Origin of the sequence: Roseibium sp. Sym1 (assembly GCF_027359675.1) — a bacterium.
GTDB lineage: Bacteria > Pseudomonadota > Alphaproteobacteria > Rhizobiales > Stappiaceae > Roseibium.
Genome location: NZ_CP114786.1, coordinates 6,399,294 through 6,456,964, shown reverse-complemented (window position 1 = coordinate 6,456,964; position 57,671 = coordinate 6,399,294). Strand labels below are relative to the sequence as shown.

The window sequence follows — 57,671 nt, the reverse complement described above, 5'->3', positions numbered from 1 at the left end:
CCGTCCAGCTTGGAGTGTATGAAAGGTGTTGTTTTTCAGTACTTTGAGGAGGGGAAAGGTTTTCAACAGCTGCATTGGCGCTGAAATGCAAAAAACTTCGCCGGGGCGCTGGACAAGGCCAGATCGAGCCTCTATAAGGACCGGGCTTTCGGCGAACGGGGCTCTGTCCCGATCCATTCGCGTTGCACGCCCAGATAGCTCAGTTGGTAGAGCAGCGGATTGAAAATCCGCGTGTCGCTGGTTCGATTCCGGCTCTGGGCACCACTTTTCTTCTCAAATCATCAGCTATTCACGAAGGGCCGCGCCCTGATCGCAGGACCTCGTGCCTGTTGCCGTGCCTCGAGATCCAGCCGGACTGTCGGGAACAGAAACGCCCCCTCCGTTCCGGAAGGGGCGTCAGGACTGTTTGCGTGTATTCGGTTCAGACGAACAGGCTGTCACCGATCTGGTCCGCGCTCAGCTGCTCATCCAGAACACGGAAATCGAAGATATCACCGTCGAAATGGTCGTTGGTCCAACCGATTTCGCCGGAGGGGCTGCCCCAGCCGTTGGCCCCGATCATCAGGTATTCCTCGTTGCCGAGCCAGTCGGACCGGAAGTCCTCGTCGCTGGCAACCTCAACGCCGTCGATGAACAGGAAGATGCCGTCATCGCCGAAGGTAAAGGCAAAATCATGCTCGGTTCCGGCCTCCACGACATCATGGGCCTTCAGCCAGATTTCGGACGTTTCGGTCTGGAAGCGGATCTTGACATCGCCCCATTCCGTGACCCAGGCCGTCAGATGCCCGCCTGTTCCGTAGCCGCTGGCATCCTTTGAGAACAAAGCATCGTAGCCGGATATCCGGTTTGCATTGAACGAAAAGGCGATCGTGCCTTCCGAAATCTCCATCGCCGTGTCATGGGCAATTGCCATCTGGTTGTCACGTGTTCCGTCCAGTTCCAGTGCGCCTGCAATGGCAAAGACGGGCGTCGTGCCGGCGGGCAGGGGCAGGTCGTCGACGCCGGGCAGGTCCGGAAGGGGCGGGGTGCCGGTGCGTTCCTCGCCCATCTCGATGGGCTTCAGGGCCTCCTCGAGATCCGCGATGGAGCGGACGATGCCGTAGGCGGGCTTTGAGGTGGTGGAGATGTCGTTCTTGGTGACGAGATCGCCATAGACGGTGATGGTGCCGAGATCGTCGTTGTTGTGGGCGCCGCCACCCCGGCCCTGGTCGGAATAGAGCGCGATCACGGTGTGGTCGACAACACCGTCGCCGTTTGAATCGCCATAGGTGATGGACCGGATCTTGGTGGTGTGTCCCTCGATGACGATGCGGTCGCCGTCTTCGCGGTTGAAGTCGGTGATCGTGTCATGGCCGATCTGGTCGACCCAGTGGTCGTGGATGTTTGCGTTCTCGCCGGCAACGCCGTTCCAGCGGATGGTGCCGTCATCCCTGGTGTGTTCCTCGATGAAGCGCTGCTTGGCGTTGATGAGGGTCTGGAAGTAGAAGATGTCGCCACCCGATCCGCCTGTGAGGACATCGTCCGCCGGGATCGGCTGGTCGGGATAGAGCTTGCCGTTGGTGAGCTCGTTCAAGGGATCGCCTTCGTCCCGGTCGGGATCATGGGCGACGGGTCCCTCGCGTCCGTCGGAGCGGGAGATGAGGAGGTCGTTGCCGGCGCCGCCATTGAGGACATCCTCGCCATGGCCGCCGTCGAGGACGTCGTCGCCGTCGCCGCCATTGAGGTCGTCATTGCCGTAACCGCCCTGGAGGACGTCGTTGCCGCCGCCGCCATTGACGATGTCGTTGCCGAGACCGGCATCGATGGCATCGGCGTCGTCGGTTCCATTCAGCGTCTCGCCGGCATCGGTGCCCTGTTGGGTGGCCGCACCCGTGGTGAGTTCGCCGTCTTCGTTGAAGCCGTAGGCGGTGGCAAGCGCCTTAAGCTCTGCGGAGGCCTGGTCGACCTGCTGGAAGGCGGGCATGAGGGCGTCCTGGGCGAGCGCCGCAAGGGCGGCATCCTCGAAGGCCGGGTCGACCTCGCCGGCCAGGGCCGCCATGTCCTCGCCGGCAAGCTGCTCGTCGAAGACCATGACGTCGGAGATGGTGCCGTCGAACTGCTGGGAGGCGGTATGGGCATCATCCTTGCGCCAGGCGCCGGAAGCTCCGATCACCAGGGAGCGCTCGTTCATGTCCAGGCCCTGCTTGAACTCGGGCTCTGCCGCGACGAGTTCACCGTTCAGGAACACCTTTAGCCCGTCCTCGCCGAAGGTGACGGCGAGGTGGTAGGCGGTGTTTGCGGCAATCTCGACATTCTGAACCTTCAGATACTCCGATGCGCTGTCGGACTGCTGACGGATATAGATCTTGTTGTCACACAGATACGCGGTGATGTGCCCGCCATTGTCATAGCCCGAGCCGTCCTTGGAGAAGAGGGCCTGACCGCCGGATACCTTGTCGGCGTTGAAGGTCAGGGCAATGGTGCCGTTGGCCAGATCCAGGCTGTCCGGATTGCCGGCATCGAGATAATCGCCGCGTTCACCGGAGAACTCGGTGTCACCGGCAATTGCAAAGACGGGCGTCATGCCGGCGGGCAGGGGCAGGTCGCCGACGCCGGGCAGGTCCGGAAGGGGCGGGGTGCCGGTGCGTTCCTCGCCCATCTCGATGGGCTTCAGGGCCTCCTCGAGATCCGCGATGGAGCGGACGATGCCGTAGGCGGGCTTTGAGGTGGTGGAGATGTCGTTCTTGGTGACGAGATCGCCATAGACGGTGATGGTGCCGAGATCGTCGTTGTTGTGGGCTCCGCCGCCCGATCCCTGGTCGGAATAGAGGCTGATGACGGTGTGGTCGACGACACCGTCGCCGTTCGAATCCCCGTATGTGATGGAGCGGATCTTGGTGGTGTGTCCCTCGATGACGATCCTGTCGCCGTCTTCGCGGTTGAAGTCGGTGATCGTGTCATGGCCGATCTGGTCGACCCAGTGGTCGTGGATGTTTGCGTTCTCGCCGGCAACGCCGTTCCAGCGGATGGTGCCGTCATCCCTGGTGTGTTCCTCGATGAAGCGCTGCTTGGCGTTGATGAGGGTCTGGAAGTAGAAGATGTCGCCACCCGATCCGCCTGTGAGGACATCGTCCGCCGGGATCGGCTGGTCGGGATAGAGCTTGCCGTTGGTGAGCTCGTTCAAGGGATCGCCTTCGTCCCGGTCGGGATCATAGGCGACGGGTCCCTCGCGTCCGTCGGAGCGGGAGATGAGGAGGTCGTTGCCGGCGCCGCCATTGAGGACATCCTCGCCATGGCCGCCGTCGAGGACATCGTCACCGTCGCCGCCATTGAGGTCGTCATTGCCGTAACCGCCCTGGAGGACGTCGTTGCCGCCGCCGCCATTGACGATGTCGTTGCCGAGACCGGCATCGATGGCATCGGCGTCGTCGGTTCCATTCAGCGTCTCGCCGGCATCGGTGCCCTGTTGGGTGGCCGCACCCGTGGTGAGTTCGCCGTCTTCGTTGAAGCCGTAGGCGGTGGCAAGCGCCTTGAGCTCTGCGGAGGCCTGGTCGACCTGCTGGAAGGCGGGCATGAGGGCGTCCTGGGCGAGCGCCGCAAGCGCGGCATCCTCGAAGGCCGGGTCGACCTCGCCGGCCAGGGCCGCCATGTCCTCGCCGGCAAGTTGCTCGTCGAAGACCATGACGTCGGAGATGGATCCCTTGAACTGCTGATGGGCAGTGTGGGCATCGTCCTTGCGCCAGGCGCCGGAGGCACCGACGAGGAGGGAGCGCTCGTTCATGTCGATGCCCTGCTTGAACTCCGGCTCTGCAGCCAGCAGCTGGCCGTTGACATAGACCTGAAGGCCGTCTTCACCAAAGGTGACGGCGAGGTGGTAGTCGGTGTTGGCGGACAGGTGGAGATCGGGAACCTTGAGGTATTCGGTCGAATCTTCATCCTGCTGGCGGATGACCAGCCGGCCGTTGTCGATCCAGACGGTCAGATGCCCGCCGTCGTCATAGCCCGAGCCGTCCTTGGAAAAGAGCGCCTGGGAGCCCCAGACATGATCGGCGTTGAAGGTCAGGGCAACCGTGCCTGCCGCCAGGTTGAGGCTGTCCGGATTGCCGGCATCGAGATAATCGCCGCGTTCACCGGAGAACTCGGTGTCTCCCGCAATGGCAAAGACAGGCGTCATGCCGGCGGGGAGCGGGAGATCGTCGACGCCGGGCAGGTCCGGAAGGGGCGGGGTGCCGGTGCGTTCCTCGCCCATCTCGATGGGCTTCAGGGCCTCCTCGAGATCCGCGATGGAGCGGACGATGCCGTAGGCGGGCTTTGAGGTGGTGGAGATGTCGTTCTTGGTGACGAGATCGCCATAGACGGTGATGGTGCCGAGATCGTCGTTGTTGTGGGCGCCGCCGCCCGATCCCTGGTCGGAATAGAGGCTGATCACCGTGTGGTCGACGACACCGTCGCCGTTTGAATCGCCATAGGTGATGGAGCGGATCTTGGTGGTGTGTCCCTCGATGACGATCCTGTCGCCGTCTTCGCGGTTGAAGTCGGTGATCGTGTCATGGCCGATCTGGTCGACCCAGTGGTCGTGGATGTTTGCGTTCTCGCCGGCAACGCCGTTCCAGCGGATGGTGCCGTCATCCCTGGTGTGTTCCTCGATGAAGCGCTGCTTGGCGTTGATGAGGGTCTGGAAGTAGAAGATGTCGCCACCCGATCCGCCTGTGAGGACATCGTCCGCCGGGATCGGCTGGTCGGGATAGAGCTTGCCGTTGGTGAGCTCGTTCAAGGGATCGCCTTCGTCCCGGTCGGGATCATAGGCGACGGGTCCCTCGCGTCCGTCGGAGCGGGAGATGAGGAGGTCGTTGCCGGCGCCGCCATTGAGGACATCCTCGCCATGGCCGCCGTCGAGGACGTCGTCACCGTCGCCGCCATTGAGGTCGTCATTGCCGTAGCCGCCCTGGAGGACGTCGTTGCCGCCGCCGCCATTGACGATGTCGTTGCCGAGACCGGCATCGATGGCATCGGCGTCGTCGGTTCCATTCAGCGTCTCGCCGGCATCGGTGCCCTGTTGGGTGGCCGCACCCGTGGTGAGTTCGCCGTCTTCGTTGAAGCCGTAGGCGGTGGCAAGCGCCTTAAGCTCTGCGGAGGCCTGGTCGACCTGCTGGAAGGCGGGCATGAGGGCGTCCTGGGCGAGCGCCGCCAGGGCGGCATCCTCGAAGGCCGGATCGACCTCGCCGGCCAGGGCCGCCATGTCCTCGCCGGCAAGCTGCTCGTCGAAGACCATGACGTCGGAGATGGTGCCGTCGAACTGCTGGGAGGCGGTATGGGCATCATCCTTGCGCCAGGCGCCGGAAGCTCCGATCACCAGGGAGCGCTCGTTCATGTCCAGGCCCTGCTTGAACTCGGGCTCTGCCGCGACGAGTTCCCCGTTCAGGAACACCTGCAGGCCGTCTTCGCCGAAGGTGACGGCAAGATGGTAGGTGGTGTTTGCGGCAATCTCGACATTCTGAACCTTCAGATACTCGGACGAGCTGTCGGACTGCTGACGGATATAGATCTTGTTGTCACACAGATACGCGGTGATGTGCCCGCCATTGTCATAGCCCGAGCCGTCCTTGGAAAAGAGGGCCTGACCGCCGGATACCTTGTCGGCATTGAAGGTCAGGGCAATGGTGCCGTTGGCCAGATCCAGGCTGTCCGGATTGCCCGCCTCCAGGTAATCGCCGCGTTCACCGGAGAACTCGGTGTCCCCTGCAATGGCAAAGACGGGCGTCATGCCGGCGGGCAGGGGCAGATCGTCGACGCCGGGCAGGTCCGGAAGGGGCGGGGTGCCGGTGCGTTCCTCGCCCATCTCGATAGGCTTCAGGGCCTCCTCGAGATCCGCGATAGAGCGGACGATGCCGTAGGCGGGCCTTGAGGTGGTGGAGATGTCGTTCTGTGTGACGAGGTCGCCATAGACGGTGATGGTGCCGAGATCGTCGTTGTTGTGGGCGCCGCCGCCCCGGCCCTGGTCGGAATAGAGGCTGATGACGGTGTGGTCGACGACGCCGTCGCCGTTTGAATCCCCGTATGTGATGGAGCGGATCTTGGTGGTGTGTCCTTCGATGACGATGCGGTCGCCGTCTTCGCGGTTGAAGTCGGTGATCGTGTCATGGCCGATCTGGTCGACCCAGTGGTCGTGGATGTTTGCGTTCTCGCCGGCAACGCCGTTCCAGCGGATGGTGCCGTCATCCCTGGTGTGTTCCTCGATGAAGCGCTGCTTGGCGTTGATGAGGGTCTGGAAGTAGAAGATGTCGCCACCCGATCCGCCTGTGAGGACATCGTCTGCGGGGATCGGCTGGTCGGGATAGAGCTTGCCGTTGGTGAGCTCGTTCAAGGGATCGCCTTCGTCCCGGTCGGGATCATGGGCGACGGGTCCCTCGCGTCCGTCGGAGCGGGAGATGAGGAGGTCGTTGCCGGCGCCGCCATTGAGGACATCCTCGCCATGGCCGCCGTCGAGGACGTCGTCGCCGTCGCCGCCATTGAGGTCGTCATTGCCGTAGCCGCCCTGGAGGACGTCGTTGCCGCCGCCGCCATTGACGATGTCGTTGCCGAGACCGGCATCGATGGCATCGGCGTCGTCGGTTCCATTCAGCGTCTCGCCGGCATCGGTGCCCTGTTGGGTGGCCGCACCCGTGGTGAGTTCGCCGTCTTCGTTGAAGCCGTAGGCGGTGGCAAGCGCCTTGAGCTCTGCGGAGGCCTGGTCGACCTGCTGGAAGGCGGGCATGAGGGCGTCCTGGGCGAGCGCCGCCAGGGCGGCATCCTCGAAGGCCGGATCGACCTCGCCGGCCAGGGCCGCCATGTCCTCGCCGGCAAGCTGCTCGTCGAAGACCATGACGTCGGAGATGGTGCCGTCGAACTGCTGGGAGGCGGTATGGGCATCATCCTTGCGCCAGGCGCCGGAAGCTCCGATCACCAGGGAGCGCTCGTTCATGTCCAGGCCCTGCTTGAACTCGGGCTCTGCCGCGACGAGTTCCCCGTTCAGGAACACCTGCAGGCCGTCTTCGCCGAAGGTGACGGCAAGATGGTAGGTGGTGTTTGCGGCAATCTCGACATTCTGAACCTTCAGATACTCGGACGAGCTGTCGGACTGCTGACGGATATAGATCTTGTTGTCACACAGATACGCGGTGATGTGCCCGCCATTGTCATAGCCCGAGCCGTCCTTGGAAAAGAGGGCCTGACCGCCGGATACCTTGTCGGCATTGAAGGTCAGGGCAATGGTGCCGTTGGCCAGATCCAGGCTGTCCGGATTGCCCGCCTCCAGGTAATCGCCGCGTTCACCGGAGAACTCGGTGTCCCCTGCAATGGCAAAGACGGGCGTCATGCCGGCGGGCAGGGGCAGATCGTCGACGCCGGGCAGGTCCGGAAGGGGCGGGGTGCCGGTGCGTTCCTCGCCCATCTCGATAGGCTTCAGGGCCTCCTCGAGATCCGCGATAGAGCGGACGATGCCGTAGGCGGGCCTTGAGGTGGTGGAGATGTCGTTCTGTGTGACGAGGTCGCCATAGACGGTGATGGTGCCGAGATCGTCGTTGTTGTGGGCGCCGCCGCCCCGGCCCTGGTCGGAATAGAGGCTGATGACGGTGTGGTCGACGACGCCGTCGCCGTTTGAATCCCCGTATGTGATGGAGCGGATCTTGGTGGTGTGTCCTTCGATGACGATGCGGTCGCCGTCTTCGCGGTTGAAGTCGGTGATCGTGTCATGGCCGATCTGGTCGACCCAGTGGTCGTGGATGTTTGCGTTCTCGCCGGCAACGCCGTTCCAGCGGATGGTGCCGTCATCCCTGGTGTGTTCCTCGATGAAGCGCTGCTTGGCGTTGATGAGGGTCTGGAAGTAGAAGATGTCGCCACCCGATCCGCCTGTGAGGACATCGTCTGCGGGGATCGGCTGGTCGGGATAGAGCTTGCCGTTGGTGAGCTCGTTCAAGGGATCGCCTTCGTCCCGGTCGGGATCATAGGCGACGGGTCCCTCGCGTCCGTCGGAGCGGGAGATGAGGAGGTCGTTGCCGGCGCCGCCATTGAGGACATCCTCGCCATGGCCGCCGTCGAGAACGTCGTCGCCGTCGCCGCCATTGAGGTCGTCATTGCCGTAGCCGCCCTGGAGGACGTCGTTGCCGCCGCCGCCATTGACGATGTCGTTGCCGAGACCGGCATCGATGGCATCGGCGTCGTCGGTTCCATTCAGCGTCTCGCCGGCATCGGTGCCCTGTTGGGTGGCCGCACCCGTGGTGAGTTCGCCGTCTTCGTTGAAGCCGTAGGCGGTGGCAAGCGCCTTGAGCTCTGCGGAGGCCTGGTCGACCTGCTGGAAGGCGGGCATGAGGGCGTCCTGGGCGAGCGCCGCAAGGGCGGCATCCTCGAAGGCCGGGTCGACCTCGCCGGCCAGGGCCGCCATGTCCTCGCCGGCAAGTTGCTCGTCGAAGACCATGACGTCGGAGATGGATCCCTTGAACTGCTGATGGGCAGTGTGGGCATCGTCCTTGCGCCAGGCGCCGGAGGCACCGACGAGGAGGGATCGCTCGTTCATGTCGATGCCCTGCTTGAACTCCGGCTCTGCAGCCAGCAGCTGGCCGTTGACATAGACCTGAAGGCCGTCTTCACCAAAGGTGACGGCGAGGTGGTAGTCGGTGTTGGCGGACAGGTGGAGATCGGGAACCTTGAGGTATTCGGTCGAATCTTCATCCTGCTGGCGGATGACCAGCCGGCCGTTGTCGATCCAGACGGTCAGATGCCCGCCGTCGTCATAGCCCGAGCCGTCCTTGGAAAAGAGCGCCTGGGAGCCCCAGACATGATCGGCGTTGAAGGTCAGGGCAACCGTGCCTGCCGCCAGGTTGAGGCTGTCCGGATTGCCGGCATCGAGATAATCGCCGCGTTCACCGGAGAAGCTTGTGCTTCCATTCAGGGAAAAAACAGGCGCAAGGATATTGGACGCGGCGTTCGAATTCATGAAATTGACCTCCCACAAGGTAAAGAATTCCTGTACGCCGGCTTGCCCACGGCGTTAATTCTGTTGGTGCACAAGTGATTAATTTGGTGAATTGTTGTTATGCGCTTAATGTATTCGCCTCAATTTGGCGAAAAAATTGGCGAAATAAGGCGAAAAAGATACAATAATTGGATTAGAATTGGATGGTAGTATTTAAAATAAAAGTAGAATTTTACTTGCCGTGTCGAAACTGTTGTCAGGGTTGGCTTTTTGACTGGCGGTTGAGCCATCATTGCTTTCAAGAAGTTATTACGTGCGACTTATAAGAAGTTTTCCCGCGGGTGGTGACGCGTTAACTGGTTTAATTCTTTTTTTGAACGCGCTCTTCATAGGTCAGCTTCACGCAAGGAAGAATTTTGGCAAAAGCAGTTGTGGGCCGGTTGTATCGGAAAATACCAATTACATGCGGTATGCAACTAAAAGATGTGTAAATTTCCGTTACGGAAGATTCGTGTCGCCTGTTACCGCCCTGAGGACTTCCCGTGCCACCACCTGGGCGACGGGCGTCAATACCTGGCCCTTTCGGGTCAGGAAGGAATAGGTTTCCACGGACAGGGTGAGATCGCTGTCAAGGACCGTTAGCGTTGCGCCCGTTCCGTCGGGTCGTGCGGCGAAACTGTCCGCAACGGATTTGGCGACCGGGGCCACAGCATTGGTTTGCTGGATCGTGGCCAGGGTGAACAGGAAGGAAGACGTGGTCAGGACCCGTGCGGGCAAAGGCAGACGCCTGTCCCGGAGCGCCTGTTCCACGGTTGTCCTTATGGGGGAGCCGACAGGCGGCAGCACCCAGTCGAAACCGAGAAAGGAATCGATGGAAAGCGGTGCGCGGGTCCGGGTGAGCGGATGGCCAACGCGTCCGATCATCACGGCCGGTTCCCTGAGAAGTGGCTTTTCCTCGAAAAGCGCGGGATCCTGGTCGACGGGAACACGGCTCAGCGAAAAATCCAGCCGCCCGTCCTCGAGCATCGGTGCAAGCGCGTTGCTCGGGCTCACCTCGACGGAAATCGAGATCTCCGGATAGCTCAGCCGGATGTGCCGCAAAGCCGGCAGGACATATTCAATGGCGGGGCCGGTCACGGAGCCGATACTGACATGACCGCTCTGGCCGGCCTTGTGCTGGTCGATGTCCCGGCCGGCGTCAGCAAACTCCTGGAGGATGCGCACGCATCTCTCGGCAAGCTTGCGGCCGGTATCGGTGAGTTCGATGCCCCGGCCGCTTCTCGTGTAAATGTCGGCATCCGCGATCCGCTCGATTTCCGCGATCAGGCGTGAAGCGGCCGGCTGGGTGATGCCGAGCGCCTGGGCCGCGTCTGTCAGGCGGCTCTGACCTGTGAGTTCCGCCATCAGGCGCAGATGTGAGATTTTCAATCCACGCCGCAAAAGGTCCAAGCTCATGTGAAGCCTCAATCGAAAATTGCATACCATTTTTGATATTATTTGATAATGAATAATAATTTGACGGTCATGTGAATTTTCTCCCATTTAGGCCCCGCATTACCCATGCATGCCTGAGAATGACTTGAGGCCGGTGGGGAACCGGTCTGGGAGGACGAAATGAAACTTGTTTCCAAGGCGCTTGTCGCAGTCGCGGCAGCAGCAACCCTCATGTCCGGCGTCGCCCTGTCCGGTGCGGCAATGGCCCAGGACAAGGGTACGATCGGGATCGCGATGCCGACCAAATCCTCGGCCCGCTGGATTTCCGACGGCAACTCGATGGTCGAGCAGTTCACTGCGGCCGGCTACGAAACCGACCTTCAGTATGCGGAAGACGATATTCCGAACCAGCTGGCGCAGATCGAGAACATGATCACCAAGGGCGCAGACGTTCTGGTGATTGCTGCAATCGACGGCACCACGCTGTCCAACGCGCTCGAAAACGCCGCCGCGGCCGGCATCAAGGTCATTGCCTATGACCGCCTGATCCGCGACAGCGGCAATGTCGACTACTACGCCACATTCGACAATTTCAAGGTCGGCGTGCAGCAGGCGACGTCGCTGGTCAACGGCCTGAAGGAACGCTTCGGCGACGGTCCGTACAATGTCGAACTGTTCGGTGGATCGCCTGACGACAACAACGCCTATTTCTTCTATGACGGCGCCATGTCGGTCCTGCAGCCGCTGATCGATGACGGCACCATCGTCATTCAGTCCGGCCAGATGGGCATGGACACGGTCGGCACGCTGCGCTGGGACGGTGCGGTCGCGCAGGCCCGCATGGACAATCTCCTGTCCGCCCACTACACCGACAAGACCCTGCACGGCGCCCTGAGCCCCTATGACGGCCTGTCCATCGGTATCCTGTCGTCCCTTAAAGGTGTCGGCTACGGTTCCGGCGACCAGAAAATGCCGATCGTGAGCGGCCAGGACGCCGAAGTGCCGTCGGTAAAATCCATCCTCGCAGGCGAGCAGTACTCCACCGTCTTCAAGGACACCCGTGAGCTTGCCCGTGTCACCGTGGGCATGGTCGACGCGCTTCTGGGCGGCGGCGAGCCGGAAATCAACGACACCAAGACCTATGACAACGGTGTCAAGGTTGTGCCGTCCTACCTGCTGGAGCCGGTCTCGGTCGATGCCGGCAACTGGGAAGAAGTGCTGATCGGCAGCGGCTACTACACGGCCGACCAGGTCAAATAAGACCAATCTCCCAAGCAAACTTTCCCGCCCGTGGGCATCTGACTTGCGGGCGGGACCTTTAACGGAATTCGGGGACCGGGGCCGATGGCACTCCTTTCCATGCAGAATATCAGCAAGACCTTTCCCGGCGTGAAGGCGCTGGACCGGGTCAACCTGGACGTCCAGCAAGGAGAAATCCACGCCGTCGTCGGCGAGAACGGGGCCGGGAAGTCCACGCTGATGAAGGTCCTGTCGGGCGTGTACCCGCACGGGGAATACGACGGCGATATCATCTATGGCGGCGAAACCGCGAGATTTTCCGGGATTTCGGACAGTGAACAGCAGGGCATCATCATCATTCACCAGGAGCTTGCCCTGGTGCCGCAGCTCTCCATCGCGGAGAACATCTTCCTCGGCAATGAATGTGCCCGCAATGGCATGATCGACTGGCGCGAGACCAACAAGCGCACGGAAGCACTGCTGGCCAAGGTCGGGCTGGTGGAAGCGCCGACCACGAAGGTCGACAATATCGGCGTCGGCAAGCAGCAGCTGGTGGAAATCGCAAAGGCGCTTTCCAAGGACGTCAAGCTGCTGATCCTGGACGAGCCGACCGCGGCACTCCAGGAAAATGACAGCAAGAAGCTGCTGGACCTGATGCTGGAGCTGAAGGCACAGGGCGTCACCAGCATCATCATCTCGCACAAGCTGAACGAAGTCCGCTACGTGGCTGACAGCGTCACGGTGATCCGGGACGGCATGACGGTGTCCAATCTCGATGCGAAAGCGGGCCTGAGCGAGGACGACATCGTCAAGGACATGGTCGGCCGGGACATGACCCATCGCTTCCCCGAGCACCAGCGCACGCCGGGCGAGGTTCTCATGGAAGTCGAGGACTGGAATGTCTGGCATCCGGAACACGCCGAACGCCAGGTCATCCGGAATGCGGCCTTCAATGTGCGCGCCGGAGAAGTGGTCGGCATTGCCGGTCTGATGGGGTCCGGCCGTACGGAACTGGCCATGTCGATCTTCGGCCGGTCCTACGGGCGCAACATTTCCGGTGCCGTGAAGCTGAAGGGCCAGCCGGTGGATGTCAGCACGGTCGACCGTGCGATCAAGGCCGGCATCTCCTATGTCACGGAGGATCGCAAGGCGCTCGGCCTGGTGCTCGACGAGACCATCCGCTTCAACACCACCCTGGCAAACCTGGACGGCGTTTCCTCCGGCGCGATCCTGAAGCGCAACGAGGAAACCAGGGTCGCCGAAAGATACCGCGAGGCGCTGGCCATCCGCACGCCGTCGGTGTTTCAGAAAACGGTCAACCTGTCGGGTGGCAACCAGCAGAAGGTGGTGCTGGCCAAGTGGCTGTTCACCGCACCGGAGGTCCTGATCCTGGACGAGCCGACCCGGGGCATCGACGTCGGCGCCAAATACGAAATCTACACGATCATCAACGACCTCGCCGCCCAGGGAAAGGCGGTGGTCATGATCTCGTCCGAAATGCCGGAACTGCTCGGAATGTGCGACCGGATCTATGTCATGAACGAAGGCGCGCTTGTCGGCGAACTCGACGCCGGCGACGCGAGCCAGGAGCGCATCATGTCGCTCATTGTCAACGAGTGAAAGAGCTGTACCCATGGAACTGGCAGAAAGCGATACGACTGCGGCGCCGGTCGTGAAGACCAAGAGCATCGGCGAGTATCTCTCCTCGCACTTGCGCCAATACGGCCTCCTGTTCGCGCTGATCGCGGTGATGGCCTTCTTTCAGATTGTCACCGACGGCACGCTGCTCAGGGCGGTGAACGTCACCAACCTGCTGCTGCAGAACTCCTATATCATCATCATGGCACTCGGCATGCTGATCGTCATCGTGTCGGGCAACATCGACCTGTCGGTCGGATCCGTGATGGGCTTCATCGGCGCGCTGGCGGCCGTGATGATCGTCAATTACGACCAGTCCGTCCTGTTGACCATCATCGTCTGTCTCGCGGTCGGCGGGCTGATCGGTGCCGCACAGGGCTACTGGGTCGCCTACTGGAAAATCCCCTCCTTCATCGTGACCCTCGCGGGCATGCTGGTCTTCCGGGGACTGTCGCTCTGGCTTCTGGAAGGCCAGTCGGTCGGCCCGTTCCCGAGGGAGTTCCAGGTTCTGGCCACCGGTTTCGTGCCGGACATCTTCCCGGCCGGCCTCGGAGCGGCGCTGGCCGAGATCTTCGACGCGCGCAAGGTCAATGTGCTCGCGCTCGGCACGGGCATCGCGGCCGCCGCGCTCGTGGTGTGGATCGGCCTGCGCCAGCGGGCCCAGAACAAGGCCTATGGCATCGAGGACGAGCCGAAAAGCTTCTTCATTGCCCGCAACGTGATCATCGCAGCTGCTCTGATTTTCGTCATGTTCAAGCTGTCCTTGTTCCGCGGCCTGCCCAACGTGCTGATCACCATGGGTGTGCTGACGGTCATCTATGCCTTCATCACGGAGACAACAACGGTCGGCCGGCGCATCTACGCGCTCGGCGGCAACCAGAAAGCCGCCAAGCTGTCCGGCATCAAGACGGAACGCCTGACCTTCCTGGCTTTCACCAATATGGGTGTGCTGGCTGCCGCAGCGGGTCTTGTCTTCGCGGCGCGCCTCAACACGGCGACCCCGAAGGCGGGTTTTGCCCTGGAGCTCGATGTCATCGCCGCAGTGTTCATCGGCGGGGCGTCCATGTCCGGCGGTGTCGGCACCATCATCGGCGCTGTTGTCGGCGCCTTCCTGATGGGCGTGCTCAACAACGGCATGTCGATCATGGGCATCGGTATCGACTACCAGCAGATGATCAAGGGTCTCGTCCTTCTCGCCGCTGTGATTTTCGACGTCTACAACAAGAACAAGCAAGGGTAGGTCCATGTTGATTTCCCAGATCCTGGATGACACCGGTGCGCAAGCGGTCGTCGTCCGAAGCGGCAGCGAAGCCTGTATCCTGAAAGGGGCTCCATCGACCTACCATCTGGTTCAGGAAGCCATCCGGACGGGGCAGAGCCTGACCGAATGCATTCGCGGGTACGAACTGGGCGCCGCGGTCGATCTGGAACAGCTGGCCGCCGAAGGCCGCCTGCTGCTGCCGATCACCCATCCGGACGGAGCCCACCTGCATCTGACCGGCACCGGCCTGACGCATCTGGGGTCGGCCGCGACACGCAACGCCATGCATGCCAAGTCGAAGGACAGCGATGCGCCCGTCACCGACAGCATGAAGATGTTCAACATGGGGCTGGAAAGCGGACGCCCGACGCCCGGCCATGTCGGCGTCCAGCCGGAGTGGTTCTACAAGGGCAACGGCGCTTGCGCCGTCGCGCCGGGAGGCGATCTGGTCAGCCCGGGTTTCTGCGACGATGGCGGCGAGGAACCGGAAATCGCCGGCGTCTATGTCATCGCGGAAGACGGGTCGCCGTTCCGGGTCGGCTTTGCGCTTGCCAACGAGTTCTCGGACCATGTCATGGAGCGCCAGAACTACCTTTATCTGGCCCATTCCAAGCTGCGCCCGGCGTCTTTCGGGCCGGAACTGCTGGTCGGCGACCTCCCGGAAAATGTCGAGGGGACCAGCCGGATCTACCGGGATGGCTCGGTGCTCTGGGAAAAGCCGTTCCTGTCGGGCGAGGCGAACATGTCGCACACGCTCGCCAATCTGGAACATCATCATTTCAAATACGGCGTCTTCCGCCAGCCGGGCGATGTTCACGTGCACATGTTCGGAACCGCGACCCTGTCCTTTGCCGACGGCGTTTCCTGCCGGGAAGGCGACGAGGTCGAGATTTCAGCGCCGGGCTTCGGCGTCCCCCTGAAGAACCGGCTTGTTTTCCGGCCCGCGGAAGATGCCGCCATTCAAGTGAAAGTGCTTTAGATCATGTCTTTCAAACCGGCAAAATGGCCGCGCAAATTGCGCTCGGCCGAATGGTTCGGCGGCACCAGCCGCGATCACATCTATCATCGCAGCTGGATGAAGAACCAGGGCCTGCCGGATGACCTTTTCGACGGCCGTCCGGTGATCGGCATTTGCAACACCTGGTCCCAGCTCACCCCGTGCAACGGTCACCTCAGGGATCTTGCGGAGCGGGTCAAGCACGGCATCTACGAGGCCGGTGGTTTTCCGGTCGAGTTCCCCGTGTTCTCGACCGGCGAAAGCACATTGCGGCCGACCGCGATGATGTTCCGCAATCTGGCCGCGATGGACGTCGAAGAAGCGATCCGCTCGACGCCGCTCGACGGCGTCGTGCTGCTGGTCGGCTGCGACAAGACCACGCCATCCCTGATCATGGGGGCCGCCTCCGTCGACCTGCCGTCCATCGTGGTGACCGGCGGACCGATGCTGAACGGCTGGTTCCAGGGCGAACGGGTCGGATCGGGCACGCATCTCTGGAAATTCTCCGAAGCGGTCAAGGCCGGCGAAATGACCCAGGAGGAATTCCTGGAGGCCGAAGCGGCGATGAGCCGCTCGCCGGGGACCTGCAACACCATGGGCACCGCCTCCACCATGGCTTCCATGGCCGAGGCGCTCGGCATGGCGCTGTCCGGAAATGCCGCCATCCCAGCGGTCGACAGCCGGCGCCGGGTGATGGCGCATCTGTCCGGGCGCCGGATCGTGCAGATGGTCAAGGACGACCTGAAACCCTCCGACATCCTGACCCGCGAGGCTTTCGAGAACGCCATCCGCACCAACGGCGCCATCGGCGGATCGACCAATGCTGTCATCCATCTGCTGGCGATTGCGGGCCGGGTCGGGCTGGACCTGTCGCTCGACGACTGGGATCAGCTCGGCAGGGACATTCCCACGATCGTCAACCTGATGCCGTCCGGCAAATACCTGATGGAAGAGTTCTTCTACGCCGGTGGCCTGCCGGTGGTGATCAAGCGGCTCGGCGAAGCCGGCATGCTCCACAAGGACGCGATCACGGTTGCCGGCGAGGCGATCTGGGATCAGGTCAAGGATGCGAAGAACTGGAACGAGGATGTCATCCTGCCGGTCGAAAAGGCGCTGACGAGCCAGGGCGGCATCGCGGTTTTGAAGGGCAATCTCGCGCCCAATGGCGCGGTGCTGAAGCCGTCGGCCGCCTCGCCGCACCTGCTGCGGCACAAGGGCAGGGCGGTCGTTTTCGAGGACATCGACGACTACAAGGCCAGGATCAACGACGATGCGCTCGACATCGACGAGACCTGCGTGATGGTGCTGAAGAACTGCGGTCCCAAGGGCTATCCGGGCATGTCCGAGGTCGGCAACATGGGACTGCCGCCCAAGGTGCTCAAGAAGGGCATCACCGACATGGTGCGCATTTCCGATGCGCGCATGTCCGGCACCGCCTACGGCACCGTTGTCCTGCACACGTCTCCGGAAGCGGCCGCCGGCGGCCCTCTTGCCGTCGTGCGCACCGGAGACATGATCGAGCTGGACGTGCCCAACCGGAAAATCCATCTGGATATTTCCGATGCTGAACTGGCTGAACGGCTTGCGGCCTGGGCGCCCAGTCACCATGTCCCGGAGAGCGGTTATGCCCGCCTGTTCCACGATCACGTCCAGGGTGCCGATACCGGTGCCGATTTCGATTTCCTGAAAGGCTGCCGCGGCTCCGCCGTGCCGAAGGATTCTCACTGATGGCTGAAAAACTGGCGCTGGTGGGCATCGGCAAGATCGCCCGCGATCAGCATATTCCCGCAATTGAAGCCAATGCGGACTGGGCGCTCGAGGCGGCGGTCAGCCGCCATGCCGGTGTCGACGGCATAGATCACTTCACGGATATCGACGAATTGCTCGAGACGCGTCCGGACATTTCGGTGGTCTCGCTCGCGATTCCGCCCCAGCCCCGCTTCGAATACGCGGCCAGGGCCCTCAAGGCCGGCAAGCATGTCATGCTGGAAAAACCGCCGGGACAGAGCCTGGCGGAATGCTACACCCTCGAGGCACTGGCCAGGGAACAGGGCGTGACCCTGTTTGCCACCTGGCATTCGCGCTATGCCGACAATGTCCCGGCCCTGAAAGCCTTTCTCGCGGAACGCACGCTGAAAAGCCTGAAGATAACCTGGAAGGAAGACGTGCGGCGCTGGCATCCGGGCCAGGAATGGATCTGGGAACCGGGCGGCATGGGAGTCTTCGATCCGGGCATCAATGCCCTGTCGATCCTGACGGAAATTCTTCCCTATCCGGTACATCTTGCCGGGGCCACGCTGGAATTCCCGGACAACCGGGCAACGCCGATTGCCGCCAGCCTGGACTTCGCCGACCCGACGGGCGCCGAGATGAGCGCCGAGTTCGACTGGCGCCAGGAAGGTCCGCAGACCTGGGACATCGATATTGAAACCGACAGGGGCAGTGCAAAACTGTCTCTTGGGGGGGAACGACTGGAAATCGGGGGCGAGCCCGCTATACAGGGAGCGAACCACGAATATGCCAATCTCTATGCCCGCATGGCGGAGCTGGTGAAGAACGGAGAGAGCGACGTTGACCTGTCGCCGATGATCCATGTCTGTGACGCCTTCTCCCTGGGCCGCAGGCTCACCACGGACGCCTTTCACTTCTAGGCTGTCGACAGCCTGAATTCACATTCGAAACCAGAAGGTTTGTCATGACATTCATGCCACACGGAAAACAGCTCGTTGCCGGACAATGGGTTGCAAGTGACGCCACCTTTGCATCGCAGCCGGCTGCAGGTGCTTCTCACAGCTTTTCGGTCGGAACCGCCGAGCAGGTCGATGCCGCATGCCGGGCCGCCGAAGAAGCGTTCTGGACCTATGGCTATTCCTCGAGTGAAGACCGCGCGAAGTTCCTGAACGCGATTGCCGACGAGATCGAGGCCCGCGCGGATGCCATCACGGAAATCGGCATGGCGGAAACCGGTCTGCCGCAGGCACGCCTGCAGGGCGAGCGGGGCCGCACCACCGGACAGCTGCGCCTCTTCGCCAGCCATATCCTCAAGGGCGATTACCTGGACAAGCGTCATGACGAGGCGTTGCCGGACCGCCAGCCGCTGCCGCGTCCGGACCTGAAGCTCATCCAGCGCCCGATCGGACCGGTCGCCGTCTTCGGCGCGTCGAATTTCCCGCTGGCGTTCTCGACGGCAGGCGGCGATACCGCCTCCGCGCTTGCCGCCGGTTGTCCGGTGGTCGTGCGCGGCCATCCCGCCCACCCGGGCACGGGCGAAATTGTCGCCGAGGCGATTGCCGCGGCGGTCAAGTCCTGCGGTCTGCATCCCGGTGTCTTCTCCTTCATTCAGGGCGACGGTTATGAAGTCGGTCAGGCGCTGGTCCAGCATCCGCTGATCACCGCCGTCGGCTTCACCGGCTCCCTGCGTGGCGGCCGCGCGCTGTTCGACCTGTGTGCGCAGCGGCCGGTGCCGATCCCGTTCTTCGGCGAGCTCGGCTCCGTCAACCCGATGTTCCTTCTTCCCGCAGCGCTGTCCGCGCGGGGCGAGGCGATCGCCAAGGGCTGGGCCGGATCGCTCACAATGGGGGCAGGGCAGTTCTGCACCAATCCGGGGATCGTGCTGGTGCTCGACGGCCCGGACGCCGACGCCTTCGTCAAGGCGGCGACGGACGCTCTCGGAGAGATCGGTGCGCAGACCATGCTGACCGACGGTATTGCCGAGGCCTTCCGCTCCGGCAGCAAACGTGTTGCCGGGTCCAGCGGCGTGCGCGAACTGATCGGCACGAGCTGTGACACGCGCGAGGCAGCGCCGTACTTCTTCGAGACCACCGGTGACAACTGGCTGGCCAATGAGACCCTGGGCGAAGAGGTCTTCGGACCGCTCGGCATCGTCGTGCGCGTCAAGGACGAGGTCCAGCTCCTGGAAATCGCCAAGGGCCTGGAGGGGCAGCTCACCTGTACCCTTCAGATGGACGACGGCGACACCGATCTGGCCCGCAGGCTGATGCCGGTGCTGGAACGCAAGGCCGGCCGCGTGCTGGCCAACGGCTTCCCGACCGGTGTCGAGGTGGCCGACGCCATGGTCCATGGCGGTCCTTACCCGGCCTCGACCAATTTCGGCGCGACCTCGGTCGGTACCCTCGCCATCCGCCGCTTCCTGCGCCCGGTCTGCTACCAGAACCTTCCGGACGCGCTGCTGCCGGTCAGCTGAGCTTGAAAGGCCGGGTGGTTGTTTCACCCGGCCTTTGCCACCAATACGGACCTCCCCTTGAGGAAGACCTGTCGTCCTCCTCAAGGGGAGGTTTTTCTTTGGGGGATACAGGCTGGAAATGTGCGGTCGTGACGCCGGCGGCCGGCCTCAGATATTCAGCTCGATCTTCCGACCGGCCAGGATGACCTGTTCCATGGCCTCATAGGCGCCCTTGGCGTCACCAGCGGTGATCGCCGTGACAATGGCCCGGTGGCGTTCGACGAATTCGTAGGTTTCCTGGTCGTTGCGCTCGTTGGCTTCTGCAATGAACAGGGAATAGAGCGCGGCCTGTACAAGGTCACCCAACGACTGCAGGAAGCGGTTGCCGGACAGCTTCAGGATCATCTTGTGGAATTCCAGGTCCGCGACCGCGACCGCGGCGCGGTCGTTGCCGGTCGCCAGGTTGTCGCAGAGTTTTGCGAGGGCCGCGCAATCGGCGTCGGTCGCCTGCTTGGCGGCGCTGCTGGCGGCGGCCGGTTCGAAGATGAGCCGGATCTCGAACAGGTCTTCCAGGAACGGGCGCTGGTTCTTGAGGGCGGCGTGCCAGCGCAGGACATCCGGGTCGAACATGTTCCATTCCGACGCCGGCCGCACATGGGTGCCCACCTTGGCCTTGGACTGGATCAGCCCTTTGGCGATCAGCATCTTCTTTGCTTCGCGCACCACGGTGCGTGACACATCGAACATTTCCGAGATGTCCGGGTCCAGCGGGATCATGGTTTCCGGCGGGTACTCGCCGGCAACGATGGCGCGACCCAGTTGTTCGACCACCTGATCGGTGTGATTTCCGATCTGGCTGCCCAGTCCGCCGGTGGCGACGAATGTCATGATTGCGCGGCGAACTCTGTCGCTGGTTTTCTGCGCAGTGTCGTTGCCCAAGTGAGACCCTTCTGAAGCAAGATGAACCCGAAGAGCAGACCGCCGATGACGATTTTGGTCCACCAACTGGAAAGCGTTCCGTCGAACACGATAAAGGTTTGTATCAACCCCATGATCAAAATGCCAAAGAATGTCCCGGCGACAAAACCGGTGCCTCCGGTGAGCAGCGTGCCGCCGATCACCACCGCCGCGATGGCGTCGAGCTCGACACCGACGGTGGCCAGCGAGTAGCCGGCGGAGGTGTAGAGCGAGAACACGATCCCCGCAAGGCCGGCCAGGCCGCCCGACGTCGCGTAGATGCCGATCGTGGTCCAGCCAAGCGGCACGCCCATCAGCCGGGCCGTCTGCAGGCCGCCGCCGACGGCATAGACATTCTGGCCGAAACGGGTCCGGTGGGCGACGATGATGCCGGTCAGGAAGGTCAGCAGCATGATCATTCCGGTCAGGCGGAAGCGGCCGCCGCCCGGTGCCTTCCAGTAGAGCGACTGCAGCGTGTCGTAGAACTCGTGGGTGATCGGCACGCTGTCGGTCGACAGCACATAGGCAGCACCGCGCGCCAGGAACATGCCGGCCAGCGTGACGATGAAGGGCGGCATCTCCAGATAGTGGATCATGGCGCCCATCGCCGCGCCGAAGGAGATGGTGATCGCCAATACCAGGACAAAGGCGGCCAGCGGATGGATCGAGGTGTCCCTCAGGATCACAGCCAGAAAGACGCCGGTAAAGGCGATCACCGAGCCGACGGACAGATCGATGCCGCCGGAGAGGATCACGAATGTCATGCCGACGGCGGCAATCCCCAGGAAGGCGTTGTCCGTCAGGAGGTTTGCCACGACGCGCGTCGACAGCATCGACGGGTATTGCGAGGCGCACAGCGTGTAGGCCAGCACGAACGTGGCGATGGTGATCAGAAGCGGAAGGTGGGTGGAGCGGATCATTGCGGACTTTCTTTCGCTTCCTTGATGGGCTCCTGGGGCGCGGGCTCCGCGGACGCACGCAGGATATAGAGCGCGTGTTTCACGGTCGGAGACTGGATCACCAGGATCGCGATGATGATCAGGGCCTTGATGACAAGGTTGAATTCGGGCGGCATGCCGGACAGCAGGATGACCGAGTTGACCGACTGGATGATCAGCGCGCCGATCAGCGAGGCGAGGATCGAAAACCGGCCGCCGAGCAGGGAGTTGCCACCGATCACCACCGCGAGGATGGCGTCCAGTTCAAGCCAGAGTCCGGCATTGTTGGCATCGGCCCCCTTGATGTCGGCGGCGACGATGACGCCTGCAAGCGCGGCGCAGAAGCCCGAGATCAGGTAGACCGAGACGATCAGCACCCGGCTGTTGATACCGGCCAGCCGCGAGGAGCTCTCGTTGATGCCGATGGCTTCGATCAGCATGCCGAGCGCGGTCTTGCGGACGGCGGCCGCAACAAGAAGCCCGAGCGAAATCCAGATCAGGATGGGAGTCGGGATACCGAAAACCGTGCCGGCACCCAGATGGATCAGGCCCGGATTGACGAAGGTCAGGATCGTGCCCTCGGTGACCAGCTGGGCGATACCGCGACCGGCGACCATCAGCACCAGGGTTGCGACAATCGGCTGGATGCGCAGGACGGCGACGAGGATGCCGTTCCAAAGCCCGCAGATGGCGCCGACCGCCAGTGCACCGATGAGGGCGGTATGCCAGCCGTGGCCGTCGACCACCAGCGAGGCGGCGACCGCCCCGGCAATCGCCATGACCGCGCCGACGGAAAGGTCGATGCCCCGTGTGGCGATCACCAGCGTCATGCCGATGCACAGCAGGGCCGTCGGTGCGCCGCGGTTGAGCACGTCGATCAGGTTGCCGAACAGGCGGCCGTTCTGGAACTCGATCCGGAAGAAGTCCGGGAACACCAGGAAATTCAGGAACAGGACCGCGGCCAGAATGATCAGCTGCGGCATGATGCGTCGTAGGGTGGAATGAGCCAGGGCCGACATCAGACAGCCTCCGCCATTGTGTCGTCGGCGATCGCCGCGACGATGTTCGAGGTCGTGATCTCGTCACCGTGAAGTTCGCGCACCTGGCGACGGTCACGCAACACGATGACCCGAGTCGAATAGGCCACAAGCTCTTCCATTTCGGAGGACGCCACGAGCAGGGCCATGCCGTCCTCGCGCAGTTTCTCGATCAGGGCGATGATTTCCGCGTGGGCTCCGACATCGATGCCGCGGGTCGGCTCGTCCAGGATCAGGAAGGCCGGATTGGTTGCCAGCCAGCGCGCCAGAAGGGCCTTCTGCTGGTTGCCGCCGGACAGTAGCCGGATCGGCATGTCGAGACTTGCAAGGCGGATGTCGAGCGCCTTCACATAGGCTTCGGCCAGCTCGTTGATCTTGGCCTTGGGCAGCGGACGGAACCAGCCCTGCCGGGCCTGGACCGCCAGGATGATGTTCTCACGCACCGAGAGATCGCCGACGATACCGTCATTCTTGCGGTCTTCCGGACAGAGGGCAAAGCGGTGCGTGACCGCTTCGCGCGGACTGCCGAGGCCGATCTTGCGTCCTTCCAGCAGGGCTTCCCCCTGGTCTGCCTGGATGACGCCGAAGATCAGGCTGGCGGTCTCGGTTCTGCCCGAGCCAAGGAGCCCGGCGAGGCCGACAACCTCGCCCTTGCGAACCGTCAGGTCGAACGGCTCCATGACGCCGCGTTTGCCGAAATTCTTCAGTTCGACGAGCGTGTCGCCGGCCTGTGTCGGCGCGCGGTCCTGGATACGATCTTCCAGCTGGCGGCCGAGCATCAGGGTGACGATCTCGGTCTGAGTGACATCCTTGAGCACACGGGTGCCGATCACGCGGCCGTTCCTGAGAACGGTTGCCCGGTCGGAGATCTCGAACACCTGATCGAGAAAGTGGGTGATGAAGACGATTGCCAGGCCGCGGGCCTTGAGTTTCTCCACCACGGAAAAGACAAGGGCAACCTCGTCCCGGTCGAGACTGGCGGTCGGTTCGTCCAGAATGAGGACCTTGCCGGAGAGCTCCACGGCGCGGGCAATTGCGATCACCTGCTGCACGGCAACGGAATAGGCGGACAGCGGTTCCGCGGGATTGATCGACAGGCCGAATTCAGCCAGCAGCTCCTGTGCCATCGTCATCATCTTGCGCTGGGAGATCAGGCCGTGCTTCATCGGCTGGCGGCCAAGAAAGAGGTTTTCCGCCACGGTCAGGTTTGGAAGCAGATTGACTTCCTGGTAGACGGTGCCGATGCCCAGCTTCTGGCTGTCCTGGGTGCTGTGCGGTGAAATTTCCTGCCCGCTCATGAGAATCCTGCCGCCGTCGCGCCGGTAGGCGCCGGTCAGGCATTTGATCAAGGTGGACTTTCCGGCACCATTCTCGCCGAGAAGTGCGTGCACTTCGCCCGGGTAGAGCGTCAGATCGACTTCATCTAGGGCAATGGCGCCCGGAAAAAACTTGGATATGCCCCTGCATTCCAGCACAGGCTCGGTTGCGCTCGCCATTGATGGCCTTCCCCCGGCGTCTTTCGTCAAAAACCTTTTTGAAATGCCGGGCGGCGGAACCGCCCGGCACGGGACACGTGATCAGTATCCCAGGTCTTTCTTCATCTCGTAGATGGCCATGTTATCATCATCGAGCGTGTAGAGCTTGGACTCGGTCTGGATCCATTTCGCCGGCTTTGTGCCGTCGGCAAGATAGGCTTCCAGGGCGTCCAGGGCCGGGCCGGCCATGTTCGGGGTCAGCTCGATCGTGGCATTGGCTTCGCCGTTTGCCATGGCAAGGTGAATGTCCGGAACACTGTCGATCGAGACGATCTTGATGTCCTCGCCCGGCTTCAGGCCGGCTTCCTTGATGGCCTGGATGGCGCCAACGGCCATGTCATCGTTATGCGCATAGAGCGCACAGATGTTCTCGCCGCCAACGGCCTTCAGGAAGCTTTCCATGACGACCTTGCCCTGGCTGCGGGTGAAGTCGCCGGTCTGGCTGCGCACGATGTTCAGGTTGTCGTTGCCTGCGATGCCTTCCTCGAAGCCCTTCTTGCGGTCGATCGCGGGGGACGAGCCGGTGGTGCCCTGGAGCTCGACGATGTCGCATTTCTCGCCGGCCATTTCATCGACCAGCCACTTGCCGGCCACCCGGCCTTCATGGACGAGGTCGGAGGTCACGGCGGTCATGTAGAGATCGTCCGGAGCATCGACCGTGCGGTCGAGCAGGACCACGGGGATTTCGGCGTCCTTGGCTTCTTCGAGCACTTCGTCCCAGCCGGTCGCGACGACCGGTGCGAGCAGGATGGCATCAACGCCCTGGGCGATGAACGACCGGATTGCCTTGATCTGGTTTTCCTGTTTCTGCTGGGCGTCGGCGAATTTCAGGTCGATGCCGCGCTTTTCCGCTTCCTGTTTGGTGACGGTTGTTTCTGCCGCGCGCCAGCCGGATTCGGATCCGATCTGCGAAAAGCCGATCGTCAGATCGGCAGCCATTGCGGTCATCGGGGCAAACGTCATTGCCCCGGCAATAAGCATTGCCTTGAGTTTCATAAGTGTCTCCTCCACAGAGTTTGTTCTCCTCACAAAAGTCATTAAGTATTACTTTATTACTTTTGTAAAGCGCGAGACGTTGTGCGGTGCGGGAAATTGGTATAAGTGGTTGAGAATATGGATTAAATAGTGAGTTCCATCTCTCCTCCTCGTCATGCCATGGCGCGACTACGGTGCCCGGTTAAGCAGGAGTCTCTGTCCACATACAGGCTTCGCTGCTTGTTCCAGTCTCCACCTGGAGGGCAGGTCAATCGCATTTGACTGACTTCCTGTCCGCAGTCGCCAAATTTACCTCTCCCACTGGGAGAGGTCGGACCGAAGGTCCGGGTGAGGGGACAGACTTTTCTGCAGGTCTCAGGCGTTTGTTCCCTCACCCCAACCCTCTCCCACGGGGAGAGGGAGCCATGCTCTACCAAATGCGATGGCCCTTTCCTCGCAGCCGCAGCACAGCGAAGAGCAGGGACCCGGGACACCCGGGCGCCCGCGATCTGCAAAAAAGGACGATGCGGGTTCCCTGGTTCCCGCTGAAATTTATGCCCCGTGAAAGCGGGGGCGGGGATGACAGGCGTGTAAAACGGCAAAAGCCCGGGCAGTTGACCCGGGCTTCCCGATTTTGTGGCGGGCGAGATCACCCGTCCAGCTTCACCCAGGCGGCATTCTTGGCCGAGGAGCGCACGCAGGCGTCGATGAAGCGGACGCCGGAAAGGCCGTCGGTAATGCCGGGCACCAGCGTGTCCGTTTTTTTGCCCTGGCTGTGGGCGCGAATGGCCCCGGCCGCGTCCTTGTAGAGATTGGCGAAGCCTTCCAGATAGCCTTCAGGATGGCCCGGCGGAATGCGGGTGGCCGACGCGATGCTGCCCAGCATGCCGGCACCGCCACGCGTCAGGATTTGTTTCGGTGCGCCGAAGGGCGTGAAATGAAGGTAGTTCGGGTCTTCCTGGTGCCATTCCAGGCCGCCCTTGTCGCCATAGACACGGATCTTGAGATTGTTCTCGTTGCCGGGCGCCACCTGCGAACACCACAGCATGCCGCGCGCGCCGCTGGCATAGCGCAGCATCACGTGGCCGTTGTCGTCGACCTGCCGGCCCGGCACGAAGGATTGCAGGTCCGCGGCGAGGCTTTCCGGTGTTTCTCCGGTCACGAAGGCGGCAAGGTTGAAGGCATGGGTGCCGATGTCGCCGGTCGACCCGCCAAGGCCCGTGCGGGCCGGGTCGGTGCGCCAGTCGGCCTGCTTGTTGTGCTGCTCCACCGTCAGCCAGTCCTGCGGATATTCGACCTGCACCACCCGGAGCGTGCCGATGTCGCCATTGGCGACCATCTCCCGTGCCTGGCGCACCATCGGATAGCCGGTGTAATTGTGGGTCAGGAAAAAGAGCGCGCCGGAGCTGTCCGCCGCCTTGACGAATTTCCTTGCGTCCGCGAGCGTCGAGGTCAGCGGCTTGTCGCAGATGACATGAATGCCGCGCTTCAGGAATTCCTTCGCGGCCGGGTAGTGCATGTGGTTCGGCGTCACGATGGCCACCGCCTCGATGCCGTCCTTCAGGCGCGCTTCCCGCTTGGCCATGTCGGCAAAGGAATCATAGATCCTGTCTTCCTTGAGGCCGAGCGCCCTGCCGGATTCCTGCGCCTTTTCCGGGGTCGAGGACAAGGCCCCCGCAACCAGCTCGTAGTCCCCGTCGATCCGCGAGGCGATCCGGTGCACCGCGCCGATAAAGGCATCCTTGCCGCCGCCGACCATGCCGAGCCGGATCGGGCGCGTCTGGGTGCTGTCTGTTCCTTCGATGGCCATGGTGGTCCTCCTCGAGTTGTCGTGATCTGCGTGTTTCACGCACTGTAATCGATTACATAACTTGTTTACATACCTAAACCGTCATCCTGAGGAAGCGCGTTAGCACCGTCTCGAAGGATGGGCCGCCTGTTCCGGAGACAGCAGCCGGTCCTTCGAGACGGACCTTGCGATCCCCCTCGGGAGGAGGTTGAAATTGCGGCGGCTTCCGTGCAGCAGATGCCTCGGGTGCGCCATTGAGATCCCGGTCTTACCCGATTCCCAGCATCTTGCGGTTGGCGGCGTCATCACTGCCGCCATCGGCGAAATCGTCGAACGCCTTTTCCGTCACGCGGATGATGTGGTCCTGCACGAAGACCGCGCCCTCGCGGGCGCCGTCCTCAGGGTGCTTCAGGCAGCATTCCCATTCGACGACGGCCCAGCCGTCGAAGTCATTGGCGGCCATCTTTGAAAAGACCGCACCGAAATCGACCTGGCCATCGCCGAGCGAGCGGAACCGGCCGGCCCGGTCGACCCAGGACTGGTAGCCGCCATAGACCCCCTGTCGCCCGGTCGGATTGAATTCGGCATCCTTGACGTGGAACATGCCGATCCGGTCCTTGTAGATGTCGATATTGTCCAGGTAGTCGAGGCACTGCAGGACATAGTGGGACGGATCGTAGAGCATCTTGCAGCGGGCGTGGCCGTCCAGCCGCTCCAGGAACATTTCGAACGTGATGCCGTCGTGAAGGTCCTCGCCCGGATGGATCTCGTAACAGACATCGACACCCATCTCGTCGGCATAGTCCAGGATCGGCCGCCAGCGGCGGGCGAGCTCGTCGAACGCGGTCTCGATCAGGCCGGCGGGCCGCTGCGGCCAGGGATAGACATAGGGCCAGGCGAGCGCACCGGAAAAGGTCGCATGGGCGGTGATGCCGAGATTGCGGCTGGCAGCCAGCGCCAGTTTGACCTGGTCGACCGCCCAGGCCTGGCGCGCGGCCGGGTTGCCCTGCACATGGGGGGCGGCAAAGCCGTCGAAAGCGGTGTCATAGGCAGGATGCACGGCGACGAGCTGGCCCTGCAGGTGGGTGGAGAGTTCGGTGATCTCAACGCCGTTTTCCCGCGCCGTACCGGCAAAATCCTCGCAATAGGTTTTGGAGCTTGCGGCTTTTTCCAGGTTGATCAGGCGGCCGTCCCAACTGGGCACCTGCACGCCGCGATAGCCGCAATCGGCGGCCCATTTGGTGATCGCGTCCCAGGAATTGAAAGGGGCTTCGTCCCCGGCAAACTGGGCGAGAAACAAAGCCGGGCCTTTTATCGTTTTCATGATTGCCTTCCGAAATCGGGTTTGGGGACAAAAAAGGGCCGGGGCTCCATCGCGAAAAGCCCCGGCCCGAGGTCATGGACTCGCAAATGGAGTTGAATTGGCATGGTAAATGGCAACAGCCGGCAAGGAAGCATTCGCAGAGCGGGCTTACAGCCCGGTCAAGACTGCTGACGAAGCGGGCTGCAGCTATTTCCATGTCCTTCGGATTTGGCCAGCTTGCTCCTCTCCTGCGTCGCGAAAGATTTCATAATGAACCACATTTCGAAAACTTCCGTTCCTTGGATAGAAGCAAGCTGACTCAAACCAATTCATCTCCATTTGTGAGTCCATGACCTAAACTTACCGGTGCCTTAGAATGGCGAATCCGGGAAGTAGTAGCTCTCGGCATTCTCCGGCGTGATCAGGGTCGCGCCGAGGATGTAGCGGCCGGCAACCGGGCCGTTGGACTTGAAGGCCTGGACAGTCGCGTCCATGGCGGTGGCGATCATCGCGGGCGGATAGAGCACGTCCACCGGGATCAGCGTTTCGCCGTCCATGATGCCCTTGATGATTTCCTTCATGCCGGCGCCGCCGACCACGAACATGCCGTCACCGTCGCGGCCGGCCTGTTTCAGGGCTGCGACCACGCCGATGGCGATGTCGTCATCCTGTGCCCAGACCGCATCGATGTCCGGGAAGCGGGACAGGAAGTCCTGCATGACCTCGAAACCGTCGTCACGGTTCCAGTTGGCGTGCTTGTGATCGAGCACGTTGATGCCCGAGCCCTCGATCTCCTCCATGAAGGCGTCGAAGCGTTCGTTGTCGATCACGGTCGGAATGCCGCGCAGCACGACGATATTGTCGCCGTCCTTCAGCCGGCCCTTCATGTACTGGGCCGAGACGCGGCCGAGTTCCGGGTTGTTGCCGGCAACGTAGAGATCCTCGATGCCCGGCTGGCTGAGACCGCGGTCGACGACCGTGATCCAGGCACCGGATTTCTTGACGTTCAGGACCGGGTCGGTGAGCGGCTCGGATTCGAACGGCAGCACGACGAGAGCGTCGATCTGGTGGACCGAGACCAGGTCTTCCAGGGCGCTAGCCTGGGCTTCCGGATCCGGTGAGTTGACCAGGATCAGGTCGACATCCGGATAGAGTTCCTCGAGCCGTTTCTCTGCCTGTTCCGCGTGCCAGTTCATGCCGGCGGCCCAGGCGTGGGTCGGGGTCGGGTAGCTGACGCCGATCTTGATCTTGTCCTGGGCGAGGGCGGTTCCCGCAAAGGCCAGCAACCCGACGGCTGCCACCGCTCCCAGAGCTTTTTTCATGAGCATTGTTTCCTCCTCCAACGCTAGTCCAGTTGGACGCACCTCTCCCGTCCGGTGCGAGCCGGTTCAAAATTCGGGGACGGGTCCCTATTCGCTTGAGTTCAGCGCGAGCGGCCTACTTGCCCTTGCCGAGCTTCCAGTCGCTGCGCTGCAGGAGAACCGCAACGATGATGATCAGGCCCTGCATGGTTCCATTCAGGTAGTTCGAGATCAGATCGGTGAAGTTCAAAATGTTGCCGATGGTGGTCAGGATCAGGGCGCCCAGGATGGTGCCGCCGATCCGGCCGTAACCGCCCTTGAGCACCGTGCCGCCGATGATCACCGCCGCGATCGCTTCCAGTTCCCACAGGACACCGGTGGACGCCGAGGCCGAGCCGAGCCGGGGGACGTAGATGATGGTTGCGAAGGCAACGCACAGGCCCTGGATGACATAGGTCAGCGTTTTTACCCGGTCGACATTGATCGCGGAATACCTGGCGACCGCTTCGTTGGAGCCGATTGCGGTGCAGTAGCGTCCGAAAGCGGTCCGGTTCAGCAGCAGCCAGCCGCAGATGGCGACGCCGATGAACACCCAGACCGGGTAGGGCAGTCCGAGAAAACTGTCGTAATAGACCGGCCGGTAGGTGCCGCGGATGTCGAAATTGAGCGACAGCGTGCCGCCATCGGCGAAATACGTCACCAGCGAGCGGTAGATGCCCATGGTTCCGAGCGTGACGATGAAGGCCTCGATCTTGCCCTTGGTCGTCAGCGCGCCGTTGATCCAGCCGGCGCCGATGCCGAGCACCAGCGCGCAGCCGCAGCCGAGCAGCACGGTCGGCACACCGGTGCCGATTGTTTCGACGGCGTTGTTCATGATGATGATCATGACACCGGCGATCGCGGCCGCCATGGAGCCGACAGAGAGGTCGATGCCGCCGGCGGTGATGACGAAGGTCGCGCCGACCGCGATGATGCCGATGAAGGCGGACCGGGTCAGAAGGTTGGTCAGGTTGCCCTCGCTGACGAAGGCCGGGTTCAGCATGAACCCGATCACGCACAAGAGCAGCAGCGCCAGCGCAGGGCCGATGGTCTTGAAATCGACGGAAGGCCGTTTGGCCGGCTTGGTGGCCGTATCGTTGGATGCGGTCATCATGGTCAATGGAGGTCCTCCCGTTTCAGCCCGGCGGCGTAGCGCATGATTTCGTTTTCGTTGATGTGATCGCCGGTCAGGACGCCGGTGATATGGCCTTCGCGCATGACCACCACCCGGTGGCAGATGCCGATGATCTCCGGCATTTCGGAGGAGATCACGACAACCGAGACGCCTTCGGCGGCAAGAGCGGCAATGAAGTGATAGATCTGCTGCTTGGTACCGACATCGATGCCGCGCGTCGGCTCGTCGATGATGACGATCTTCGGATCACATTCCATGATCTTGGCAAGAAGCAGTTTCTGCTGGTTGCCGCCGGAAAGCTTGCCGACGGTGATCTCCCTGTCCTTGGCCCGGACGTCGAAGCGGCGGATGGCGCGATTGAGCGCCTCTTCTTCCGCCTTCCGGTCGAGCCCGAAATTCCGCACGAATTTCGGCAGGGCGAACAGGGTGAGGTTCGGCTGCATCTTCTTGTCGAGCAGCAGTCCTTTTTCCTTCCTGTCCTTGGTGAGATAGGCGAGGCCCAGGTCCCGCGCTGCCGCGACGGTCATGGCGCCCGTGTCGCGTCCGAACAGCCTGATGGAGCCCGATTCAATCGGGTTGAGGCCACAGATCGCCTCGAAAACAGCGGTTCTGCCGGAGCCGATCAGTCCGGAAAAACCCAGGATCTCTCCCTTGCGCAGGGCAAAGCTGACAGGCCCGGCACCGGGGGCAACGAGATTGTCGACCTCCAGCACGAGTTCGGCGTCCACATCGGCTTCATGCATGGGCGGGTAGAGGTCGGACAGTTCCCGGCCGACCATCATCTGGGCCATCATGTCCGGGGTCAGGTCCTCGGACGAACGGGTGTCGATCCACTGGCCGTCTCGCAGGATGGTGACCCGGTCGGCAATGGTTTTCACTTCATTGAGCTTGTGCGACACGAAGACGATGCCGACCCCGCTTTCCTTCAGTTTTTCCACCTGGCGGAAAAAGACCTCCGTCTCCTCCTCGGTGAGGACGGCGGTCGGCTCGTCCATGATCAGGATGCGCGCGTTGCGGCTCACGGCCTTGACGATCTCGACCATCTGCTTCTGGGCGATGGTCAGGTCGGAAATGCGGTCGCTGGGGGAAATGTCGAGGCCGATCTCGTCGAGATAGTTCTGCACGGTCGCCCGCATGGCGGCCTTGTCCAGAAACCCTTTCGAGCGGACTTCCCGTCCCAGGAAGACATTCTCCTCGACCGTCATCTGTTCTGCGAGATTGAGTTCCTGGTGAATGAGAACGATGCCGAGTCGCTCGGCCGCGCCGTTCGGGGGCAGGGCGGTCTGCTTGCCGTCGAGCCGGATCTGCCCGGATGTCGGATCGTGGAAGCCGGACAGGATCTTCATCAATGTCGACTTGCCGGCGCCGTTTTCGCCGATCAGCGCATGCACCTCGCCCGGGCGCACGTCCATGCTGACACTGAACAGCACCGGAACGGGTCCGAAGGATTTGCTGATGTTGACGGCCTCGATGACCGCCGGCTGAGTCGGCGCGTCCACGCTCATTCTTGTGTCCTCCCAAGCGGGAATGCCCTCTTCCACATTCACGCCACAGCGATCATGTAAACGTTTTCATAAGTGATGTAAACCTTTACATTGACCGTTGAAAACCTTTTCATTAGGTGCAATGCGCACTATACAGCGTAAACGGTGTGGAGTTTCATGAGCTTGGGCCATGCCCGCACTGCAACATGTCTGGACACGCAAAATGAGCGAACCGGTAGACCGGCCGGCCACAATCGAAGATGTTGCAAAACTCGCGGGCGTTTCGATCGCGACGGTCAGCCGGGCCTTGCGCTCGCCGGAGAAGGTCGCCGAGAGCACCCGCAAGAAGGTCACCGCCGCGATTGCGCGCACCGGCTACACCGCCAACGCCATGGCGCAGAACCTGCGCATGCAGCGATCGCAAATGGTGCTGGTGCTTGCGTCCTCCATTGCCGATCCGAATTTCGCCGGCATCCTGACCGGGCTGGAAAAGGCCGCCGCCGACCGGGGCTACGGCGTCCTGATCGGCAACACGGAAGGCACCACGGGGATCGAGCAGTCCTACATGCGCTTCCTGTCGACCGGCATGGCCGACGGGCTGGTGCTTCTGACCGGGCATATTCCCGTTGCCGGGGAACCGCAGGCACCCCTGAGCAGCCTTCCGCCCATCGTGGCTACGGAACGGCCGCTCGCCAACGCGGAGATCAGCTATGTCGGCGTCGACGATGTCGCCGCCTCCAAGATGGCGACCGAATACCTGATCTCTCTCGGCCACCGGAAGATCACCTATATTTCCGGCGGACCTGCCGACATTCGAAGCGACCTGCGCCATTCCGGCTACCGGCAGGGATTGAAGGAATCACCGGAGGCCCTGCGCGACTGGCGGGTGGAGGGCGAGGGGACCGCCGAAAGCGGCCGGGCGGCCGTCGAGCGCCTGTTCATCAAGGACGATCTGCCGACCGCCTTTTTCTGTTTCAACGACAACACCGCCATCGGCGTGATCTCGGCGCTGCAGCTGCGCGGCTACCGGGTTCCGGAGGACTTTTCCGTGCTCGGCTTTGACGACATTCCCTTCGCCAACAATTTCACGCCCGGCCTGACCACGATCCGCCAGCCACGCCACCACATCGGTGAGAAGGCGATGACCATCCTGCTCGACCGGCTGGCCAACCGGTCGCTCGAGAGCCGGACCCATCTGCTGCATGGTGACCTGATCGTGCGCGAAAGCTGCGGCGGGGTCAGCCGCCTGTCAAGGTGACCGCCGGTCCCGGCCTTTCTCGCGATACAGGGAAAGCTGTTCGGTGACCTCGTCCAGAAACGCCCGGGCGAGCTTGGAAAGGCCCGTTTTGCCGGCATGAACGGCATAGAGCGATATTTCCGGCATGCGCCAGTCCGGCAGGATTTCAACGAGGCGGCCCGAAACCAGGTCTTCCTGGCACAACAGGCCCGGCACGTCTCCGATCCCGGTACCGAGTTCAACGGAAGTCTTGACAGCCAGATAGTCGTTGACGGCCAGCGCCGGAACAAACGGCGTCTCGAAAACGTTCTCCCCCTTCCTCAGTCGCCAGACCGTTTCCTCCCTTGAGAGAAAATTGAAGCCGATCAGGGTATGCGTGAGCAATTCTTCCGGCGTCCTGGGCGGAGCGTGGACTGCCAGGTAGGAAGGCGCTGCGCACAGGCGGTGACGGTGCGTGAGCAATTTGCGGATCACCAGGTTGGGCGCGGTTGGCCTGGCAACCCGGAAGGACAGGTCGATGTTGTCGTCTACAAAATCGAGCATGCGTTCGCTGACGGTCACCTGAAGCCGGGCCTGCGGCTGTTTGCACAGGAAAGCATCGATCGGCCGGGCAAACAGCAATTCGGCGAGGTTGGGCGGGACCGAGATCCGCAGTTTTCCGGCGAGGCCTTCCTGTTTTCCGCGAATGACCTGGTTGGCGAAAGCAAGTGCGCTGATGCCCTTGCTGGCATGCTCGAAATAGAGCCGGCCGGCTTCCGTGATCCTGAGAGGTTTGTGGGACCTGTCGATCAGCCGCACCTGAAGCTCTGCCTCGAGATCCGCGACCTTTCGGCTGACGGTCGACAGCGGCATGTTCAGGAGCTTTGCCGCGCCGGTGAAACTTTCCAGCCGGGCGACTTCCACGAATATGGCAATGGCATCCAGTTGGCGCATGAGCATCCCAAATATGGAAATTATCTTTCAGAAAAGACATATATTCCCAAATTCGGAAGTTGCCTAGCTTGAGCGGCATCGAGACCCAAGCGAGGTGACCATGACCAAAGCGGACAAGACCATCAATTACATCGAGTTCCCGCTCGTCGATGCGGCGCGGACCAAGACGTTTTACGAAACCGTCTTCGGCTGGCGCTTTCAGGACTGGGGCGACAGCTATATCAGCTTCAGCGACGCCGGTGTGGAAGGCGGTTTCAACGGTGAAAGCGGCGTCCCGGTGACGTCACCGGGCGTTCTGGTCGTGCTTTACGCCGTTGATCTGGAGAAAACGCTGGCGGCAGTAAAAGATGCCGGCGGCAATATCATCAAGAAACCCTACGACTTTCCCGGCGGTCGGCGGTTTCATTTCGCCGATCCGAATGGGAACGAACTCGGTGTCTGGACGGATACAGGCCGATGACCGTTCTCGTGACCGGCGCGACCGGCAACATCGGCTCCGAGCTGATCCGTCTGCTGGTGGACAACAAACACCCGGTGCGAGCCATGGCCCGCTCGGTGGACCGGCTTGCGGCTGTGCCAATGCTGGAACCGTTTGCCGGAGACTTTGCAGATCGGGAGCGTCTGCGCGTGGCGATGGACGGCGTCGACACGCTGGTCCTGATCACGCCATCCGCGCCTCAGGCTGCCGGGCAGGCCTCGGCCTGCATCGCGGCGGCCGGGCAGGCAGGTGTCCGCAAGATCGTCCGGATATCGGCAATCAAGGCCAGTCCGGACGGTCCGTCCGAAAACACCCGTCTTCACGCCAGAACGGAAGCCGAAATCCGGGAGGCAGGGATGGAACATGTGTTCCTGCGTCCGAACTTCTTCATGCAGAATATGCTCCTGGTCGCCGGTGCGCTGAAGACCGGCCAGGCATTCTCCTTTGCCAATGGAGACGCGCGCATGGGCCTGATCGATGCGCGCGATGTGGCTCTGTGCGCAAGGCAATGCGTCTTGAGCGATGCCTGGAACGGCGAGGCCTTTGAGCTGACGGGCCCGGAAGCGATCAGCTTCGGCGATGTCGCCGAACGGCTTACCGCGAGCCTGGGCTGCAAGATCCGGTATCAGCCGGTCTTGCCGGAGGCAGCCCATGATTACGTGCTTGGCAGCGGCTGGGGGGCGTGGATGGCCGAATTGCTGCGCGATTATGGCGCCGCCTACGGTTCCGGTTGGGGGGATTTCGTGACCGGGCATGTCCATGACATTACGGGACAGCCTGCGAGATCGTTCGAGGTCTTCGCGGACGAGGTGCTCCTGCCGGTTCTCGGGCACGATCCGGTCTCGTCCCGAACCGGATAAGATCAGCCGCTGCGACGAACCTGCCGGTCTGCCTGGCCCGGATACGCCGGGCAGCTCGTTGGTCACGGCTCTGGTGCCCATGTTGCCGCCGGACTCAACCGGCCCGAACGCGATGATTTCAAAGTCCTGGTTGACGGCCGTTTTGATCGCGTCGGCCGCATCGCCAGGGCTGACCGATCGCGCTTTACGGCCAGGCAGTCTAGGGCCTGTGGGGATTTGGGTTTCGGCCTTGGCGCGTGTCGGATTTCGGTCTCCGGGTAGAAGGGAAGTCCGCGGTGGTGTGCGCCACCACAAGGACTTTCCGACGATCCCGGGGCCGAAATCCGCCGCGTCCGACAAGGATTTGGCACAAATCGCTCTGTTCGGCGTCGCGAAGGTTTGAAAGGGTCAACCCTTCCTGCACCTTCGCTTCTTGAACAGGAGCGATTTGCTTCCAAACCAAGGCCAAATCCTAATTCCCCACAGGCCCTGGGATAAGTGCGCCGTTCAGGATGGCGGCGAGCAGGTTGCCCTGTTCTCGCCCGGAGTGTCCGGATGGTTGTGCTTGGCCTTGCCGAAGAGCTGGCGGAAGAGGCAGCCGACAAGGGCTATGCCGTCGAGGATCCGAAGGCATTGAAACAGTCCTTCCAAGCGGTGGAGGATGCGCCCACGGTCGCGGCATGGATTGCAGGGGAAAGCCCTGCAATGGCCAAGTCCACTGGGTGTCTGTCACGAAACGCTGAAACCCTACCCGCCCTGCCAGACCCTGATTGCCTCGACCGGATAGACCAGCATCAGGACGTTCAGCGTGAGGTTGTCCTTGATCACCCAGAGCGCGAGCAGCTCGAAGAAGATGCCGGTCAGCACCGTCACCCAGACCGGCATGCGCCAGGCGAAGAAGAAGCCGGTCAGCATCCAGACAATGTCGAAGACGGAATTCAGGACGCTGTCGCCGGTATAACCAACGGCAATCGTCGCTTCCCGGTAGCGGTCGATGATCCAGGGGCTGTTCTCCACCACTTCCCAGGCCGCCTCGATGAAGATCGCGCCGAGGGCCCGTTCACACACGCTCTTGCGCCGGAACACCAGCCACAGCACCCAGTAGAAGATGAACCCGTGAATGATGTGCGAGAGCGTGTACCAGTCCGCGATATGCTGGGAGGAGCCGGCAAGATCGTCCGCCGGGGTCCAAAAAAGCACATAACCGCAGTCGCAGATCGGGATCCGTCCCATCCCGAAGAGAATGGCGGCGGTGGCGGCGATCATGACAAGGCCGATGATCAGGCATTTGCTGTGGCTCAAGCCGGTCTCCTCGAGCAGGTGGGGGCGGTAACGATTCTATGCTGGAAATTTAGCAGGATTCTCTCTATGACCTTGCGCCAACGAAACATCAATCCGTCCGGCCTTGAAGAGTGAGGTTGCGCCCCGGTTTTGAGCCGATGCGTTTGCGCAGCCGCGCCGGATCTGCGGATCAGGAGATCTTTATGACCAGCCTCAACGGCACCGCGCCTCACCAAGCCCGGCGCACCTTCGCGATCATTTCCCACCCGGATGCCGGCAAGACCACGCTCACGGAAAAGCTGCTGCTCTCGGGCGGCGCCATCCGCGCCGCCGGTCAGGTGCGCGCCCGCGGCGAGCGCCGCCGCGCCCGCTCGGACTGGATGAAGATCGAACAGGAACGCGGCATTTCCGTTTCCTCGTCGGTCATGACCTTCGAGCGCAAGGGCATTGTCTACAATCTCTTGGACACGCCGGGCCACGAGGACTTTTCCGAAGACACCTACCGCACGCTGACCGCCGTCGACGCCGCGATCATGGTGATCGATGCCGCCAAGGGCATCGAGACCCAGACCCGCAAGCTGTTCGAGGTGTGCCGCTTGCGCGACATCCCGATCATCACCTTCGTCAACAAGATCGACCGGGAAGGCCGCCACGCCCTGGAGATCCTCGACGAAGTCCAGGAAGCGCTGGCGCTGGACGTTTCCCCGCAGACCTGGCCGGTCGGCATGGGCTCCGACTTCTTCGGCGTCTATGACTGGCAGAAGAAGCAGTTTCACACGTCCGATGGCGAGCGCGGCGGACCTTACGCCGAGACCAAGACGGTCTCCGGCCTCGACGACGAGATCCTGACCGGCACCGTCTTCGACCGGATCATGGACGAGCTCACCGAGAACGTCGAACTCGGCGCGGAAGGCTATGCGGAATTCGACAAGGAAAGTTTCCTGGAAGGCCACCTGACGCCGGTTTTCTTCGGATCGGCCTTGCGCGACTACGGCATCGAGGAAATTCTCGATTTCATCGCCGACAACGCCCCGGCACCGCATTCCCAGCCGGCCACCGGCGGACGCACCATCATGCCGGGTGAGGACAAGGTCACCGGCTTTGTCTTCAAGGTCCAGGCCAACATGGACCCGAAACACCGCGACCGCATTGCCTTCGTGCGCCTGTGCTCGGGCACGTTCAAGCGCGGCATGAAGCTGAAACACGTGCGCGCCGGCAAGCAGATCGCCGTGTCCGCGCCGATCTTCTTTTTCGCCGAGGAGCGCGAGATCGCCGATCTCGCCTATCCGGGCGACGTCATCGGCGTGCCCAACCACGGCCAGCTGCGCGTCGGCGACACGCTCACCGAGGGCGAGAACATCCACGTCACCGGCCTGCCGGCCTTCGCGCCGGAAATCCTGCGCCGCGTGCGCCTGTCCGACACCATGCGCGTCAAGCAGATGCGCCAGGGCCTGCAGGATCTCGCCGAGGAAGGCCTGGTACAGATCTTCAAGCCGGATCTCGGCTCCAACTGGATCGTCGGCGTGGTCGGCGCGCTGCAGCTCGATGTGGTGGTCGACCGGCTCAAGGCCGAATACGGCACCGAGATCGGCTTCGAGGCTGTGCCCTATTCCACGGCCCGCTGGATCGAGACCGATCCGCAGACCTTGCAGAAGATCATCGAGGGTCACCGCATGTCGGTCGCCAACGACCGCGACGACAAGCCGGTGTTCCTGTTCAAGAACGCCTGGGAAATCGGCCACGTCACCGAGAAGTTCCCGGACGTGACCTTTCGCGAAACCCGCGAGATCGTCTACGAGGCCTGATCCAGGCCTGGTCCTGCAATCTGGATATTGCGCCGTGCGGGCAGGCGACCCGCACGGCGCGTCCGGTCCCTACTCGGAAGTCGACGTTTGCAGGACAGTCTGGACCGGATTCTGATCCAGGGCGCCAATCTGCGCGATGTAACGCGCGGCCCAGCCGGGACCGTAGCTTTTGCCGGTGTCCCAGGAGCCGGCCTGGTCGGTCGCCCAAGCCGTGGCAACGACATTTCCGCTTGGCATTTCAATCAGTTGAACCTGCGATTGCTGGGCGCGAAACGGAGCGTCCGACGACCAGCTGATCACGCAATTGCCACGCAGGTTGGACAAGCTGACCGACCATGACCAGGTACCCGTTGCATTCACAGTCGCAGTGGAAACTTCGCCGACATCCATAATTTGATCTGCCATGAGATCCTCCCTGAAATGGGTTTCCGGTTTAGTGTGATCGGCGCCGATACACGTAAAACGAGTATCAGCAATGCATGCATTAAGCAATGAATTTCTAGTTTAAGTTGATTCTTTGTATAGATATGCCTAAAGGTTGTTTCGATTTTGGAGGATGTACCGGTCCGCTGATCGCGCAGCCGGTGGTGGCTGCCAGGGTCTGTGGGGAGGGTATATCTTGTGCGGGACGACGGGTGCGGAGACCGAACACAGCGACCAGGGCGATGCGGGGTCCGCAACGAAGCCCTTTCATCTATCCGTCATGAACTTGACATCTGCTTTGGCAAAGGTGCCAAATTGAGGGAACTTCTTGCTTTTGACAGACCAGTCCGGGACGGGCCGTGCCATGATCACCTTGCCGGAACTCGCGGCGGATACGCTGGGCAATTTTCTGACCGACTACGTTCAAAGGCGGTTCGGCAAGTCCGAGCCTGAACTGGCCGAGCTGGTACCGTCCATCGCCCGGATCGCGATGGAATGCATCGGCAACAGCGATGCGCTCTATCACAACATCGAGCACACCATGCTGGTGACCATGGCCGGGCACGACATCCTGCGCGGACGGGCGTTGCAGACGCACATGGCGCCCACCGACTATGCCCATGTCATTGTCGCCTGCCTGACCCATGATATCGGCTACGTCCGGGGCATCCTGCCGGCCGACACCCGTGAGGCCTATGTGATCAACAAGGCGGGCGAAACGGTGTCCTTGCCGCGCGGTGCATCGGATGCCGCGCTGACGCGATACCATGTCGACCGTTCCAAGCTCTATGTATTCGAGCGCCTTGAGGGCACCGTCCTCCTGGACCCGCAACGGGTTGCCGATGCCGTGGAAGGCACGCGCTTTCCCGGCTCGATCCCCGATGATGGCGAGGACCTGGGTGTTGACGCCAATCTCCTGCGGGCGGCGGATTTCATAGGCCAGCTCGGCGATCCGCACTATATCCGCAAGGCCAACGCGCTCTATTTCGAATTCGAGGAGGCCGGGCTCAACAGGCAGCTGGGCTATGACACGCCGGCCGATCTCGTGCACCGGTACCCGCAATTCTACTGGAACAGCGTCGCGCCCCATATCCAGAAGGCGATCCAGTATCTGAAGGTGACCGCCTCCGGCCGCCAATGGATCGCCAATCTCTATTCAAACCTGTTTCTGGCCGAGCGCGACATGGCCCTGCTTGGGCCGCAAAGATAATATTTGCGGCCTCACCGGGGCCTTTCCGTGAGGTTTCAGGAAAAGGCGTCTCGAACGGGCAGGGCCTGTCGCCCCAATTCTCAGATAACTTACTGACAATATTACGAATAGAATTAAGCCAAATCGGCATCCTGGTATTGATATTTTTTATTATTATTAATCTCTGACGTGTCTGTTGTGGGTTTAATCGTCTAAGTAATTGTTATAGTTAGACTTAAGGCTGTTGATAGTGTGGTAAGGCTTGTCTACGATAAAAGCTCGACCTGCAGCCATGAAATCTTTGCGGCAACGCAGTGAAGAAAGCGAACGAATACGTGCATCAAAAGCCTCTCGGGCCCGGATCCCCGCAGGCGCTTCAAAGGGCAAGGGGCGAAGCGCAAGCGGTGGAGATCCGCCGACTTTCCAAGCCGTTCTGGGCCTCCGTCATTATCAGTGCGGTGAGCCTGCTGGCATTCGTGTCTTTCCTGTCCTTCACGCTTGACCGCAATTCCATACGGTCCTCGGAACGGATTTTCACCGCCATGCTCGGCGACCGGTTCGAATATCTGGCAGATATTACCCTGGAATACGGCTATTGGAACGACGCGATCGAGAATGTCGTCGAAGACCTGAACATGAGCTGGGTCCGGGAAACGTTTGTCGATTACATGCAGGACGAGCTGCAGATCGAGGGACTGCATGTGATCGATGGCCTGGGCCAGCCGAAATTGCACGTCGTGGAAGGCTTGGTCAAAGACTCGGACATGGCGGCCCGGTACGGCAGCTCCGTGAATGTGCTCATCGCCAATGCGCGTAAGACCGAAAAGGACGAGGCACCGGAACCGGCAACCGGTCTGGTCGGCAGCCTGTCGAGCCTTTACCTTGCGAGCGCTGTGCTCATGACGGGTTACGACGCGGACAGCGACAAGAGCACGGACCACGTATTGGTCTTCGCACGGCCGGTCAACGCCGACATCATGCAAGACATGTCGAAAAAATACGGCCTGCCGCATCTGAAACTGTCGAAGGAGCCTCCGGCATTCTGGCAGGCCGGGTTCCAGGTTGAAACCGCCGACGGAAATACGATTGGACATTTCGTGTGGAACCCGGTGCTTGCGGGGTTCCGGATACTGCCGGTCCTGACGGTCGGTGTGCTCGCCGTGTTCTTCTGCATGTTCCTGGCGGCGCGGCTGTTTTTCAAGCGAGCGGGTGAAACGGTCCGCGAGCTGGAAGAAGCCAAGCTGGAGGCGGAGACGACGCGGGAACTGCTGGTCAACCAGGCGCGAAGCGATGCGCTGACCGGGCTTGGAAACCGCCGGCTGCTCGATGAAAGACTCGCCCAATTGCAGGAGCAACGGCCGTTGCCGGACGGTCACGCCCTGCTCTACACGGATCTCGACCGGTTCAAGGAGATCAACGACAGCTACGGCCATGAAACCGGGGACAGGGTCCTTCAGCACGTGGCGGTCGCGCTGGGCGACATGGTGAATGCCGACGACACGGTGGTCCGCCTGGGCGGCGACGAATTCGTCATCGTGTTCGGACGCGCCAAAAGGGAGCGGGTCCTCTCGGCGGGGCGGATGATCGTGGAGCAATTGAGCCGGCCCGTGCAACTGGACGGAGCCAGTTATTCCTTCGGCGCCAGCGTCGGGATTGCCTTCTCGCACAACCCTTCGGAATTGTTGCGGCAGGCCGACGTTGCGCTTTATTCGGCAAAGCGGCGGGGCAGGGCGCAGGTCGCGGTCTATTCCGCCGATCTTCTGGATTTCCGGCATGTACCGATCCAGCCGGCGGCACAGCCGAGCTAACGTCCCTTTGGCGTGAAGTGCGAACCGGCCGCGAGGGCCGGTTCCTCGTTCAGGACGCCCTTGCGGAAGGCAGTTCGATGTCGATGCCGAGGGTGGTGACATCGCCGGTGCGATCCATCTCGAGCCGGACCGAGTCCGGATCGATCTCCACCCGCTTGGCGACCACCGCGAGAATGTCTTCCCGCAGGCTGGAGATCAGCACCGCGTCCGAGCCGTCATCGGCCCGTTCATGTGCCAGCAGGATCTGAAGCCGGTTCTTGGCAACCGAGGCACTCTCGCCCCTTTTGCCAAAGAAGCTCAGGATGTTCATGCGGCCCTCCCCTTGAAGAACTTGCCGAGAAGGCTTTTCTTTTCTTCCGGGATGGTGACGGGAATGTTCTCGCCCAGAAGGCGCCGGGTTGCCTCCATATAGGCCTTGGCGGCCGGGGAATTCTCGTCGGACAGGGTGATCGGGAGGCCGACGTTGGAAGCCTTGAGAACGTCCTTGCTTTCCGGCACGACACCGATCAGCGGCACGGACAGGATGTCGACCACGTCATCGGTCGCCAGCATGTCGCCGGTTTTGGCACGCTCCGTGTCGTAACGGGTGATCATCAGGTGCTTGGGCATGCGTCCGCCGTCTTCGGCGATCTTGGTCTTGGCGTCGAGCAGGCCGATGATCCTGTCGCAGTCGCGCACGGAAGAGACTTCGGGGTTGGAGACGATGATGGCCTCGTCGGCGTGACGCATGGCCAGCGTCGCGCCACGTTCGATCCCGGCAGGGCTGTCGCAGATGACATAGTCGAAATACATGCGCAATTCGCTGATGACGCTGGCAACGCCTTCTTCCGTCAGGGCGTCCTTGTCCCGTGTCTGCGACGCCGGCAGCAGGTAAAGGTTGTTTAGCTTCTTGTCGCGCACCAGCGCCTGTTTGATCGAGGCTTCGCCGCGCACCACGTTGACAAGATCGAACACGACCCGGCGCTCGGCGCCCATGATCAGGTCGAGGTTACGCAGGCCGACATCGAAATCGATGGCACAGACCTGATAGCCTTCTTTGGCGAGCGCCGAGGCGATGGCGGCGGTGGTCGTGGTCTTGCCCACTCCGCCCTTGCCTGACGTGACCACAACGACGGTGGCGTTGCTCATGGTGTTCGTCCTGTTTTCGTTGTCGAATCCCCGCCAGGCGGCAGCCGGATCCGGGGTTAATTCAGTTCTTCAAATACGAGGGTCTCGTTCTCGAAGCGGATCTGCGCCGGCGCATTGCGCAAGGTGCCGTCGAAATCGTCCGCCACCTTGTAGAGGCCGTTGATGGAAACCAGTTCGGCATCCAGTTTGGAGCAGAAGATCCGGGCACAGTCCTTGCCGGCAACACCTGCAAGTGCCCGGCCGCGCAGGGCGCCATAAACATGGATCGATCCGCCCGCGATGATCTCCGCGCCCGAGCTGACCGAACCGATCACGGTGACATCGCCGTCGGGATGCAAGATGCTCTGCCCGGAGCGGACCGGCTCGGTGATCACGATCGACGAGCCGCTGACAATGCTGGCGGGCGCCGCCTGCTTGTCATCACTCTCCGCGCTCGTGTGGCTTTTCTTCCGCGCCGCAGTCGGTGCTTTCGTGTCGGTTTTTTCTTCCGCCCGGGCTGCCTTTGGCGCCTTGGCTTGCGTTTCGGCAGTCTCCGCGCCCGGCGAGTTCGTGGAGGGCGTCGGCACGTCGATATCGGACGCAAGCCGGCCGCCGGAGAAACTGGGCGGCATCCCTGGCTTCAGCCGGGTGCCGGAAACGCCGTCGATGCCCATCACCCGCACGGAACGGGTCCCCAGTTCTTCCAGGAGCTGCTCCAGGTCTTCGATCGCGATTTTGCTGCCGCGCACGTCAAGTATGATCGGCCGGTCGATGAAAAAGCCCGGCGAGCGGGCGATGATGCGGTCGATTTCGCCAAGCCAGTCGGAAAACGGTGGCTCGGGACTCAAGACAATTGCAATGAAGGATTTTCCCTTGAACTTCATCAAAGAGGTCCGGCGGCGTCAGCGGTCAAAGTGATTTGGTCGGATAAACCTATCATTAACCGTACCGGACAATCGGGCGGCCTGCCGTTTTCCACCGATATCAATTTTTACAAGGTTTTTCAGACAATTGGCCCTTCCGCCAAGGCAGTTTGTCAAAAACTGTAATGCTATCCTGCAAATTATACCGACGGGATGCACGGGAATCAGTAGATTTCGGGACTTCCTGTTTTGTTTTCCGGTGCAGGAGTTAACTCAATTTCCGTAAAATGCTGGATTTTTGTCATATTGCAGTGCATCATTAGAAATCGGGTGTTCGGGGCGTGCTACGTCTTTGGGGAAAAGAATGAGCAATTTCAGTGACGTGATGAGCTATCTGGGTCTGGCTCCTGCGGAGGCAGCCGTGGCTTTGAAGGTTTCGGAAGACGAAATTGTTCGCTGGTGCAACACCAGCGAAGCGCCACCCTTGCATATCTGGCAGGGCCTTGTGCGCATGCTGGATGAAATCCGTATTTCCGCCGAGGAAGCAGCGAAATCGGCGGACCTGGATCACCTGGAGGCCACTGATCTCAATCGTGTCTCCCTGATGGTGCCCGGTCAGGCCGCATCGGAATTTGCCGGCCCGAAGCGGGCGGCCACCGCGCTCGCCGTCGCGGCCCTGGCGCGGGTGTTTGTCTGACGCAGGGTCAGAGTTCACAAAGGCACGCTGACCGCTCAATTCTTGACCACCGGGTCAACCTCGCCAAGCTTGGCCGCGAGAGCTTCCGCGGTAACCGGCTTTGCAAGCTTGGCAAACCGCTCTCCAAATTCAGACCCGATCGGGTCGTTTTCAGGCAGGTGCCCGGAAACGGCGATCGCAGTGCAGTCGGGAACCGTTTCGAGCGCCTGTAGCACAAGCGCCCAGCCGCTCTGCCCGTTATCGAGTTGCAGGTCGGAGACGAGGACCGACAGGGACCGGTCACGCCGGAGTTCGGTCCGGGCCTTCTCAAAGCTGTTGGCGGTCGAGACGTCGTATCCGAAACCTGCCAGCATTTCCGAGATCGCCCGGGCGGACCCGGTATCGTCGTCCACGACAAGCGCCGTGCCGGTCCGCCGGGGCGGCCCGGCATTTTCCTGGCCATGCCCGTCCATCGCCGGAAACGTCAGGGTGACGCAAGTTCCCTGGCCCGGTTGCGAGTCGATGGCAATGGTGCCGCCGGACTGGTGGACGAACCCGTGAACCATCGACAGGCCAAGGCCCGTTCCTTCTCCGTCCGCGCGGGCGCTGAAGAACGGTTCCGCGGCCTGGCGCAGCGTGGTTTCGTCCATGCCGCAGCCGTCGTCCCTGACGGACAGCGCAACCGCGCCATCCTCGAACCGGTGGACGCCGATCTCGATCCGGCCGCGGTCGCTGATGGCCTGGCCGGCATTGACACACAGGTTGAGGATCGCGCTTTCCAGTTGTCCCGGGTCGATCCGGGCGCATAGCGGACCGTCGTCACAGCTGATCGTCAGTGTCACCGTTTCCGGAAGAGCCATGGACAGCAGGTCTTCCATGCCTTCGGCAATGGCCGCAATGTCGGTCTCCCGAGGGGTCAGGTGCTGTTTTCTGGCAAAGGCGAGCAGTCTTTCGATCAGGGAAACACCCAGTTCCACCGCGTCGTTGATGCGGCCGCGCAGCACCGCGGCCTTGGGCGACGGCTCGTTTTCCAGCAAATGCAGATTGCCGGAAATAGTGGACAGGATGTTGCCGAAATCGTGCGCGACTTCGCCGGTGACCTTGCCGAGACTTTCCACGCGGCGGATTTCCTCGAGCCGTTCGTCGATGCGCTTGCGCTCCGTGGTCTCCGAAAACAGCCAGACCGAGCCTCCGTCCGGCAGGGGCGAGCGGCGCACTTCCAGAACGCGGCCGGTGGGATCGGCATATTCCGCGAACCCGGCCCGTTCGTTTTCTCTGGATCGCCGCTCGAAAGGGGACGCTTCGATGAGCTGCGCAAGGTTCGGGCGGGGACCGGTTTCGGCGGGCATCAGCCGCAACAGCTCCCTGACCCGGCCGTTTTCGGCAATGATCTGCCCGGTGGGCGAGAGCACGGCGACCCCGTCGCTGATGTTCTGAAACACGGTGATGAAGAGTTCGTTGCGGCGCCAGACTTCCCGGGTTTTGCGTTCCAGGCGCAGGGCGTTGGAGCGGAACTTGCGGAAGGCTTCGGACAACTGGCCGATTTCGTCTCTGGAGATCGTCTTCCTTGACAGTTTTGCCTTCAGATCGCCTGCCGCCAGACGGCGCATCACGGCGGTGATCTGATGCAGGTTCGCGATCACGTAGCGGGAGACGAACACCGCGGATCCGACGGCGACGATCATGCTGAGACCGGTGAGAGCCAGAATGACCGTCTTGGCGAAGGTGATGCTGGTGGTGGTCCTGTCACGCGATATCTGCAGCCGGCGCTTGGCATCCGTGACCGTGTTCAGCGCAAAGGCATTCACCTGGGCAACTTCCGTGCGGATGCGGAACAGCGCGTTCTCCGCGTCCAGTTTTGCCGCAAGCCCGGAAAACCGCAGGGCGAATAGGTCGCCTCTCTTGCTGACCGCTTCCTCGACCTCCCGAAGGCCGTCCGAAACGGGCGGGGGCAGGGTGGCGCCGATCTCCCGCCTGATGCGCCGGTAGTTGCTCTCGTGCTCGCCAACCTTGATCAGCTCCTGGCTGCGCAGGGCGCCGATGGCGGCCATGACGAGCTGTTGCAGGGACGACCAGCCCTGGCGAAGCTGCGGGGGCTGCGCGCCCTCTTGCGCCAGCCTGCGGAAGCGGCGCTGGAGACGGTCGAGTTCCCGGTCGATCAGCGCGATGGTCGCGGCATCCTCCGCCTGTGGGGCCATGACGGTGACAAGGTCATTGATCGCCACCCGGATGCGGGCGAGCGGCCGGCTCAGTTCGGGAGCACCGCCCCCCAGTTCATCGATGCGATCGAGGGTCGCCAGGATGTCGGCTGCTTCGCTTTCCAGCTGGAAACTGGGGCTGAGGGTCATCAGGAACGGTGCCGAGGTCGCCAGCTGGGAAGCGTTGCCGGACAGCTCGAGCGCATCGGAAACCTCGGCCAGCGTCTGCCCGTGATACGTATCGAGGCGCTCCTCGGCGCTGGTGAGCGTATAGAGCGCGATTGCCCCGATCACCATGATCACGACAAGGAGAAGGCCGATCGCGGACAGCAGCAGCGAGCGGATGCTCGGCTGCCTCATGCGGGCGGACGTCATGGGGTGTCCGCCTGCAGGACGAAGATGTAACCCTGCGCCCGCCGGGTCTGCAGATGCACGGGTTTGGACGGCACGTTCTCGATCTTGCGGCGCAGCCTGAGGATCAGGACATCGATCGTCCGGTCCACGTAGCGCTGCATGTCGCTGCCGATTTCCTTCATCAGCTCCGTTCGCGGGATGATGCGATCGGGATTGCGGACGAAATAGTCCAGCAGCACATATTCCGCGTTTGTCAGCGGGATTTCCTCGCCGTTCTCGTCCAGCAGTTCCCGCCGCTGCAGGTCCACCCGTTTGCTGCCGAAGATGATCTGCTGGTCCTTGCCGGTTCTTGTCGCGCTGGCAACACCGTGGCCATAACGCCGCAGAACCGCCCGGATGCGTGCAACGAGTTCACGCGGGTTGAACGGTTTCATGAGATAGTCGTCGGCGCCGGTCTCAAGGCCGATGATCTTGTCGATCTCGTCGCCCACGCCGGTCAGCATGACAATGGGGAGTTCCGAGATTTCGCGGATATGGATGGCCAGCGACAGGCCGGATTCACCCTTGAGCCTGAGATCGATCAGGGCCAGGTCGAAATCTTCCGGATTGCCCGCGGCCTTGAAACCGGCACTGTCCTGAAAGGCAATCGGTGTGAAGCCGCTTGAGTCCATCAAAGCGGAAAGGGTCTCGCGCACATCCGCATCATCATCGATGATCGCGATTACCGGCTGTCCCCTGGCGTCCATTTCGTCGCTCTCTCGCAGTTCATCAAGCTGTCTAGCATGAGAGCCCGGGGCGGGTACCGGAATCTTGTTACAAATGTTTCACAGGTGAGTGCCGGTTGTAACACTGTTAACAGAAAAGGCTTGGCCTCTCTGTTCTGTTAACAGTTCAGCGCTCGCGAACGTCCGGCGGCTCCCGATACGCTGACGGCGATCGGTCAGGAGGCCCGCGCAGGTCATTGCCGGGACGGACCGGTCCACGATGGGAGGAAAATATGAGAAACTTGTTGGCCCGGCTCGGTTCCGCGGCTTGTGTCGCCGGTTTTGCGATGACGTCTGCCTATGCGGCGGACTGCCCCAACCAGGGCGCGCTCGACACGATCTACTGTGATGCGGATGGCGATCTGGTCGCCGACGCGCCGACCGATCCGGCCGAGCTGAGCAATCCCGACACGCTGGTCTTTGCCTATACGCCGGTCGAGGATCCCGCGGTCTATGCGGATATCTGGGCACCGTTCATCGATCATCTGGAAGAAGTGACCGGCAAGGACGTCCAGTTCTTCGCCGTGCAGTCGAACTCCGCGGAAGTCGAGGCCATGCGCTCCGGCCGTCTGCACATTGCCGGGTTCTCCACCGGGCCGACGCCGTTCGCGGTGAACCTTGCCGGCGCGGTGCCCTTCGCGATCATGGGCAGCGAGGACGGCCAGTTCGGCTATCGCCTGCAGCTCTTCACCCAGGCCGATTCCGACATCAAGACACCGGGGGACCTTGCCGGAAAGCGCGTGGCGCATACTTCGCCGACATCGAATTCCGGCAACCAGGCTCCCCGCGCGCTGTTCCCGGGCCTGGGCGTCGTGCCGGAGCAGGACTACGAGGTGATCTATTCCGGGTCGCATGACCAGTCGATGCTCGGCGTTGTCGCCGGCGACTACGACGCGGCCCCCGTGGCGTCCGAAGTCGTGGAACGCATGGCCGAGCGTGGTCTTTACGATCCGGCCGATGTACGGCTCGTGTGGGAAAGCGACCCGTTCCCGACAACCTCCTTCAACTACGCCCACGATCTCGATCCGGCGCTGGTTGAAAAGATCAAGGAAGCGTTCTTCAGCTTCGACTTCGCAGGCAACAAGCTCGGCGAGGAGTTCGAGGGCGTCAGCCGGTTCGTTCCCATCACCTACAAGGACCAGTGGGCCGTCATCCGGCAGATCCAGGCCTCCAACGGCGTGGAATACACGCCGCAGGGCCTGTCCAAGTAAGCCCCAAGTCCTCTTGGCCCGCCGTCCGGTTTCCGGGCGGCGGGCTTTTCCAAACGGTGAAAAACATGCTGAAAATAACGGGTCTCGTAAAACGTTACGGGGCAGGGGATCCCGTGCTCAAGGATCTTGATCTCGAGGTTGCGGGCGAACAGGTCGTCTCGGTCATTGGGTCCTCCGGAGCCGGCAAGAGCACGCTCCTGCGGTGCATCAACCGGCTCGTCGAACCGACATCCGGGTCGATCATGCTGAACGGCACCGAATTCACCAGCCTCGGCAAGCGGGACCTGCGCCATGCAAGGCGCCGCGTCGGCATGGTGTTCCAGAGCTTCAACCTGGTCGACCGTCTGACGGTCATGGAAAACGTCCAGAGCGGCCGCCTGGGGTACATCTCGACCTGGGCCGCCCTGACGAGGCGCTATCCGAAGGAAGACATCCGGCGTGCGTTCGACCTGATGGAACGTGTCGGCATCGCCCATTACGCCGACAAGCGCGCCGACGAGCTTTCGGGCGGCGAACGCCAGCGTGTCGGTGTCATCCGGGCGCTGATGCAGCAGCCGGAGATCCTGCTGGCGGACGAGCCGACGGCCTCGCTCGATCCGAAGACGTCGGAGCAGATCATGACGCTGTTGCGCGATCTGGCCAGCGAGTTGAAGCTGCCCGTGATCATCAACATCCACAACGTCAACGAAGCCAAGGAATTCAGCGACCGCATCGTCGGCATGCGCTACGGGCGCATTATTTTCGACGACCTGCCCGAGGCCTTGAGCGAAGACGCCATGCACCAGATCTATTCCGGCATTCCGCATGCCGACAGAACTGTCGAAGGTGCCGCGGCATGAGCGCGGCCAGGGACCATTGGCACAAGCCGCCTTTCATCGCCAACCCGCTGCTGCGCTACGGTCTCTACGCGGCCATAGCGGTCTATGTTGCGATTACCCTCGCGACCCTGCCGATCGACTGGGATCGCGCGGCGCAGGGACTGGCGCGGGCCGGGCGGATTTTCGGCGGCGCCTTTCCGCCCAGTTTCCAGCGCAGCGAATTGCTGATCGACGGGTTTCTCGAAAGTCTGAAGATCGCGATCCTGGCAACGGTCGGGGGGGTCTTGCTGTCGATCCCGATCGCCTTCATGGCCGCACGCAACATCGCGCCGCTGCCGGTCTATTATCTCGGCCGGGCGATCATCATCCTGGCCCGCAGTTTCCACCCGGTGATCGTGGCGATCATTTTCGTCAAGGCGGTCGGGTTCGGGCCGTTTGCCGGCATCCTGACGCTGATCGTCTATTCGATCGGTTTCGTCGCCAAGCTTCTGGCCGAGCGGATCGAGGAGATCGATCCGGGCCCCGTGGAAGCGATGAAATCCGCCGGAGCCTCCTTCCTGCCGACCCTGGTCTATGCGGTCGTGCCGCAGATCATGCAGCGCCAGATCGGGCTGAGCATCTACCAGCTCGACAGCAACCTGAGGGCCTCCGCCGTGGTCGGCATCGTCGGTGCCGGCGGCATCGGGGCGACGCTGGCCAATGCCTTCGGCCGGTATGACTACGATTTCGCCCTGGCCATCACCATGGTCATTGTCGGGGTCATCCTGATTTCGGAAGCCGTCAGCGGCGCCATCAGAAAGCGGATCGCGTAATGGAACAGCTCACCTTGCAAGACTGGTCGCGCTACACGCCGATGCAGCGGTTTCAGCGATATGCCTGTTTTGCCCTGGCGGCGCTGGTCGTCGCCTGGGCGCTGGGCAGCGTCAACATCATCTGGGCCTGGGTGTGGGACGCGCCGACCCAGATGGGAGACCTGTTCAGCCGGATGGTCCCGCCGGATCCGGCCAACCTCGACCAGATCCTCCTGGCATTGTGGGACACGGTCAACCTGGCGACGATCGCAACGGCCCTGGCGGTGCTTCTGGCACTGCCGGTGGCCTATATCGCCGCGCAGAACACCACGCCCAATGCCGTGACCCTTTGGATCGGCCGTTTCATCCTGGTGTCGTCCCGTTCGGTCAACACGATCATCTGGGCGCTGCTGTTCGTGGCCATCTTCGGACCGGGCATCGTGGCCGGGATCGTCGCGATCATGTTCCGGTCGATCGGATTTCTGGGCAAGCTGCTGGGCGAAGCCATCGAGGAAATCGACCCGAAGCCCGTCGAGGCCCTGCAGGCTTGCGGAGCGTCCCATTTCAAGGTGGTGCTGTACGGCATCGTGCCGCAGGTTATGCCGACCTTCTTTGCGGTCAGCATCCTGCGCTGGGACATCAACCTGCGGGAATCGACGGTCCTCGGACTGGTCGGCGCCGGCGGTATCGGCGTGATCCTTCAAGGGGCCATCGACACGTTCAACTGGCAGGAAGTCTCGACCGTGCTGCTTGCGATCATCGCGTTGGTGGTCACCGGCGAGATCGTGTCCTCCTATCTGCGCCGCCGCATTCTCTAGCTTTTGGCGCAGCAGGCGGAAAACAGGAGTGCCCCGGAGGCGGTGGAGCGAGAAGGTCCACCGCCTCTTTTGTGTTGTGGAAACCGGCGCCGGAACGGCGGAAAACCGCACGGCACGGATGGAGCTTTCTTGAACTTTTCGCCGTTTCAGCGATGATCCATTGAGCCAATGGTGCCAGCCGTTGATTGCCGCCCCCGGTCGGCTGACGAGAACCCCATCGTCGCGCCTGTGTCCGCGTTGCCTGCACTTCCCGACGGCAGGCGCTACCCCGAACCGAAAAAGGCCTTGCCATGTCCGCAACGTTCAAGGGACTTGCCGCCGCGCTCATCGCCTTCGCCCTGTTTTCCACGCATGACGCGTTGATCAAGGCGCTCGGGGCCGGGTACCCGGTGTTCCAGATCATCTTCTTCTCGATGCTGTTCGCCTTCGTGCCGATGTCGATGATGATGCTGGCCGACAAGGCGGTCGACAATTTCCGGCCGCGGCACCCCTGGCTGGTACTGTCGCGCGCAGGGCTGGCGATCATTGCCATGTCCTGCGGTTTCTACGCCTTCACGGCGCTGCCCCTGGCGGAGGTCTACGCGCTGCTCTTTGCCATGCCGCTCCTGATCACGGCCCTGTCGGTGCCGCTTCTGGGGGAAAGGGTCAGGGCTCAGCGTTGGGCCGCCGTGGTTGTCGGTCTGATCGGGGTTCTAATCGTTTTACGTCCCGGCGTGACCGAGCTGACACTGGGTCATGCAGCCGCGCTTCTGGCAGCTTTCGCCAATTCGCTCTCCACCATTCTGGTGCGCAAGCTGGGCGCCAAGGAACGCCCGGCCGTCCTGATCCTCTATCCGATGATCCTGTCGATGACGGCCATGTCGATGACATTGCCGGTGGTCTATGTGCCGGTGCAGCTCATCGATCTCGGCATGATGGCGGCGATCGGTTTTCTGTCGGTCATCGCCCAGTTCGGTACCATCACCGCCTACAAGGCCGCTCCGGCTGCGGTGGTCGCGCCGCTGCAATACAGCCAGATCCTGTGGGCGACGCTGTTCGGCATGCTGTTCTTTTCGGAAACGCCGGATCTTTACGTCGGCATCGGTTCGGCGATCATCATTGCCTCCGGCATCTTCGTCGTCTGGCGTGAAAGCCGGGAGAATGTCTCCCTGCAGCGTCCGGTCACCAAGAGCGCCAATCCGCGCTTCGATACGGGGCCTCAGCCGAAGTAACGAAAGCCTCCACACCCAATGGCGTCATCCTGAGGAAGCGCGCAGCGCTGTCTCGAAGGGTCGGCCGCTTGTTCCAGCGTATGCCGCGGATCCTTCGAGACGGACCTGGCGGTCCTCCTCAGGATGACGAGGTGGGCAGGGGCGAGGCCTTTAAAAACTACAACCCGCGCTTCGATATCGGACCTTGGCCGAAACAGGATTGGGACGCCTTTGCCTGCCTGCATTTGGGAAGCTGCCACACTCCAGGACGTCATCCTGAGGAAGCGCGTGAGCGCTGTCTCGAAGGGTCGGCCGCTTGTTCCAGTATATGTCGCGGGATCCTTCGAGACGGACCTGGCGGTCCTCCTCAGGATGACGAAGTGGGCAGTGGGTGAGGCCTTTAAAAACTACAACCCGCGCTTCGATACCGGACCTTGGCCGAAACAGGATTGGGACGCCTTTACCTGCCTGCATTTTGGGAAGCTGCCACACCCAAAATCGTCAACCTGAGGAAGCGCGTGAGCGCTGTCTCGAAGGAACGGCCGCTTGTTCCAGTATATCTCGCCGGATCCTTCGAGACGGACCTGGCGGTCCTCCTCAGGATGACGAGGTGGGCAGGGGCGAGGCCTTTAAAAACTACAACCCGCGCGTCAATACCGGACCTTGGCCGAAACAGGATTGGGACGCCTTTGCCTGCCTGCATTTGGGAAGCTGCCACACTCCAGGACGTCATCCTGAGGAAGCGCGTGAGCGCTGTCTCGAAGGAACGGCCGCTTGTTCCAGTATATGCCGCGGATCCTTCGAGACGGACCTGACGGTCCTCCTCAGGATGACGCTCTGGGAAGGGGCAGGATGGCACTCCATAAGGAAGAAGCGGGTGATCCAACGGTCAATCCAGCCGTTTCTTGAACCTGAGGGCGGCAACGATCATGCCGAGAACGAAGAAGCCGATCATCCAGATCACGTCGCGCTGCAGGTCGAGAAGGCTGGCGTCGCGCAGCACGAAGCCGCGGATCATGCGCATGAAATGGGTCGCCGGCAGAACCTCGGCAATGTACTGGGCGATCAGCGGCATGCCCTCGTAGGGGAACATGAAGCCCGACAGCAGGATCGACGGCAGCAGCACGAAGATGGTCATCTGGGTGGCCTGCAACTGGCTTTGGGCGATGGTCGACAGCACCAGCCCGAGCGACAGGCTGGCGCCGATGAACAAAAGCGTTCCGACAAAAAGATCCAGCATCTTTGCCGCGAAAGGCACGTTGAACAGGACATGACCGAGGCCCAGGATGATGACCGTCTGCAGCAGCCCGATGAAGATATAGGGAATGATCTTGCCGATCATCAGTTCCATCGGCCGCACCGGCGTGTTGATCAGCATCTCCATGTTGCCGCGCTCGCGTTCGCGCACGATGGCCGCCGAGGTGAACATGATCATGGTCATGGTCAGGATGATGCCGACAAGGCCGGGAACGATGTTGATGGCCGTGCGCTGTTCGGGATTGAAGAACAGGGCGACCTCGAAGGTCGGTGTGGACCGGTTGGGTGCCTGCCGGTTCAGCTCCGCCAGCGGCATGTTGCGCAGGGACTTGATCGAGCTGGCGATCACGGTGTCCGAACCGTCGACGATCCATTGCGCCACGGGCCGGCTGGTTTCCTCGTCGGTCGAGGGCGGCGTGCCGAAACCGGCGGCAGGGGACCGCGCCACGCGCTGGGACAGGTCGTCGGGCAGGATGAAGGCGGCCCGGACACGGGCAGCCTTGATGGCGTCTTCGGCCGCTTCGATCGAGTTCAGCCGCTCGGTGACCTTGACCACCGTCGTCGCCTCGACCATCTGGATCAGGATGCGGCTGAGGCCGGTCTGGCTGTGGTCGACCACGGCCACGGGAATGTCGCGCACGTTGGTGTTGATGGCGTAGCCGAACAGGGTCAGCTGGATCAGCGGGATCATGATGACCATGCCGAAGGTCATCCGGTCCCGGCGCAGCTGGGCGAGTTCCTTGGAAAAGATCGCGGCAATGCGGGACAGCGGTCGGATCATTGGCGGCCTTCTCCCGTTGCCGTGACGAAAACGTCTTCCAGGTTCGGGCGCACCTGCTCGATCAGGGTGGCGCCCCCGGTTTCGGGCTTGGCTTTCAGGAACCCCGCGGGGTCGGAAATGTCCTGGCGCACGAGCACACGCAGCCGTGCACCCAGCTGCGCCGCCGCCATGATGCCATCGCTGCCCAGCAGGTGCCTGCGGATGTCGCGCAGGTTGGGGGCTTCGATCTCGACCACGTTGGCGCCCATGGCCGCCATCAGCTCCTTGGGGGCGCCGTCGGCGCGCTTCTGGCCCGATTCCATGATCGCGATCTTGTGGCAGCGTTCCGCCTCGTCCATGAAATGGGTCGTCACCACGATCGAGGTGCCGCCGTCGACGAGGTCGAACAGCTGTTCCCAGAAATGCCGGCGCGATTCCGGGTCGACCGCCGAGGTCGGCTCGTCCAGGAACAGAAGCTGCGGCTCGTGCAGGACGGCCGTTGCCAGCGCCAGGCGCTGGCGCTGGCCGCCGCTCATCTTGCCGGCGAAGCGCCCGGCAAGATCGGTCAGCTCATACCGCTCCATGACCTCTCCGATCCGCTGCTTGCGCTTCCTGGCGGACAGACCGTAGATGGTCGCCATGAAATTGAGGTTTTCCCGCACCGTCAGGTCGCCATAGAGCGAGAAGGCCTGGGTCATATAGCCGATCCGGTATTTCAGCGTTTCGGCGTCCCTGGGAACGGACAGGCCAAGCACCTCGACGGTGCCTTCCGTCGGCGTCAGCAGGCCGGTGAGCATGCGCATGGCGGTGGTCTTGCCACAGCCGTTCGGCCCCAGGAAACCATAGATCATGCCGCGCTCGATCGTCAGATCGAGGCCGTCGACCGCGCGAAAGCCCTTGAAGCTCTTCACCAGGCCGTCCGCCCGGACGACGATCTCCGGCGTGCCGTTCGTCACGGCAGCACGACCTGTGCCGGGACCCCGTTTGGCAGGTCCTTGGTGCTCTCCGGAAGCTGGACCTCGGCCACATACATCAGCCGGGCCCGTTCCGACTGGTTGAGCGCATAATAGGGAGTGAAGGAGGGTTCGGAACTGATCCAGCGAACGGTGCCGTCGATCGGCTTGTCCAGGCCGTCGATCCTGACAGCCAGCGTGTCGCCCTCGTTGATCTTCACCCGGTGCGGCTCCGGCACGTAGACCCGGGCGTAGGGCGCATCGCCCGCCAGCATCACGACGACCGGGCTGCCTATGGTAACGCGTTCGCCCAGGTTCCAGGGCAGGTTGTCGAGGACGCCGTCCCGCGAGGCCGTGATGGTCAGGTCCGAAAGGATCTTCTGCTGGGTGGCAAGGCTGGCCTCCGCCGCATTGAGCTCGGCCTTGGCAATGGCGAGATCTTCCGGTCGTGTCCCGGCAACCAGTTCCTTCAGTTCCTGTTCCGCACTCTGGAGACTGGCGGTGGCGGCGTCCCGGCTGGCCCTGGCGCTGTCGAGCTGCGCCTGGCTGCTTGTGCCGCGGCCGGTCAGGTCGTTGAACCGCTTGAAGGTGGCCTCGGCCTCGACAAGGGCCGCCTTGGCGCCGGCGACATTGGCCCTGGCCTTGGCGATGTCCTCCTCGCGGGCACCGTTTTCAAGCTTCTCCAGGTTGGACTTTGCCTTCTGCACCTCGGCCCGGGCCTGGTTGACGATGGCCTGCTGCTCGGCGGGATCAAGCTGCGCCAGCACGGTGCCCTTCTTGACGAAGGTGCCCTGGGCGACCGGCAGGTCGATCAGCACCTCGTTCGCCGTTGCCGTCAGCGCCACCCGGTCCCGCTCAAGGTTGCCGAGCGCGATATTGCCGTCGTCGCCGTTGCAGGCCGCAAGAAACAGACAGGTGAGGCCGGCAAGGACCGGTTGGGACAGGCGCATGGTTTCCTCCCTGAACACCAGCCGCTCGCATGAAGACGTGGCTGAGTCGCCTCAAACTTTAGCGCGACTTTCGGGGGAGGGCTATCGGCAGGGGGCAAAGTTAAGGCAGTTGCGACACCCGCAGTCGTCATCCTGAGGAAGCGCGTCAGCGCTGTCTCGAAGGATCGCCAACTTGCTCCCAAATGCGCGGCAGATTCTTCAAGACGCCGCTGTCGTGGCTCCTCAGGATGACGACAAAATGGGGGGATAGAGCATTTTCCGATCAATAAGGTTCATTTGACCGAGACGGTTTGGCGCGCTGGCTAGGCGGGTCACGCGCGGTGGTGTTTCCCACCACAAGGGTGGGCCAACGACGCCGGCGTGCCAAACCGTCCGGCCCATTTTCAATTGTTTCTCATACGCATCCGGGCTGGTGCGGGTGAGAGTATCCGGCCCATCGGCAGCGTTGCGCCGCTTGCCCGATGCACCGCATCGCGCTTCGCGACGCGCCTTGCCGTCTGAACCGGATACACTCATCAAATGATCCTAATTGATCGGAAAATACTCTAGGTCCAGGACAAAAAAGCCGGGCAGGACCCGGCTCTGGAAAACTGCGAAGAAGGGCCCGTCAGCTGGCCCGCTTGAAGACGTCGTACCAGCGTTTCTTCGGTACGGTGATCGCCCGTTCCAGGACTTCCGCGGCATAGAGCGCGGCGTTTTCCCGGGCCTTGCGGACCCCGCTGACCAGCTTCGGATCGAGGCCGGCGAGGCCGCCGCCGAATTCCATCATGTCGCGGAAGGCGGCGCGTTCGACG

44 protein-coding genes and 1 tRNA gene (1 of these 45 only partly in view) are annotated in these 57,671 nt (G+C 62.2%); 20 read left to right on the top strand and 25 right to left on the bottom strand.

The annotated features are described in order from the left end of the window. Window positions 1-188 precede the first annotated feature (188 nt). A tRNA-Phe gene (locus O6760_RS29640) sits at window positions 189-264 on the top strand. A gap of 157 nt (window positions 265-421) precedes the next feature. Here the strand turns inward: O6760_RS29640 and O6760_RS29635 are convergent. Together O6760_RS29635 and O6760_RS29630 are read right to left on the bottom strand one after the other, a co-directional pair. Continuing rightward, window positions 422-8,950 (bottom strand): LamG-like jellyroll fold domain-containing protein, encoded by an 8,529-nt coding sequence (locus O6760_RS29635; RefSeq protein ID WP_269583251.1) that lies wholly within the window; start codon window positions 8,948-8,950, stop codon window positions 422-424. A 477-nt stretch (window positions 8,951-9,427) separates the two neighbouring features. After that, entirely contained in the window at window positions 9,428-10,384 is a 957-nt protein-coding gene (locus O6760_RS29630) for a LysR substrate-binding domain-containing protein (RefSeq protein ID WP_269583250.1), read from the bottom strand. Between the two features lie 159 nt (window positions 10,385-10,543). Between O6760_RS29630 and chvE the strand changes: the two genes are divergently transcribed. From chvE to O6760_RS29595, 7 genes are all read left to right on the top strand, one after another. Beyond that, entirely contained in the window at window positions 10,544-11,623 is a 1,080-nt protein-coding gene (gene chvE, locus O6760_RS29625; RefSeq protein ID WP_269583249.1) for a multiple monosaccharide ABC transporter substrate-binding protein, read from the top strand. Window positions 11,624-11,707: 84 nt separating this feature from the next. Then, window positions 11,708-13,222, top strand: coding sequence for a multiple monosaccharide ABC transporter ATP-binding protein (gene mmsA / locus O6760_RS29620; RefSeq protein ID WP_269583248.1), 1,515 nt, complete (start codon window positions 11,708-11,710; stop codon window positions 13,220-13,222). 13 nt (window positions 13,223-13,235) lie between these two features. Further along, entirely contained in the window at window positions 13,236-14,480 is a 1,245-nt protein-coding gene (gene mmsB / locus O6760_RS29615) for a multiple monosaccharide ABC transporter permease (protein WP_269583247.1), read from the top strand. 4 nt (window positions 14,481-14,484) lie between these two features. Further along, a complete protein-coding gene (araD1, locus tag O6760_RS29610; protein ID WP_269583246.1) occupies window positions 14,485-15,480 on the top strand; it encodes an AraD1 family protein in 996 nt (331 codons plus the stop codon). A 3-nt stretch (window positions 15,481-15,483) separates the two neighbouring features. Continuing rightward, window positions 15,484-17,226: an L-arabinonate dehydratase gene (gene araD, locus O6760_RS29605; RefSeq protein ID WP_269583245.1), complete on the top strand. Its 1,743-nt coding sequence runs from the start codon at window positions 15,484-15,486 to the stop codon at window positions 17,224-17,226. Continuing rightward, window positions 17,226-18,149 (top strand): Gfo/Idh/MocA family protein, encoded by a 924-nt coding sequence (locus O6760_RS29600; RefSeq protein ID WP_269583244.1) that lies wholly within the window; start codon window positions 17,226-17,228, stop codon window positions 18,147-18,149. The genes araD and O6760_RS29600 overlap by 1 nt, the downstream gene beginning before the upstream one ends. Before the next feature lie 44 nt (window positions 18,150-18,193). Then, on the top strand, window positions 18,194-19,702 hold the full coding sequence (locus O6760_RS29595; protein ID WP_269583243.1) for an aldehyde dehydrogenase (NADP(+)): 1,509 nt from the start codon (window positions 18,194-18,196) through the stop codon (window positions 19,700-19,702). A 147-nt stretch (window positions 19,703-19,849) separates the two neighbouring features. Here O6760_RS29595 and O6760_RS29590 read toward each other — a convergent pair whose 3' ends face one another. From O6760_RS29590 to O6760_RS29545, 10 genes are all read right to left on the bottom strand, one after another. Next, complete coding sequence (locus tag O6760_RS29590; protein ID WP_269583242.1) at window positions 19,850-20,569, bottom strand: FadR/GntR family transcriptional regulator; 720 nt, start codon at window positions 20,567-20,569, stop codon at window positions 19,850-19,852. Then, window positions 20,566-21,555: a galactofuranose ABC transporter, permease protein YjfF gene (gene yjfF / locus O6760_RS29585; RefSeq protein ID WP_269586379.1), complete on the bottom strand. Its 990-nt coding sequence runs from the start codon at window positions 21,553-21,555 to the stop codon at window positions 20,566-20,568. Before yjfF ends, O6760_RS29590 begins: the two co-directional genes overlap by 4 nt. Next, entirely contained in the window at window positions 21,555-22,595 is a 1,041-nt protein-coding gene (locus O6760_RS29580) for an ABC transporter permease (protein WP_269583241.1), read from the bottom strand. The genes yjfF and O6760_RS29580 overlap by 1 nt, the downstream gene beginning before the upstream one ends. Further along, entirely contained in the window at window positions 22,595-24,109 is a 1,515-nt protein-coding gene (locus tag O6760_RS29575; protein ID WP_269583240.1) for a sugar ABC transporter ATP-binding protein, read from the bottom strand. The genes O6760_RS29580 and O6760_RS29575 overlap by 1 nt, the downstream gene beginning before the upstream one ends. 81 nt (window positions 24,110-24,190) lie before the next feature. Then, complete coding sequence (ytfQ, locus tag O6760_RS29570; protein WP_269583239.1) at window positions 24,191-25,144, bottom strand: galactofuranose ABC transporter, galactofuranose-binding protein YtfQ; 954 nt, start codon at window positions 25,142-25,144, stop codon at window positions 24,191-24,193. Between the two features lie 628 nt (window positions 25,145-25,772). Continuing rightward, window positions 25,773-26,933 carry a Gfo/Idh/MocA family protein gene (locus O6760_RS29565; RefSeq protein ID WP_269583238.1) on the bottom strand — a complete coding sequence of 387 codons (1,161 nt, stop codon included), beginning with the start codon at window positions 26,931-26,933 and terminating at the stop codon, window positions 25,773-25,775. A gap of 247 nt (window positions 26,934-27,180) precedes the next feature. Next, window positions 27,181-28,236 carry a sugar phosphate isomerase/epimerase family protein gene (locus O6760_RS29560; protein ID WP_269583237.1) on the bottom strand — a complete coding sequence of 352 codons (1,056 nt, stop codon included), beginning with the start codon at window positions 28,234-28,236 and terminating at the stop codon, window positions 27,181-27,183. Window positions 28,237-28,586: 350 nt separating this feature from the next. After that, window positions 28,587-29,543, bottom strand: coding sequence for a substrate-binding domain-containing protein (locus O6760_RS29555; RefSeq protein WP_269583236.1), 957 nt, complete (start codon window positions 29,541-29,543; stop codon window positions 28,587-28,589). A gap of 109 nt (window positions 29,544-29,652) precedes the next feature. After that, complete coding sequence (locus O6760_RS29550; protein ID WP_269586378.1) at window positions 29,653-30,669, bottom strand: ABC transporter permease; 1,017 nt, start codon at window positions 30,667-30,669, stop codon at window positions 29,653-29,655. A 2-nt stretch (window positions 30,670-30,671) separates the two neighbouring features. Next, entirely contained in the window at window positions 30,672-32,195 is a 1,524-nt protein-coding gene (locus tag O6760_RS29545; RefSeq protein ID WP_269583235.1) for a sugar ABC transporter ATP-binding protein, read from the bottom strand. A gap of 202 nt (window positions 32,196-32,397) precedes the next feature. Between O6760_RS29545 and O6760_RS29540 the strand changes: the two genes are divergently transcribed. After that, complete coding sequence (locus O6760_RS29540; protein WP_269583234.1) at window positions 32,398-33,432, top strand: LacI family DNA-binding transcriptional regulator; 1,035 nt, start codon at window positions 32,398-32,400, stop codon at window positions 33,430-33,432. On the opposite strand, the gene O6760_RS29535 is transcribed toward O6760_RS29540, so the two are convergent. Then, window positions 33,424-34,344 (bottom strand): LysR family transcriptional regulator, encoded by a 921-nt coding sequence (locus tag O6760_RS29535; RefSeq protein ID WP_269583233.1) that lies wholly within the window; start codon window positions 34,342-34,344, stop codon window positions 33,424-33,426. The two genes, O6760_RS29540 and O6760_RS29535, sit on opposite strands and share 9 nt — an antisense overlap. A gap of 100 nt (window positions 34,345-34,444) precedes the next feature. Between O6760_RS29535 and O6760_RS29530 the strand changes: the two genes are divergently transcribed. Both O6760_RS29530 and O6760_RS29525 read left to right on the top strand, forming a co-directional pair. Beyond that, on the top strand, window positions 34,445-34,804 hold the full coding sequence (locus tag O6760_RS29530; protein WP_269583232.1) for a VOC family protein: 360 nt from the start codon (window positions 34,445-34,447) through the stop codon (window positions 34,802-34,804). After that, window positions 34,801-35,682 (top strand): NAD(P)H-binding protein, encoded by an 882-nt coding sequence (locus O6760_RS29525; protein ID WP_269583231.1) that lies wholly within the window; start codon window positions 34,801-34,803, stop codon window positions 35,680-35,682. The genes O6760_RS29530 and O6760_RS29525 overlap by 4 nt, the downstream gene beginning before the upstream one ends. Before the next feature lie 726 nt (window positions 35,683-36,408). On the opposite strand, the gene O6760_RS29520 is transcribed toward O6760_RS29525, so the two are convergent. After that, entirely contained in the window at window positions 36,409-36,927 is a 519-nt protein-coding gene (locus O6760_RS29520; protein ID WP_269586377.1) for a DUF2585 domain-containing protein, read from the bottom strand. A gap of 218 nt (window positions 36,928-37,145) precedes the next feature. Here O6760_RS29520 and O6760_RS29515 point away from each other — a divergent pair, with 218 nt between their 5' ends. Then, on the top strand, window positions 37,146-38,747 hold the full coding sequence (locus tag O6760_RS29515) for a peptide chain release factor 3 (protein WP_269583230.1): 1,602 nt from the start codon (window positions 37,146-37,148) through the stop codon (window positions 38,745-38,747). A 69-nt stretch (window positions 38,748-38,816) separates the two neighbouring features. Here O6760_RS29515 and O6760_RS29510 read toward each other — a convergent pair whose 3' ends face one another. Then, window positions 38,817-39,152 carry a hypothetical protein gene (locus tag O6760_RS29510; protein WP_269583229.1) on the bottom strand — a complete coding sequence of 112 codons (336 nt, stop codon included), beginning with the start codon at window positions 39,150-39,152 and terminating at the stop codon, window positions 38,817-38,819. Between the two features lie 382 nt (window positions 39,153-39,534). On the opposite strand from O6760_RS29510, the gene O6760_RS29505 reads away from it, so the two are divergent. Together O6760_RS29505 and O6760_RS29500 are read left to right on the top strand one after the other, a co-directional pair. Beyond that, window positions 39,535-40,380, top strand: coding sequence for a metal-dependent phosphohydrolase (locus tag O6760_RS29505; protein ID WP_269586376.1), 846 nt, complete (start codon window positions 39,535-39,537; stop codon window positions 40,378-40,380). A 293-nt stretch (window positions 40,381-40,673) separates the two neighbouring features. Beyond that, window positions 40,674-42,167 carry a sensor domain-containing diguanylate cyclase gene (locus O6760_RS29500; RefSeq protein ID WP_269583228.1) on the top strand — a complete coding sequence of 498 codons (1,494 nt, stop codon included), beginning with the start codon at window positions 40,674-40,676 and terminating at the stop codon, window positions 42,165-42,167. A gap of 49 nt (window positions 42,168-42,216) precedes the next feature. Here the strand turns inward: O6760_RS29500 and minE are convergent, their stop codons facing one another. The 3 genes from minE to minC are packed head-to-tail and all read right to left on the bottom strand — an operon-like array spanning window position 42,217 to window position 44,158. Beyond that, complete coding sequence (minE, locus tag O6760_RS29495) at window positions 42,217-42,477, bottom strand: cell division topological specificity factor MinE (RefSeq protein WP_269583227.1); 261 nt, start codon at window positions 42,475-42,477, stop codon at window positions 42,217-42,219. Beyond that, complete coding sequence (gene minD, locus O6760_RS29490; protein WP_269583226.1) at window positions 42,474-43,295, bottom strand: septum site-determining protein MinD; 822 nt, start codon at window positions 43,293-43,295, stop codon at window positions 42,474-42,476. The genes minE and minD overlap by 4 nt, the downstream gene beginning before the upstream one ends. Before the next feature lie 56 nt (window positions 43,296-43,351). After that, window positions 43,352-44,158 carry a septum site-determining protein MinC gene (gene minC, locus O6760_RS29485; RefSeq protein ID WP_269583225.1) on the bottom strand — a complete coding sequence of 269 codons (807 nt, stop codon included), beginning with the start codon at window positions 44,156-44,158 and terminating at the stop codon, window positions 43,352-43,354. 343 nt (window positions 44,159-44,501) lie between these two features. Here minC and O6760_RS29480 point away from each other — a divergent pair, with 343 nt between their 5' ends. After that, a complete protein-coding gene (locus O6760_RS29480; protein ID WP_269583224.1) occupies window positions 44,502-44,834 on the top strand; it encodes a hypothetical protein in 333 nt (110 codons plus the stop codon). 35 nt (window positions 44,835-44,869) lie between these two features. Here O6760_RS29480 and O6760_RS29475 read toward each other — a convergent pair whose 3' ends face one another. Further along, window positions 44,870-47,386: an ATP-binding protein gene (locus O6760_RS29475; protein WP_269583223.1), complete on the bottom strand. Its 2,517-nt coding sequence runs from the start codon at window positions 47,384-47,386 to the stop codon at window positions 44,870-44,872. Next, window positions 47,383-48,111, bottom strand: a complete 729-nt coding sequence (locus O6760_RS29470; protein ID WP_269583222.1) for a response regulator — start codon at window positions 48,109-48,111, stop codon at window positions 47,383-47,385. The genes O6760_RS29475 and O6760_RS29470 overlap by 4 nt, the downstream gene beginning before the upstream one ends. Before the next feature lie 251 nt (window positions 48,112-48,362). Here O6760_RS29470 and phnD point away from each other — a divergent pair, with 251 nt between their 5' ends. The 5 genes from phnD (at window position 48,363) to O6760_RS29445 (ending at window position 52,978) form a co-directional block, all read left to right on the top strand. Further along, window positions 48,363-49,340, top strand: coding sequence for a phosphate/phosphite/phosphonate ABC transporter substrate-binding protein (gene phnD, locus O6760_RS29465; protein WP_269583221.1), 978 nt, complete (start codon window positions 48,363-48,365; stop codon window positions 49,338-49,340). Window positions 49,341-49,405: 65 nt separating this feature from the next. Further along, window positions 49,406-50,179, top strand: coding sequence for a phosphonate ABC transporter ATP-binding protein (gene phnC / locus O6760_RS29460; protein ID WP_269583220.1), 774 nt, complete (start codon window positions 49,406-49,408; stop codon window positions 50,177-50,179). After that, complete coding sequence (gene phnE, locus O6760_RS29455) at window positions 50,176-50,970, top strand: phosphonate ABC transporter, permease protein PhnE (protein WP_269583219.1); 795 nt, start codon at window positions 50,176-50,178, stop codon at window positions 50,968-50,970. The genes phnC and phnE (O6760_RS29455) overlap by 4 nt, the downstream gene beginning before the upstream one ends. Further along, window positions 50,970-51,767: a phosphonate ABC transporter, permease protein PhnE gene (phnE, locus tag O6760_RS29450; RefSeq protein ID WP_269583218.1), complete on the top strand. Its 798-nt coding sequence runs from the start codon at window positions 50,970-50,972 to the stop codon at window positions 51,765-51,767. The genes phnE (O6760_RS29455) and phnE (O6760_RS29450) overlap by 1 nt, the downstream gene beginning before the upstream one ends. A gap of 290 nt (window positions 51,768-52,057) precedes the next feature. Further along, on the top strand, window positions 52,058-52,978 hold the full coding sequence (locus tag O6760_RS29445) for a DMT family transporter (RefSeq protein WP_269583217.1): 921 nt from the start codon (window positions 52,058-52,060) through the stop codon (window positions 52,976-52,978). A gap of 868 nt (window positions 52,979-53,846) precedes the next feature. Here the strand turns inward: O6760_RS29445 and O6760_RS29440 are convergent. The 5 genes from O6760_RS29440 to O6760_RS29420 form a co-directional block, all read right to left on the bottom strand. Next, window positions 53,847-54,995: an ABC transporter permease gene (locus O6760_RS29440; RefSeq protein WP_269583216.1), complete on the bottom strand. Its 1,149-nt coding sequence runs from the start codon at window positions 54,993-54,995 to the stop codon at window positions 53,847-53,849. Beyond that, window positions 54,992-55,930 (bottom strand): ABC transporter ATP-binding protein, encoded by a 939-nt coding sequence (locus O6760_RS29435; protein WP_269583215.1) that lies wholly within the window; start codon window positions 55,928-55,930, stop codon window positions 54,992-54,994. The genes O6760_RS29440 and O6760_RS29435 overlap by 4 nt, the downstream gene beginning before the upstream one ends. Next, window positions 55,927-56,877 carry an HlyD family secretion protein gene (locus O6760_RS29430; protein WP_269583214.1) on the bottom strand — a complete coding sequence of 317 codons (951 nt, stop codon included), beginning with the start codon at window positions 56,875-56,877 and terminating at the stop codon, window positions 55,927-55,929. Before O6760_RS29430 ends, O6760_RS29435 begins: the two co-directional genes overlap by 4 nt. Before the next feature lie 222 nt (window positions 56,878-57,099). After that, window positions 57,100-57,393, bottom strand: coding sequence for a hypothetical protein (locus O6760_RS29425; RefSeq protein WP_269583213.1), 294 nt, complete (start codon window positions 57,391-57,393; stop codon window positions 57,100-57,102). Window positions 57,394-57,484: 91 nt separating this feature from the next. Further along, window positions 57,485-57,671, bottom strand: the end of a protein-coding gene (locus O6760_RS29420) for a ParA family protein (protein WP_269583212.1). The gene runs 518 nt beyond the window's last position; only the last 187 of its 705 coding nucleotides appear in the window; its start codon lies off the right edge, out of view — the gene reads right to left on this strand; it ends in the stop codon at window positions 57,485-57,487.

Excerpts from the sequence above, each read along its gene's own strand:
- O6760_RS29635 (WP_269583251.1), bottom strand. The coding sequence starts at position 8,950 with ATGAATTCGAACGCCGCGTCCAATATCCTTGCGCCTGTTTTTTCCCTG.
- O6760_RS29630 (WP_269583250.1), bottom strand. The coding sequence starts at position 10,384 with ATGAGCTTGGACCTTTTGCGGCGTGGATTGAAAATCTCACATCTGCGC.
- chvE (WP_269583249.1), top strand. The coding sequence starts at position 10,544 with ATGAAACTTGTTTCCAAGGCGCTTGTCGCAGTCGCGGCAGCAGCAACC.
- mmsA (WP_269583248.1), top strand. The coding sequence starts at position 11,708 with ATGGCACTCCTTTCCATGCAGAATATCAGCAAGACCTTTCCCGGCGTG.
- mmsB (WP_269583247.1), top strand. The coding sequence starts at position 13,236 with ATGGAACTGGCAGAAAGCGATACGACTGCGGCGCCGGTCGTGAAGACC.
- araD1 (WP_269583246.1), top strand. The coding sequence starts at position 14,485 with ATGTTGATTTCCCAGATCCTGGATGACACCGGTGCGCAAGCGGTCGTC.
- araD (WP_269583245.1), top strand. The coding sequence starts at position 15,484 with ATGTCTTTCAAACCGGCAAAATGGCCGCGCAAATTGCGCTCGGCCGAA.
- O6760_RS29600 (WP_269583244.1), top strand. The coding sequence starts at position 17,226 with ATGGCTGAAAAACTGGCGCTGGTGGGCATCGGCAAGATCGCCCGCGAT.
- O6760_RS29595 (WP_269583243.1), top strand. The coding sequence starts at position 18,194 with ATGACATTCATGCCACACGGAAAACAGCTCGTTGCCGGACAATGGGTT.
- O6760_RS29590 (WP_269583242.1), bottom strand. The coding sequence starts at position 20,569 with ATGACATTCGTCGCCACCGGCGGACTGGGCAGCCAGATCGGAAATCAC.
- O6760_RS29580 (WP_269583241.1), bottom strand. The coding sequence starts at position 22,595 with ATGTCGGCCCTGGCTCATTCCACCCTACGACGCATCATGCCGCAGCTG.
- O6760_RS29575 (WP_269583240.1), bottom strand. The coding sequence starts at position 24,109 with ATGGCGAGCGCAACCGAGCCTGTGCTGGAATGCAGGGGCATATCCAAG.
- ytfQ (WP_269583239.1), bottom strand. The coding sequence starts at position 25,144 with ATGAAACTCAAGGCAATGCTTATTGCCGGGGCAATGACGTTTGCCCCG.
- O6760_RS29565 (WP_269583238.1), bottom strand. The coding sequence starts at position 26,933 with ATGGCCATCGAAGGAACAGACAGCACCCAGACGCGCCCGATCCGGCTC.
- O6760_RS29560 (WP_269583237.1), bottom strand. The coding sequence starts at position 28,236 with ATGAAAACGATAAAAGGCCCGGCTTTGTTTCTCGCCCAGTTTGCCGGG.
- O6760_RS29555 (WP_269583236.1), bottom strand. The coding sequence starts at position 29,543 with ATGCTCATGAAAAAAGCTCTGGGAGCGGTGGCAGCCGTCGGGTTGCTG.
- O6760_RS29550 (WP_269586378.1), bottom strand. The coding sequence starts at position 30,669 with ATGATGACCGCATCCAACGATACGGCCACCAAGCCGGCCAAACGGCCT.
- O6760_RS29545 (WP_269583235.1), bottom strand. The coding sequence starts at position 32,195 with ATGAGCGTGGACGCGCCGACTCAGCCGGCGGTCATCGAGGCCGTCAAC.
- O6760_RS29540 (WP_269583234.1), top strand. The coding sequence starts at position 32,398 with ATGAGCGAACCGGTAGACCGGCCGGCCACAATCGAAGATGTTGCAAAA.
- O6760_RS29535 (WP_269583233.1), bottom strand. The coding sequence starts at position 34,344 with ATGCGCCAACTGGATGCCATTGCCATATTCGTGGAAGTCGCCCGGCTG.
- O6760_RS29530 (WP_269583232.1), top strand. The coding sequence starts at position 34,445 with ATGACCAAAGCGGACAAGACCATCAATTACATCGAGTTCCCGCTCGTC.
- O6760_RS29525 (WP_269583231.1), top strand. The coding sequence starts at position 34,801 with ATGACCGTTCTCGTGACCGGCGCGACCGGCAACATCGGCTCCGAGCTG.
- O6760_RS29520 (WP_269586377.1), bottom strand. The coding sequence starts at position 36,927 with ATGATCGCCGCCACCGCCGCCATTCTCTTCGGGATGGGACGGATCCCG.
- O6760_RS29515 (WP_269583230.1), top strand. The coding sequence starts at position 37,146 with ATGACCAGCCTCAACGGCACCGCGCCTCACCAAGCCCGGCGCACCTTC.
- O6760_RS29510 (WP_269583229.1), bottom strand. The coding sequence starts at position 39,152 with ATGGCAGATCAAATTATGGATGTCGGCGAAGTTTCCACTGCGACTGTG.
- O6760_RS29505 (WP_269586376.1), top strand. The coding sequence starts at position 39,535 with ATGATCACCTTGCCGGAACTCGCGGCGGATACGCTGGGCAATTTTCTG.
- minE (WP_269583227.1), bottom strand. The coding sequence starts at position 42,477 with ATGAACATCCTGAGCTTCTTTGGCAAAAGGGGCGAGAGTGCCTCGGTT.
- minD (WP_269583226.1), bottom strand. The coding sequence starts at position 43,295 with ATGAGCAACGCCACCGTCGTTGTGGTCACGTCAGGCAAGGGCGGAGTG.
- minC (WP_269583225.1), bottom strand. The coding sequence starts at position 44,158 with ATGAAGTTCAAGGGAAAATCCTTCATTGCAATTGTCTTGAGTCCCGAG.
- O6760_RS29480 (WP_269583224.1), top strand. The coding sequence starts at position 44,502 with ATGAGCAATTTCAGTGACGTGATGAGCTATCTGGGTCTGGCTCCTGCG.
- O6760_RS29475 (WP_269583223.1), bottom strand. The coding sequence starts at position 47,386 with ATGACGTCCGCCCGCATGAGGCAGCCGAGCATCCGCTCGCTGCTGCTG.
- O6760_RS29470 (WP_269583222.1), bottom strand. The coding sequence starts at position 48,111 with ATGGACGCCAGGGGACAGCCGGTAATCGCGATCATCGATGATGATGCG.
- phnD (WP_269583221.1), top strand. The coding sequence starts at position 48,363 with ATGAGAAACTTGTTGGCCCGGCTCGGTTCCGCGGCTTGTGTCGCCGGT.
- phnC (WP_269583220.1), top strand. The coding sequence starts at position 49,406 with ATGCTGAAAATAACGGGTCTCGTAAAACGTTACGGGGCAGGGGATCCC.
- phnE (WP_269583219.1), top strand. The coding sequence starts at position 50,176 with ATGAGCGCGGCCAGGGACCATTGGCACAAGCCGCCTTTCATCGCCAAC.
- phnE (WP_269583218.1), top strand. The coding sequence starts at position 50,970 with ATGGAACAGCTCACCTTGCAAGACTGGTCGCGCTACACGCCGATGCAG.
- O6760_RS29445 (WP_269583217.1), top strand. The coding sequence starts at position 52,058 with ATGTCCGCAACGTTCAAGGGACTTGCCGCCGCGCTCATCGCCTTCGCC.
- O6760_RS29440 (WP_269583216.1), bottom strand. The coding sequence starts at position 54,995 with ATGATCCGACCGCTGTCCCGCATTGCCGCGATCTTTTCCAAGGAACTC.
- O6760_RS29430 (WP_269583214.1), bottom strand. The coding sequence starts at position 56,877 with ATGCGCCTGTCCCAACCGGTCCTTGCCGGCCTCACCTGTCTGTTTCTT.
- O6760_RS29425 (WP_269583213.1), bottom strand. The coding sequence starts at position 57,393 with ATGAGTGTATCCGGTTCAGACGGCAAGGCGCGTCGCGAAGCGCGATGC.